The sequence below is a fragment of the Enterobacter vonholyi genome (genome assembly GCF_040834095.1).
Taxonomy (GTDB): Bacteria; Pseudomonadota; Gammaproteobacteria; order Enterobacterales; family Enterobacteriaceae; genus Enterobacter; species Enterobacter vonholyi.
Genome location: NZ_CP162152.1, coordinates 171,641 through 229,311 on the forward strand (window position 1 = coordinate 171,641; position 57,671 = coordinate 229,311).

51 protein-coding genes, 5 tRNA genes and 1 riboswitch (2 of these 57 running past the window's edge) are annotated in these 57,671 nt (G+C 55.5%); of the genes, 35 read left to right on the forward strand and 21 right to left on the reverse strand.

The window, feature by feature from the left end:
* The 3 genes from xylB to AB3N39_RS00795 form a co-directional block, all read left to right on the forward strand.
* Nucleotides 1-978, forward strand: the 3' portion of a protein-coding gene (gene xylB / locus AB3N39_RS00785) for a xylulokinase (RefSeq protein ID WP_367897004.1). Its footprint begins 477 nt before the window's first position; only the last 978 of its 1,455 coding nucleotides appear in the window; the start codon falls outside the window, past its left edge; the stop codon is at nt 976-978.
* A gap of 103 nt (nt 979-1,081) precedes the next feature.
* Entirely contained in the window at nt 1,082-1,621 is a 540-nt protein-coding gene (locus tag AB3N39_RS00790; RefSeq protein WP_248175444.1) for an isochorismatase family protein, read from the forward strand.
* Nucleotides 1,621-2,541 (forward strand): GlxA family transcriptional regulator, encoded by a 921-nt coding sequence (locus tag AB3N39_RS00795; RefSeq protein WP_252093555.1) that lies wholly within the window; start codon nt 1,621-1,623, stop codon nt 2,539-2,541. The genes AB3N39_RS00790 and AB3N39_RS00795 overlap by 1 nt, the downstream gene beginning before the upstream one ends.
* Here AB3N39_RS00795 and AB3N39_RS00800 read toward each other — a convergent pair.
* Nucleotides 2,534-3,529, reverse strand: a complete 996-nt coding sequence (locus tag AB3N39_RS00800; protein WP_367897005.1) for an acyltransferase — start codon at nt 3,527-3,529, stop codon at nt 2,534-2,536. The genes AB3N39_RS00795 and AB3N39_RS00800 overlap by 8 nt on opposite strands.
* Nucleotides 3,530-3,711: 182 nt before the next feature.
* On the opposite strand from AB3N39_RS00800, the gene AB3N39_RS00805 reads away from it, so the two are divergent.
* From AB3N39_RS00805 to AB3N39_RS00820, 4 genes are all read left to right on the forward strand, one after another.
* Complete coding sequence (locus tag AB3N39_RS00805; protein ID WP_133293545.1) at nt 3,712-4,017, forward strand: YsaB family lipoprotein; 306 nt, start codon at nt 3,712-3,714, stop codon at nt 4,015-4,017.
* A gap of 160 nt (nt 4,018-4,177) precedes the next feature.
* On the forward strand, nt 4,178-5,089 hold the full coding sequence (glyQ, locus tag AB3N39_RS00810; protein ID WP_003860141.1) for a glycine--tRNA ligase subunit alpha: 912 nt from the start codon (nt 4,178-4,180) through the stop codon (nt 5,087-5,089).
* 9 nt (nt 5,090-5,098) lie between these two features.
* Nucleotides 5,099-7,168, forward strand: a complete 2,070-nt coding sequence (gene glyS / locus AB3N39_RS00815; RefSeq protein WP_133293547.1) for a glycine--tRNA ligase subunit beta — start codon at nt 5,099-5,101, stop codon at nt 7,166-7,168.
* A 229-nt stretch (nt 7,169-7,397) separates the two neighbouring features.
* The gene (locus tag AB3N39_RS00820) at nt 7,398-9,017 is read left to right on the forward strand and encodes an ATP-binding cassette domain-containing protein (protein WP_367897006.1); all 1,620 of its coding nucleotides are present in this window, start codon (nt 7,398-7,400) and stop codon (nt 9,015-9,017) included.
* A 39-nt stretch (nt 9,018-9,056) separates the two neighbouring features.
* Here AB3N39_RS00820 and AB3N39_RS00825 read toward each other — a convergent pair whose 3' ends face one another.
* On the reverse strand, nt 9,057-9,344 hold the full coding sequence (locus AB3N39_RS00825) for an HTH-type transcriptional regulator (protein ID WP_111964342.1): 288 nt from the start codon (nt 9,342-9,344) through the stop codon (nt 9,057-9,059).
* A 331-nt stretch (nt 9,345-9,675) separates the two neighbouring features.
* Here AB3N39_RS00825 and AB3N39_RS00830 point away from each other — a divergent pair, with 331 nt between their 5' ends.
* Nucleotides 9,676-10,386, forward strand: a complete 711-nt coding sequence (locus AB3N39_RS00830) for a DUF3053 domain-containing protein (RefSeq protein WP_014882044.1) — start codon at nt 9,676-9,678, stop codon at nt 10,384-10,386.
* Nucleotides 10,387-10,633: 247 nt separating this feature from the next.
* Nucleotides 10,634-10,846, forward strand: a complete 213-nt coding sequence (gene cspA / locus AB3N39_RS00835; protein WP_003860775.1) for an RNA chaperone/antiterminator CspA — start codon at nt 10,634-10,636, stop codon at nt 10,844-10,846.
* A 58-nt stretch (nt 10,847-10,904) separates the two neighbouring features.
* Here cspA and ghrB read toward each other — a convergent pair whose 3' ends face one another.
* From ghrB to AB3N39_RS00865, 6 genes are all read right to left on the reverse strand, one after another.
* Nucleotides 10,905-11,879, reverse strand: coding sequence for a glyoxylate/hydroxypyruvate reductase GhrB (gene ghrB, locus AB3N39_RS00840; protein WP_325848766.1), 975 nt, complete (start codon nt 11,877-11,879; stop codon nt 10,905-10,907).
* Between the two features lie 26 nt (nt 11,880-11,905).
* On the reverse strand, nt 11,906-13,186 hold the full coding sequence (locus AB3N39_RS00845; protein WP_127729184.1) for an MFS transporter: 1,281 nt from the start codon (nt 13,184-13,186) through the stop codon (nt 11,906-11,908).
* A 117-nt stretch (nt 13,187-13,303) separates the two neighbouring features.
* Entirely contained in the window at nt 13,304-14,242 is a 939-nt protein-coding gene (locus AB3N39_RS00850; RefSeq protein ID WP_143344503.1) for a sugar kinase, read from the reverse strand.
* Between the two features lie 3 nt (nt 14,243-14,245).
* A complete protein-coding gene (locus AB3N39_RS00855) occupies nt 14,246-14,995 on the reverse strand; it encodes a sugar phosphate isomerase/epimerase (protein WP_127729188.1) in 750 nt (249 codons plus the stop codon).
* Nucleotides 14,996-15,098: 103 nt separating this feature from the next.
* Nucleotides 15,099-16,115 carry a LacI family DNA-binding transcriptional regulator gene (locus AB3N39_RS00860; RefSeq protein WP_008502761.1) on the reverse strand — a complete coding sequence of 339 codons (1,017 nt, stop codon included), beginning with the start codon at nt 16,113-16,115 and terminating at the stop codon, nt 15,099-15,101.
* A gap of 129 nt (nt 16,116-16,244) precedes the next feature.
* A complete protein-coding gene (locus AB3N39_RS00865; protein WP_032650803.1) occupies nt 16,245-16,907 on the reverse strand; it encodes an OmpA family lipoprotein in 663 nt (220 codons plus the stop codon).
* A 213-nt stretch (nt 16,908-17,120) separates the two neighbouring features.
* On the opposite strand from AB3N39_RS00865, the gene AB3N39_RS00870 reads away from it, so the two are divergent.
* A complete protein-coding gene (locus tag AB3N39_RS00870; protein WP_367897322.1) occupies nt 17,121-19,400 on the forward strand; it encodes a molybdopterin guanine dinucleotide-containing S/N-oxide reductase in 2,280 nt (759 codons plus the stop codon).
* Here AB3N39_RS00870 and AB3N39_RS00875 read toward each other — a convergent pair.
* Together AB3N39_RS00875 and tag are read right to left on the reverse strand one after the other, a co-directional pair.
* Nucleotides 19,363-19,809, reverse strand: a complete 447-nt coding sequence (locus AB3N39_RS00875; RefSeq protein ID WP_149367243.1) for an N-acetyltransferase — start codon at nt 19,807-19,809, stop codon at nt 19,363-19,365. The genes AB3N39_RS00870 and AB3N39_RS00875 overlap by 38 nt on opposite strands.
* Nucleotides 19,787-20,368 (reverse strand): DNA-3-methyladenine glycosylase I, encoded by a 582-nt coding sequence (gene tag / locus AB3N39_RS00880; RefSeq protein WP_111964349.1) that lies wholly within the window; start codon nt 20,366-20,368, stop codon nt 19,787-19,789. The genes AB3N39_RS00875 and tag overlap by 23 nt, the downstream gene beginning before the upstream one ends.
* 162 nt (nt 20,369-20,530) lie before the next feature.
* Here tag and AB3N39_RS00885 point away from each other — a divergent pair, with 162 nt between their 5' ends.
* The 9 genes from AB3N39_RS00885 (at nt 20,531) to dppF (ending at nt 31,096) form a co-directional block, all read left to right on the forward strand.
* On the forward strand, nt 20,531-21,229 hold the full coding sequence (locus AB3N39_RS00885; protein WP_111964350.1) for an autotransporter domain-containing protein: 699 nt from the start codon (nt 20,531-20,533) through the stop codon (nt 21,227-21,229).
* A gap of 238 nt (nt 21,230-21,467) precedes the next feature.
* Entirely contained in the window at nt 21,468-22,670 is a 1,203-nt protein-coding gene (locus AB3N39_RS00890) for an MFS transporter (RefSeq protein ID WP_367897007.1), read from the forward strand.
* Between the two features lie 239 nt (nt 22,671-22,909).
* Nucleotides 22,910-24,604 (forward strand): kdo(2)-lipid A phosphoethanolamine 7''-transferase, encoded by a 1,695-nt coding sequence (gene eptB / locus AB3N39_RS00895; RefSeq protein ID WP_115876656.1) that lies wholly within the window; start codon nt 22,910-22,912, stop codon nt 24,602-24,604.
* Nucleotides 24,605-24,695: 91 nt separating this feature from the next.
* Nucleotides 24,696-24,772 (forward strand) — tRNA-Pro (locus AB3N39_RS00900).
* Nucleotides 24,773-25,392: 620 nt separating this feature from the next.
* Nucleotides 25,393-27,000: a dipeptide ABC transporter periplasmic-binding protein DppA gene (dppA, locus tag AB3N39_RS00905; RefSeq protein ID WP_111964353.1), complete on the forward strand. Its 1,608-nt coding sequence runs from the start codon at nt 25,393-25,395 to the stop codon at nt 26,998-27,000.
* A gap of 160 nt (nt 27,001-27,160) precedes the next feature.
* Nucleotides 27,161-28,180, forward strand: a complete 1,020-nt coding sequence (gene dppB / locus AB3N39_RS00910; protein WP_008502770.1) for a dipeptide ABC transporter permease DppB — start codon at nt 27,161-27,163, stop codon at nt 28,178-28,180.
* A 9-nt stretch (nt 28,181-28,189) separates the two neighbouring features.
* Nucleotides 28,190-29,092: a dipeptide ABC transporter permease DppC gene (gene dppC, locus AB3N39_RS00915; RefSeq protein WP_111964354.1), complete on the forward strand. Its 903-nt coding sequence runs from the start codon at nt 28,190-28,192 to the stop codon at nt 29,090-29,092.
* Nucleotides 29,093-29,102: 10 nt separating this feature from the next.
* A complete protein-coding gene (gene dppD, locus AB3N39_RS00920) occupies nt 29,103-30,086 on the forward strand; it encodes a dipeptide ABC transporter ATP-binding protein (protein ID WP_136195916.1) in 984 nt (327 codons plus the stop codon).
* Nucleotides 30,083-31,096 carry a dipeptide ABC transporter ATP-binding subunit DppF gene (gene dppF / locus AB3N39_RS00925; protein ID WP_032644494.1) on the forward strand — a complete coding sequence of 338 codons (1,014 nt, stop codon included), beginning with the start codon at nt 30,083-30,085 and terminating at the stop codon, nt 31,094-31,096. The genes dppD and dppF overlap by 4 nt, the downstream gene beginning before the upstream one ends.
* A 43-nt stretch (nt 31,097-31,139) precedes the next feature.
* On the opposite strand, the gene coaA is transcribed toward dppF, so the two are convergent.
* On the reverse strand, nt 31,140-32,090 hold the full coding sequence (coaA, locus tag AB3N39_RS00930; RefSeq protein ID WP_021242480.1) for a type I pantothenate kinase: 951 nt from the start codon (nt 32,088-32,090) through the stop codon (nt 31,140-31,142).
* Nucleotides 32,091-32,407: 317 nt separating this feature from the next.
* On the opposite strand from coaA, the gene AB3N39_RS00935 reads away from it, so the two are divergent.
* From AB3N39_RS00935 to rpoC, 13 genes are all read left to right on the forward strand, one after another.
* Nucleotides 32,408-32,483: transfer RNA gene (locus AB3N39_RS00935), tRNA-Thr, on the forward strand.
* Nucleotides 32,484-32,491: 8 nt separating this feature from the next.
* Nucleotides 32,492-32,576, forward strand: a tRNA-Tyr gene (locus tag AB3N39_RS00940).
* Between the two features lie 117 nt (nt 32,577-32,693).
* Nucleotides 32,694-32,768 (forward strand) — tRNA-Gly (locus AB3N39_RS00945).
* A gap of 6 nt (nt 32,769-32,774) precedes the next feature.
* A tRNA-Thr gene (locus tag AB3N39_RS00950) sits at nt 32,775-32,850 on the forward strand.
* Between the two features lie 118 nt (nt 32,851-32,968).
* Nucleotides 32,969-34,153: an elongation factor Tu gene (tuf, locus tag AB3N39_RS00955; RefSeq protein ID WP_014068448.1), complete on the forward strand. Its 1,185-nt coding sequence runs from the start codon at nt 32,969-32,971 to the stop codon at nt 34,151-34,153.
* A gap of 228 nt (nt 34,154-34,381) precedes the next feature.
* Entirely contained in the window at nt 34,382-34,765 is a 384-nt protein-coding gene (gene secE / locus AB3N39_RS00960; protein ID WP_014068449.1) for a preprotein translocase subunit SecE, read from the forward strand.
* A 1-nt stretch (nt 34,766) separates the two neighbouring features.
* Complete coding sequence (gene nusG, locus AB3N39_RS00965; RefSeq protein ID WP_002438628.1) at nt 34,767-35,312, forward strand: transcription termination/antitermination protein NusG; 546 nt, start codon at nt 34,767-34,769, stop codon at nt 35,310-35,312.
* Nucleotides 35,313-35,468: 156 nt separating this feature from the next.
* A complete protein-coding gene (gene rplK, locus AB3N39_RS00970) occupies nt 35,469-35,897 on the forward strand; it encodes a 50S ribosomal protein L11 (RefSeq protein WP_008503452.1) in 429 nt (142 codons plus the stop codon).
* Nucleotides 35,898-35,900: 3 nt separating this feature from the next.
* On the forward strand, nt 35,901-36,605 hold the full coding sequence (gene rplA, locus AB3N39_RS00975; RefSeq protein WP_367897008.1) for a 50S ribosomal protein L1: 705 nt from the start codon (nt 35,901-35,903) through the stop codon (nt 36,603-36,605).
* Nucleotides 36,606-36,896: 291 nt separating this feature from the next.
* Entirely contained in the window at nt 36,897-37,394 is a 498-nt protein-coding gene (rplJ, locus tag AB3N39_RS00980) for a 50S ribosomal protein L10 (RefSeq protein ID WP_003862338.1), read from the forward strand.
* Nucleotides 37,395-37,460: 66 nt separating this feature from the next.
* On the forward strand, nt 37,461-37,826 hold the full coding sequence (rplL, locus tag AB3N39_RS00985) for a 50S ribosomal protein L7/L12 (protein WP_002445276.1): 366 nt from the start codon (nt 37,461-37,463) through the stop codon (nt 37,824-37,826).
* A 319-nt stretch (nt 37,827-38,145) separates the two neighbouring features.
* Nucleotides 38,146-42,174 carry a DNA-directed RNA polymerase subunit beta gene (gene rpoB, locus AB3N39_RS00990; RefSeq protein WP_032644498.1) on the forward strand — a complete coding sequence of 1,343 codons (4,029 nt, stop codon included), beginning with the start codon at nt 38,146-38,148 and terminating at the stop codon, nt 42,172-42,174.
* Nucleotides 42,175-42,250: 76 nt separating this feature from the next.
* A complete protein-coding gene (rpoC, locus tag AB3N39_RS00995) occupies nt 42,251-46,474 on the forward strand; it encodes a DNA-directed RNA polymerase subunit beta' (RefSeq protein WP_023309968.1) in 4,224 nt (1,407 codons plus the stop codon).
* Nucleotides 46,475-46,532: 58 nt separating this feature from the next.
* Here the strand turns inward: rpoC and AB3N39_RS01000 are convergent, their stop codons facing one another.
* The 10 genes from AB3N39_RS01000 to rsd all read right to left on the reverse strand — a co-directional run bounded on the left by AB3N39_RS01000 (nt 46,533) and on the right by rsd (nt 55,315).
* A complete protein-coding gene (locus AB3N39_RS01000; RefSeq protein ID WP_003862327.1) occupies nt 46,533-46,850 on the reverse strand; it encodes a PTS lactose/cellobiose transporter subunit IIA in 318 nt (105 codons plus the stop codon).
* A complete protein-coding gene (locus tag AB3N39_RS01005) occupies nt 46,850-47,158 on the reverse strand; it encodes a PTS sugar transporter subunit IIB (RefSeq protein ID WP_010425948.1) in 309 nt (102 codons plus the stop codon). The genes AB3N39_RS01000 and AB3N39_RS01005 overlap by 1 nt, the downstream gene beginning before the upstream one ends.
* Before the next feature lie 180 nt (nt 47,159-47,338).
* A complete protein-coding gene (locus tag AB3N39_RS01010) occupies nt 47,339-48,880 on the reverse strand; it encodes a sensor domain-containing diguanylate cyclase (protein ID WP_115877033.1) in 1,542 nt (513 codons plus the stop codon).
* A 336-nt stretch (nt 48,881-49,216) separates the two neighbouring features.
* Entirely contained in the window at nt 49,217-50,344 is a 1,128-nt protein-coding gene (thiH, locus tag AB3N39_RS01015) for a 2-iminoacetate synthase ThiH (RefSeq protein ID WP_111966107.1), read from the reverse strand.
* On the reverse strand, nt 50,341-51,111 hold the full coding sequence (thiG, locus tag AB3N39_RS01020) for a thiazole synthase (RefSeq protein WP_111966108.1): 771 nt from the start codon (nt 51,109-51,111) through the stop codon (nt 50,341-50,343). The genes thiH and thiG overlap by 4 nt, the downstream gene beginning before the upstream one ends.
* A 1-nt stretch (nt 51,112) precedes the next feature.
* Nucleotides 51,113-51,313 (reverse strand): sulfur carrier protein ThiS, encoded by a 201-nt coding sequence (gene thiS / locus AB3N39_RS01025; RefSeq protein WP_032644502.1) that lies wholly within the window; start codon nt 51,311-51,313, stop codon nt 51,113-51,115.
* On the reverse strand, nt 51,297-52,052 hold the full coding sequence (gene thiF, locus AB3N39_RS01030) for a thiazole biosynthesis adenylyltransferase ThiF (protein ID WP_143344506.1): 756 nt from the start codon (nt 52,050-52,052) through the stop codon (nt 51,297-51,299). The genes thiS and thiF overlap by 17 nt, the downstream gene beginning before the upstream one ends.
* The gene (gene thiE, locus AB3N39_RS01035; RefSeq protein ID WP_143344507.1) at nt 52,039-52,680 is read right to left on the reverse strand and encodes a thiamine phosphate synthase; all 642 of its coding nucleotides are present in this window, start codon (nt 52,678-52,680) and stop codon (nt 52,039-52,041) included. Before thiE ends, thiF begins: the two co-directional genes overlap by 14 nt.
* Nucleotides 52,680-54,575, reverse strand: a complete 1,896-nt coding sequence (gene thiC / locus AB3N39_RS01040; protein WP_143344508.1) for a phosphomethylpyrimidine synthase ThiC — start codon at nt 54,573-54,575, stop codon at nt 52,680-52,682. The genes thiE and thiC overlap by 1 nt, the downstream gene beginning before the upstream one ends.
* Before the next feature lie 79 nt (nt 54,576-54,654).
* Nucleotides 54,655-54,763: riboswitch (TPP riboswitch) on the reverse strand.
* A gap of 54 nt (nt 54,764-54,817) precedes the next feature.
* On the reverse strand, nt 54,818-55,315 hold the full coding sequence (gene rsd, locus AB3N39_RS01045; RefSeq protein ID WP_143344509.1) for a sigma D regulator: 498 nt from the start codon (nt 55,313-55,315) through the stop codon (nt 54,818-54,820).
* A 95-nt stretch (nt 55,316-55,410) separates the two neighbouring features.
* Here rsd and nudC point away from each other — a divergent pair, with 95 nt between their 5' ends.
* The 3 genes in view from nudC to nfi are tightly spaced (at most 38 nt apart) and all read left to right on the forward strand, a layout consistent with a single transcriptional unit that may run on beyond the window.
* Entirely contained in the window at nt 55,411-56,184 is a 774-nt protein-coding gene (gene nudC, locus AB3N39_RS01050; RefSeq protein ID WP_367897009.1) for an NAD(+) diphosphatase, read from the forward strand.
* Between the two features lie 38 nt (nt 56,185-56,222).
* Nucleotides 56,223-57,287 carry a uroporphyrinogen decarboxylase gene (gene hemE, locus AB3N39_RS01055; RefSeq protein ID WP_029742041.1) on the forward strand — a complete coding sequence of 355 codons (1,065 nt, stop codon included), beginning with the start codon at nt 56,223-56,225 and terminating at the stop codon, nt 57,285-57,287.
* A gap of 9 nt (nt 57,288-57,296) precedes the next feature.
* Nucleotides 57,297-57,671 carry the 5' portion of a deoxyribonuclease V gene (gene nfi / locus AB3N39_RS01060; RefSeq protein WP_025910411.1) on the forward strand. The gene runs 297 nt beyond the window's last position, so only the first 375 of its 672 coding nucleotides appear in the window; it begins with the start codon at nt 57,297-57,299; the stop codon falls past the right edge of the window.

Here is a 57,671-nt window from a genome sequence, read left to right on the forward strand (position 1 = left end):
ATGACGGGCGATTTTGCTTCCGACATGTCCGATGCCGCAGGCACGATGTGGCTCGACGTGGCGAAACGCGACTGGAGCGAGGCGATGCTGGATGCTTGCCATCTAACCCGGGAACACATGCCCGCGCTGTTCGAAGGTAGCGAGGTCACAGGCACGTTGCTGCCGGACGTTGCGGAACGCTGGAATATGCCTGCCGTACCGGTGGTTGCCGGGGGCGGTGACAATGCCGCGGGTGCCGTGGGCGTCGGCATGGTTGAGGCGGGTCAGGCGATGCTGTCGCTGGGAACGTCTGGCGTCTATTTTGCCGTCAGTGACGGCTATCGCAGCAATCCCGAAAGCGCGGTGCACAGTTTCTGTCACGCGCTTCCTGGGAAATGGCATTTGATGTCGGTGATGCTGAGTGCAGCGTCGTGCCTGGACTGGGCGGCGAAATTGACCGGGATGGCTGATGTTCCTGCGTTGATTGCCGCAGCACAGCAGGCGGATGAAAATACCGGTACCGTCTGGTTTTTACCGTATCTTTCCGGCGAACGTACGCCGCACAACAACCCGGAAGCGAAAGGGGTGTTTTTTGGCTTAACCCATCAGCATGGTCCGGCAGAACTGGCGCGTGCAGTTCTGGAAGGGGTGGGCTATGCGCTGGCCGACGGGATGGACGTGGTGCACGACTGCGGCCTGAAACCGACTAGCGTCACCCTGATTGGAGGAGGTGCGCGAAGCCCTTACTGGCGACAAATGCTGTCGGATATCAGCGGGTTGCAGCTGGATTTCCGCACGGGAGGGGATGTTGGCCCCGCGCTCGGCGCCGCGCGTCTGGCGCAGATTGCTGTGAACCCGGAAAAACCGCTTTCACAACTGCTGCCGCAGCTTACCCTTGAGCAGGCGCATTTCCCGAACGCGGTAAACCATGCGCGGTACGCGGAAAGGCGCGCGGTATTCCGTAAAATCTACCAGCAGCTGCTGCCGCTGATGTCGTAAATACGCTTGTCCGGGAGAGGCACGAGGATGTCCTTTTTTGGTCTGTGCGTGCCTTCCTTTCCTTGCCAGTATGGTGTCACACCCACCGGCGAGGAGATCCATCATGTCACGTATTGCACTCATCAATATTGATACTCAGCAGTCCTTCCATCACCGCAATTACTGGCAGGAAAGCGAGATCCCTGCTTTTCAGCAGGCGATTCTGGGGCTGATTGATGGCTGCCAGGCACGTAATATCCCGGTCGTTGATATTTTTCACGTGGATGAAGACGGTCCTTTCACCCTGGAAAGTGGCTATGTCAAACCGATGGCCTTTTTACGTCATCAGCCGGATGTGGTTTTTCAGAAACACGTCCATAATGCCTTCACGGATACCGGGCTTGACCGCTGGCTGCGCGAGCGTGATATCAACCAGCTGATTATCTGCGGCATTCGCACTGAACAATGCTGTGAAACCACCGCCCGGGTGGCATCCGATCTGAGTTATGCTGTGACCTTTGTAAGCGAGGCGACGCTGACGTTTCCCATGACGTACAAAGGGATAACCCTTAGCGCAGCGGAAATTCGCCACCGTACCGAAACGGTACTGTCCGGGCGTTTTGCCGAAATTAAAACGGTAGCGGAGACGCTGGAGTCACTGTAATGAGCATCGACGTCTGGTTCGTCATGTTGCCCGGGGTGCTGTCATTAGATATGACGGGCCCGGCAGAGACCTTTGTGCTGGCTGGCGACGCGTTTCGTCTGCATTACATTGGGCCGCAACCGGACGTTCCGACGTCGATAGGCCTGACGATGAGCGGCATTCAGCCGCTGCCGGAACGTCTCCCGGAAGGCAGCCTGCTGGTGCTGCCGGGGGTGAGCGACTCCCGCTATCAGTTTTCGACACCACAGGCGTTACGGATACAGCACTGGCTGATGCGCCTGCAGCCGGCCATTCAGCGCCGGGATATCACGGTGATGTGCGTCTGTTCAGGGGCGCTGCTGGCGGCGAAATCGGGTCTGCTGAACAACCGGCAGTGTACAACCCACCATGACGTTATCAGCCGTTTACGCACCGCAGCCCCCACGGCGACAATTAAAGAAAACCGCATCTTTGTGCAGGACGAGAACATCTGGACCAGCGCGGGGATCACGTCGGGCATCGATCTGGCGCTGCATATGATTAACCGCCTGTGCGGCCCCGAAAAGGCGCTGAGTGTGGCGCGCGAGATGGTGGTCTGGTTCCGCCGTTCCGGTGACGATCCCCAGCTATCCCCGTGGCTACGCTATCGCAATCATCTTCATCCGGCGATCCATCGGGCGCAGGATGCGCTCACGGCCGAGCCGCAAAAAGCGTGGAGCTTGCCTGACATCGCCGCGCTGGCGCACGTCAGCCCGCGCCATCTCACCCGGCTTTTCCAGACTCATTTAGGCATTAGCGTTCGCGATTATCTGGAGCAGCTGCGTCTGGCGGTGGCGGAACAGTGGCTATTGCAGGGGCGCGGCGTGGAGCAGGCTTCGCTGGCGGCAGGGTTTTCCTCCCCGCGCCAGTACCATCGCGCGCGGCAGCGCAGCGTTAACTGACGAAGCGGCGAAAGTCTATTTTTTGCAGCAGCATCGACAGCAGCAGGCTGATCGCCAGCGTGGCGGCAAAAATCCAGACCATATCCAGCACCGGCCAGCTTTTTAGCTCAACGCCTCTTGTCCTAAGCGCGTGGATAACCAGCGCGTGAAAACCGTAAATCCCGAGAGAGTGTCGTGAAATGACGCTCAGTACGGGAAGGGGACGCGCATTCAGGGTGTTTTTGGCGAGCGTGAGCAGCGATACGGCACAGATAAAGACCATCGGCCCGCAGTAGAGATACCAGGTATCGGCAAAATTACCACGCCACTGCAGCTCATGCAGCGTCCCGCGTGAAATCACCGCCACGCCAGCGATAAACAGCGCCCCGCAGAGCCAGCTCAGACCGCGTTTTTGCGTGTCCATCATCCCGATGGCGCGCCCCAGCATGCCGTAAAGCACGTAGTAAAAGGTATCGCCGTTGATATAGAGGTTCACCGGCAGCCACTCAAACCCGTCGATTTTCTGCGAAACCGTATTCGGGTTGGCGATGATGCCAATCACCACCATCAAGGCCAGGAGCATTTTCCCGCTGACGTTTTTCACCTGAATGAGCGGGGAGACCAGATAGATAACAATAATGGCGAAGAAGAACCACAGGTGGTAGAACACCGGTTTTTGCAGCACGTATTTCAGCGATAGTCCGGCGTTTATTGAGGTAAACAGGGTGATATAGAGCAGGGCAACGGCGCTGTAAAACCCCAGGCAGGCCGCGATGCGGATGAAGTGCCTTGGCTGCGCGCTGCGCTCGCCAAAAAAGAGAAAGCCGGAAATCATAAAGAACAGCGGCACGCTGACGCGTGACGCAGAGTTGAGAATATTGGCGATATCCCAGTTAACGGGGCTGATGCTGTGGGCATTCGTAACGTACCAGGTCGTTGTGTGGATCATGACCACCATCAGACACGCTATTCCTCGCAGGTTATCAATCCAGTTAATTTTTGACGGCATCAGTTCCTCGTATTCCCTGTAAATTGAGTGTGACTCCCATTGTCCAAAAGTCTTCGTTTGGAAAATTCTGAGTTTTATGCGCAGGCTTGCCGGGAGACCGCGAGATTCGCAGAATGGCAGTCCTTAATCTATAAAAGTGTTGATACTAAAAATAACAGCCGCTGACCAGGACGGTAATAAAAATGATGATGAAGCGTGTGGCGTCACTCTTTCTGCTGTTGATCCTGGCGGGATGCAGTGCGCCGCAAGAAGCACCCGTGCAAAAAGCGCAGCAGGGTAAAATGAGCCCGGAACGTTCGCTGAATATGGAGTCGCTCTGCAAGGACCAGGCCGCACGCCGCTATAACTCGGACGTGCAGAAAATCAACGTCACCGGGTTTGAGCGCTTTCAGGGCAGCTATGAGCTCAAGGGCCATACGTCGCGCAAAGAGGGCTTTGTCTGCTCGTTTGATGCGGACGGTCAGTTTTTACACCTCTCCATGCGCTAGCCTGCTCGCATAATCAACAGCCAGACGCCGTCAGCGTTCTGGCCGGAAGGCTTATTTCCCAATTTTCCCTAAACAACCCCGTTTCGTACTGTATATCTTGCAGCCAGCGGGTATACTGGTCGCTTCCATTTAAAACCACACGTATCCAGCACGAAATACTATGCAAAAGTTTGATACCAAGACCTTCCAGGGCCTGATCCTGACCTTACAGGATTACTGGGCTCGTCAGGGCTGTACCATTGTTCAACCTTTGGACATGGAAGTCGGCGCCGGCACTTCACACCCGATGACCAGTCTGCGTGCGTTGGGGCCAGAGCCAATGGCGACCGCGTATGTGCAGCCTTCCCGTCGTCCGACCGATGGTCGTTACGGTGAGAACCCGAACCGTCTGCAGCATTACTATCAGTTCCAGGTGGTGATTAAGCCATCACCCGACAACATTCAGGAACTGTACCTCGGGTCGCTAAAAGAGCTGGGTATGGATCCAACCATCCACGACATCCGTTTCGTGGAAGATAACTGGGAGAACCCAACGCTGGGTGCCTGGGGTCTGGGTTGGGAAGTGTGGCTTAACGGTATGGAAGTGACCCAGTTCACTTACTTCCAGCAGGTGGGTGGTCTGGAATGTAAGCCGATCACCGGTGAAATCACCTACGGTCTGGAACGTCTGGCGATGTACATTCAGGGCGTAGACAGCGTTTACGACCTGGTCTGGAGCGACGGCCCGCTGGGTAAAACCACCTACGGCGACGTGTTCCATCAGAACGAAGTGGAGCAATCCACCTATAACTTCGAATACGCGGACGTGGACTTCCTGTTCACCTGCTTCGAGCAGTACGAGAAAGAAGCGCAGCAGCTGCTGGCGCTGGAGACTCCGCTGCCGCTGCCTGCCTACGAGCGTATTCTGAAGGCCGCCCACAGCTTCAACCTGCTGGACGCCCGCAAAGCCATCTCCGTGACTGAACGTCAGCGCTACATTCTGCGTATTCGTACCCTGACCAAAGCCGTTGCAGAAGCTTACTATGCGTCCCGTGAAGCCCTTGGCTTCCCGATGTGCAACCGAAACAAATAAGAGGCGGCCATGTCTGAGAAAACTTTCCTGGTGGAAATTGGCACCGAAGAGCTGCCACCAAAAGCCCTGCGCAGCCTGGCTGAATCTTTTGCTGCGAACGTGACCGCCGAGCTGGATAACGCTGGCCTGGCGCACGGTAAAATTGAGTGGTTTGCTGCCCCGCGCCGTCTGGCGCTGAAAGTGGCAAACCTGGCGGCGTCTCAGCCAGATCGCGAAGTCGAAAAACGTGGCCCGGCGATTGCTCAGGCGTTTGACGCGGAAGGCAAGCCGAGCAAAGCGGCGGAAGGCTGGGCGCGCGGCTGCGGCATCACCGTCGATCAGGCCGAGCGTCTGACCACGGATAAAGGCGAATGGCTGCTGTATCGTGCCCATGTGAAAGGCGAAAGCGCGGAAGCGCTGCTGCCGGACATGATTGCCACGTCTCTGGCGAAGCTGCCTATTCCTAAGCTGATGCGCTGGGGCGCGTCTGATGTGCACTTTGTGCGTCCGGTTCACACCGTGACCCTGCTGCTGGGCGACACCGTTATTCCGGCTACCATTCTGGGCGTGGCGTCCGATCGCGTGATCCGCGGCCACCGCTTTATGGGCGAGCCAGAGTTCACCATCGACAATGCCGACCAGTACCCGCAGATCCTGCTGGAGCGCGGCAAGGTCATTGCTGACTACGAACAGCGTAAAGCCAAAATCAAAGCGGACGCGGAAGACGCGGCGCGCAAGATTGGCGGTAAAGCCGATCTGAGCGACAGCCTGCTGGAAGAAGTGACCTCGCTGGTGGAATGGCCGGTTGTGCTGACCGCGAAGTTTGAAGAGAAATTCCTGGCCGTTCCGGCTGAAGCGCTGGTGTACACCATGAAGGGTGACCAGAAGTACTTCCCGGTCTATGCCAACGACGGCAAACTGCTGCCAAACTTCATCTTCGTGGCAAACATCGAATCGAAAGATCCGATCCAGATTATCTCTGGTAACGAGAAGGTCGTGCGTCCACGTCTGGCCGATGCCGAGTTCTTCTTCAATACCGACCGTAAAAAGCGTCTGGAAGATCATCTTCCACGCCTGCAGACCGTGTTGTTCCAGCAGCAACTGGGTACGCTGCGCGACAAGACCGACCGTATCGCGGAGCTGTCCGGCTGGATTGCCCGTGAAATCGGTGCGGACGTCAACCACGCAACGCGTGCTGGCCTGCTGTCCAAGTGTGACCTGATGACCAACATGGTGTTCGAATTTACCGACACCCAGGGCGTGATGGGTATGCATTACGCGCGTCACGATGGCGAAGCGGAAGACGTGGCCGTGGCCCTGAACGAGCAGTATCAGCCGCGCTTTGCGGGTGACGAACTGCCGTCCAACCCGGTTGCCTGTGCCGTGGCGATCGCCGATAAGATGGACACCCTGGCGGGTATCTTCGGTATCGGTCAGCATCCAAAAGGCGACAAAGACCCGTTTGCGCTGCGTCGTGCCGCGCTGGGCGTGCTGCGTATCATCGTTGAGAAGAACCTGAACCTGGATCTGCAGACCCTGACCGAAGAAGCGGTGCGTTTGTACGGTGATAAGCTGACTAACGCGAACGTGGTGGATGATGTGATCGACTTTATGCTCGGTCGTTTCCGCGCCTGGTATCAGGATGAAGGTTACACCGTTGACACCATTCAGGCGGTGCTGGCGCGTCGTCCGACCCGTCCGGCTGATTTCGATGCGCGTATGAAGGCAGTTTCCCACTTCCGTACGCTGGAAGCGTCATCTGCTCTGGCGGCAGCCAACAAGCGTGTATCCAACATTCTGGCGAAATCCGACGAGACGCTGAACGAGCGTGTGAACGCCGCGACGCTGAAAGAGCCGGAAGAGATCGCCCTGGCGATGCAGGTTGTGGTGCTGCGCGACAAGCTCGAGCCGGTCTTCGCGGAAGGTCGCTACCAGGAAGCGCTGGTGGAGCTGGCCGAGCTGCGTGACGTCATTGACGCCTTCTTCGAGAAAGTGATGGTGAACGTAGAAGATAAAGAGCTGCGTATTAACCGTCTCTCTATGCTCGAAAAACTGCGTGAGCTGTTCCTGCGCGTAGCGGATATTTCGCTGCTGCAGTAATGTGCCCGTTGATACACATGCTAAAAACCCGCTTCGGCGGGTTTTTTTATGATGTGTTGCTGAAAATTTAACCTTGAAACCGTCAACACATTACCGCTATCCTTATCCACGTTAACTTTCTCGCGCTGGAGTGCCCCCCAAAAATGAACAAACACGACTGATGAATTTCGATCCTTGCTAAACGCCACCGCGTCGGCAGGGGATGTTTTGATTTCATTCAGGAGTGCTTATGGCTCATTTTGCGCAGCCCCCTTCTTTTATTTTGCATCAGGTCACCTGTCAGTTTCCGACGGGCGATACCCTTTTTGGCCCGCTGAATCTCACGCTGGAACCCTCTCTGTGCGCGCTGGTTGGCCGCAACGGCAGCGGAAAAACGCGTCTGCTGCGTCTGCTGGCGGCGCTGGACGAACCGGCTACCGGTCATATTGAACGCTTTGGCTCGCATGTCTTTGTGGCGCAGCAGCACGTCATTTCTTCGCAGACGACGCTGGCTGAACTTCTCGGATATGACGCGATTTTTACTGCGCGTAAGCGCATCGACAGCGGTGATTACCAGCCTGACGATCTGGCGTTGCTCGACGGCTACTGGGATGTAGCCGAGCGACTGAGCGAGGCGTTTATCAATGCGAAGCTCCCGGCGTTTGATCCGGATAAGCCTGCCCTGGAACTCAGCGGCGGCGAGCGCATCCGCGCCCTGCTGTGCGGCGCGTTTACGGCTGAAGCGGATTTCATGCTGCTGGACGAACCGACTAACCATCTGGATCGACAAGGTCGGGCGTGGTTCTACGACCAGTTGAGTCGCTATCAGGGCGGCGTGCTGGTGGCCTCTCATGACCGCGAACTTCTGGAGCAGGTGCCGCGTATTCTTGAGCTGAGCGCCTCGGGTCTGCGCAGCTACGGCGGAAATTATGCGGATTATCAAGCCCAGCGCGATGCCGAACAGCAGGCTGCCCGCGCGGCGCTCGAACATGCGGCAACCGAGCGCAAACGCACCCGCGCGCGCATGCAAAAAGAGCATGATGACAGCCAGCGGCGGTCGGCAAAGACGTTACGCACCGTCGATACCCTGAATATCGCATCGTTTGAGCGTGTCAAATACAAAGGCGCGGCAAAGGAGCGGATCGGCTCATGGAAAAAACAGCACAGCGAGCAAAATGAAGCCCTGAACGCCGCGGTAAACAAGGCGCGTGAACGCGTTGAAGAAGATAACCCGGTCATGTTCACCCTGCCGGGAAGTCAGGTCCCGGAAGGGAAACAGGTACTGGTTCTGGAGGATCTGGTGTTGCCGCATGTGCCTGTCCCACCCATCACATGGCGTATGGACGGACCGATGCGCGTGGCGTTAAAGGGACCGAACGGCTGTGGGAAATCGACGTTGTTAAAAACCATCCTCGGCGAGGTTACTCCCCGTTCGGGTGCCTGTAAGGTATCCGTCAGCTGTGCTTATCTCGACCAGCATCTGTCGCAACTCGATCTCACGCAGTCGGTCATGACGCATCTCAATTTGAGTCATACCCCTCTGGAAGAGGGGGTATTGCGAACCCGTTTAGCACAGCTTCAACTGGGGGCCGACAAAGTGAAGCTCCCATTGGCGGAGCTCAGCGGCGGCGAGCGTCTTAAGGCTGCCCTGGCCTGCGTGCTGTGGCGTGCGGAGGCCACGCAGCTTCTTCTGCTGGATGAACCGACCAACCATCTGGATCTGGCTTCAGCCCAGGCCATTGAAGCGGCGCTGGCCGGTTTCCCTGGGGCTCTGCTGGTGGTATCACACGATGAGGTTTTTTTAAGAGGCCTGGCGTTAACGCATGAGCTGGTATGGGAAGAGGCGGGTTGGCGTTGTGATAGCCTGTAAAACACAAGCCCCCGCAACGGCGGGGGCATTCAATCTTCACTACGCTATCTGTTTGCTGAGTGCAGGGTTGGCCTGAATCAGGCGCATCAGCCGTAACTCGGTTGGGGTGGGTTTCTCACGTTTTGACTCCCACTCCTGCACCATAGCCACGCTGACACCCATCGCTCTGGCGAATTCTTCGGTTTTCAGTCCTGTCCCTTTGCGCAATTGCTCATATTCTGTAAAGGGATTGGATTTTTGTTGCAGGGTAATCATCTGCGGTACATCTTTAAAAATGATCTGTTCCAGACTGCTCAGCAGTTCAAACTCAGGATCTTTATATTCCATTGAGGACTCCTCTTAAATCTCACATCGTGATCAAGAACATCAGAGAGCCAGTTAAGAATAGTCCCTAATACCAACCCAGGATCGTCACGGGTGTGATTAATTGTGCGGTAACGATCGCTGTATCCGATTCAGCAATATGGATAGTTATGCTAATTCCCTGATTAGTCATAGGTCGGCTTCGCCAGGTATTTTTTTGTAAATGATAAGAAATAAATCGGCAATAGCCGTTTTGCATGAAAAGAGTATCTTGCAAGGCTGACCTGGACTATCCTTGTCAGCGTCGGGCACGCGTGTGCCGGTGTGCGCTTTTTTGGGTGAAAGGAGTAATAAAATGGCGACAGGAAAGTCCTGCTCTCGCTGGTTTGCGCCTATTGCGGCGTTGTTGATGGTTGTTAGCCTGAGTGGGTGTTTTGATAAAGAAGGCGATCAGCGCAAAGCGTTTATCGATTTTCTGCAGAATACAGTGATGCGCAGCGGCGAGCGGTTGCCGACGCTGACTGCGGATCAGAAAAAACAGTTTGGTCCCTTCGTGTCCGATTACGCCATTCTTTATGGTTATTCACAGCAGGTGAGCCAGGCGATGGATTCCGGTATCCGCCCGGTAGTGGATAGCGTGAACGCCATCCGCGTTCCACAGGATTATGTGACGCAGCGTGAACCGCTGCGCCAGTCCAACGGTGCACTTGGCGTGTTGAGCCAGCAGTTGCAAAATGCGAAAATGCAGGCTGACGCGTCACGTTCTGCGCTCAAGCAAGGTGACGATCTTAAACCGGTCTTCGACAAAGTGTATGAGAAAGTGGTGACCAAGCCTTCTGAAGCGCTGCAACCGCTGATTCCGGCTGCGCAAATCTTCACGCAGCAACTGGTTCAGGTGGGTGACTTTATCGCCCAGCAGGATACGCAGGTGAGCTTTGTTGCCAACGGTATTCAGTTCCCAACCTCGCAGCAGGCAAGCCAGTATAATACGCTGATTGGGCCGCTGGCCTCCCAGCATCAGGCCTTTAGCCAGGCCTGGAGTGCGGCAGTCACTGCCACAGAATAAACCGAAAAAACCCCGCTTCTGGCGGGGTTTTTTTATGCCTGTCGAAAATAACGCTTGTCATTCCTCTACCACATCGGTATAACTATTCCCGTCGGTTTGTTACACAGACCTAAAGCAGTTTAGTAAAGCAGTCCAGATTGTTATCCATAGATACCCTTCGTAGTGACCCTTCCTTCATCGCTTAAAAATCTGTAACGCAATCCATCAAGCCGGAAGGCACAATATATTTGTTAATAAGGTAATTTCTATGTCTGCTAAAATGACTGGTCTGGTAAAATGGTTCAACGCTGATAAAGGTTTCGGCTTCATCACTCCTGACGATGGCTCTAAAGACGTGTTCGTACACTTCTCTGCTATTCAGAACGATGGCTACAAATCTCTGGACGAAGGTCAGAAAGTGTCCTTCACCATCGAAAGCGGCGCTAAAGGCCCAGCAGCTGGTAACGTTGTAAGCCTGTAAGCTTCCAACCCAGTAGCAAAAAATTTAAAAACCCGCCTTCTGGCGGGTTTTTTCGTTTCTACCGTTGCACCTGCGGGTTCACGCAGTTTATCTCCGCCTTTCCGCTAAGGGCGGCAATTAGATTATCGACCGCTGTTGCCGCCATATTGTAGCGCGTCTCATGGGTGGCTGAACCGATGTGGGGCAGGGCAACCACGTTAGGCAGCGAAAGCAGCGGCGAATCCACCGGCAGCGGCTCCTGCTCAAACACGTCCAGACCTGCTGCATGGATCTGACCGTTTTTAAGGGCCTCAATCAGCGCCTTCTCATCCACCACCGGACCACGACCCGCGTTGATGAAAATGGCTGACGTCTTCATTTTTTCAAACGCCTCTTTGCCAATCAGATGACGGGTTTCGTTCGTGAGCGGCAGAACCAGGCAGACAAAATCGGCTTCCTGCAGCAGGGTATCCAGCTCGCAGTAACGAGCGTTGAAGCGTTCTTCGGCTTCACCGTGATGGCGACGCGCGTTATACAGAATCGGCATGTTAAAACCAAAATGCGCGCGCTGCGCCAGCGCCAGCCCGATACGACCCATACCGACAATGCCCAGCGTCTTGCCGTGAACGTCCACGCCGAACCAGTCCGGACCAATGCTTTTTGTCCATTCGCCCGCTTTGACGCGCTCAGCTACTTCCACCACGCGACGGGCCGTGGTGAGCATCAGCGCCATCAGCGTATCGGCCACGGTTTCCGTCAGGGCATGTGGAGTATGCATCAGCAGGATCTTGCGGGCGTTAAGGGCATCCACGTCGAAGTTGTCGTAACCCACGGAAACGGTTGAGGTAGCACGAAGCTTCGGCATTTTTTCCAGCAGGGCGACATCCACTTTCTCGCTTGAACCCAGCAGGCCTTCGGCGCTGGCGAACGCATCGGCGTGCTGTGCCACGGTTTCCGGGCTCAGGTTCTTCACCTGCGTGACGGTGAAGTGTTCTTCAAGGCGTTTCTGCAGATCTTCCGGCAGTGCTTTATACAAAATGACGGACGGCTTCATGCTAATCTCCGTTGATTTTTAAGGATTCAGGCGTGGCGAGCGCCGACAGGGTGTTGTTGATTATTAGCAGGCTTAACAATCAGAGTAAGCCACACGGAGGCGAAAAGCGCCACCCCCATAAATATGTACGATGCGGACGGGCTGCCGGTGGCACCGTTCAGGTAGCCGACGAACCAGGAGCCGCAGAACGAGCCCAGCGCACCCATGCTGTTAATTAACGCCATTGCGCCACCCGCAACGTTACGCGGGAGCATCTCCGGGATGATGGCAAAGAACGGTCCGTAAGGGGCGTACATGGCCGCACCGGCAATCACCAGCAGGGTGTAAGAGGCCCAGAAATGGTTTGCGCCCACGGCCCAGGAGCCAATAAAGGCGAAGGCAGCAATCAGCAGCAGCGGCCAGACAAACAATTTACGGTTCTGCAGCTTGTCCGATGCCCAGGAGACGACGATCATGGCGATGGTTGCCGCCAGATATGGTACGGATGACAGCCAGCCTACTTCGACCATGCCGAGGTTCTCGCCGCCGCTGCGGATAATGGACGGCAGCCACAGCACAAAGCCGTACACGCCAATGCTCCAGGTAAAATACTGCGCGCAGAGCAGGAGCACGTTACGCGAGCGGAAGGCTTCGCCGTAGTTACGTACCGCCTTCAGGCCCTGCTGTTCTTTGTCCAGCTGCGCCTGCAGCGCCGCTTTCTCATCTTCAGAAAGCCATTTCGCCTGGGCTGGTTTATCTTTCACCAGCACCCACCAGCAGAAGGCCCAGATAATCGCCGGCACCCCTTCAATGATAAACATTTCGCGCCAGCCGAAGGACTGGATCAGGTAGCCGGACACCACTGACATCCACAGTACCGTTACCGGGTTACCGAGGATAAGGAAGGTATTCGCGCGCGAGCGTTCAGATTTGGTAAACCAGTTGCTGATGTAGATCAGCATCGCCGGCATAACCGCCGCCTCAACGACGCCGAGGATAAAGCGAATGGCGGCCAGGGCAGGAATATTGTTCACCATGCCGGTCAGTGACGCGCAGGCGCCCCACAGGATCAGACAGATGAAGATCAGCTTACGCACGCTGCGGCGTTCCGCATAAATCGCGCCGGGGATCTGGAAGAAGAAGTAGCCCAGGAAGAAAAGGGCACCCAGCAGGGAGGAGATACCTTTGGTGATGCCAAGGTCCTCTGTGATCCCTGCCGCAGACGCGAAGCTGAAGTTGGCACGGTCAAGGTACGCCAGGCTGTACGTGATAAACACGATTGGCATGATGTACCACCAGCGTTTTACTGCATTGGTCGAACTGTTCATAGGCTTGCCTCTGTTGTTGAGGTTGTTACCGCCGTTGTCTGTAGGGTACACGGTGGCTTAATTATTTGGTGCGGCTTGCTGCCCTCACCCTGGCCCTCTCCCACAGGGAGAGGGAATTTAAACGCCGAGCTGTGCTCGCGTTGGTAATCCTTCGCTGTCGCCCTGCACCTGAATGGCCAGCGAGCCAATCTTGTTGCCTCGAGCGACGGCCTGCGGCAGCGTTTTGCCTTCCAGCAGGGCGCTAATCACGCCCACAGCAAAGCCGTCGCCCGCGCCGACGGTGTCGACTACGTTCTCGACCTTCACTGCCGCGACCGCGCCCTGTTCGCCGTCGGCCGTTTTAAACCATGCGCCATCAGCACCGGTTTTCAGCACCACCGCTTTTACCCCTTTATTCAGATAGAAATCGGCAATGCCTTCCGGCGTGCTTTTGCCGGTCAGGATCATCCCTTCTTTCAGGCCTGGCAGAACCCAGTCCGCCCTGAACGCCAGACGATTCAGTTTCTCCACCATTTCCGCTTCGCTTTTCCACAGCACCGGGCGCAGGTTGGGGTCGAACGATATGGTTTTCCCCTGGGCTTTCAGGGTGGCTGCCGCATGATCCAGCAGCTCATACGAGCTGGCAGACAGCGCGGCCGCCACGCCGCTCAGGTGCAGATGGCGCGCGGAGGCAAAGTAATCTGTGTGGTAATCCGCGACAGACAGGTGGCTTGCGGCCGATCCTTTTCGGAAATACTCCACGATGGGATCGGTTCCATTTTCGACCTTAGATTTAAGCTGAAAGCCGGTAGGGAAGCGTCCGTCGAGGGTGACGCCTGCGGCATCAATCCCCTCTTTTTTCAGCGAATCGAGAACGAAATGGCCAAAGCTGTCATCCCCCACGCGGCTGACCCAGCCCACGTTCAGGCCAAGACGCGCCAGGCCGGTTGCGACGTTGAGTTCAGCGCCTGCGACGCGTTTAATAAAGTGCTCTACCGCGCTCAGCTCGCCCGTTTCGGTGGCGACAAACATCGCCATGGCCTCGCCGATCGTTATGACATCCAGCGTCTTGTGCATGGTTTACTCCTCGCGCAGCAGGTTGACGTAATGGCGGGTAACGGCGGTTAAATCCGCCCCTTCCAGCGGGAACTCGATACCGCGCGGGGCATCTGCAGGCAGCTGGCCGAGCAGATCCAGCCAGCGCGCATCGGCGCGATCCGGCGCCACGGCGCGGAAGTTATCTTTGTGCGGCACGGCGGCCTTCACGTGGATATAGCTCACCGCAGGGGCCAGATGACGCGCGGCCTCTTCGGGGGAATCACCGACCCATAGCCAGTTGCCCATGTCGAAGGTTAGCGTGACGGGTAAAGCCATTTCCCGACAGGCGGCCTGGAAGCGCTGCATGGGGGCGAGCTGCCCGCAGTCGGTCTGATCGTTCTCCACGACCAGCGCCATACCGCTTGCATTAAGCAGGCTACGCAAGTCGTCAAGAGGCTGCGCGTCGCGGAAATGGCCCAGGGAAACCTTCAGCCACAGGGCGTTCAGGGTGTTGGCTTCAGAAAGATAGCGGGGCAGGTCCGGGTTGAGGTTGCCGTCGGGCATAAACAGGGCGGCGGGTGCGGAGTAGCACGCAAGCAGGCCCAGCAGCTCAATGGATTCACCCAGCGCAGGCAGTGCCAGCAGCTCTTCGCTGTTGAACAGTTCCCGGCGGATCTCCACGCCGTCTGCCCCTGCGCCTGCAATAACGGGAAGCATCGCCCGCTGACCGCCTGCCTGTCGCACCTGTTCCGCACCGTACGCGGCGGTGACCACCATAATTTTCCTGCCCATCTTCGGACTCCATCGCAACATATCAATACTATTACGCTAGATGGAACCGGTTCCAAAGAAAAGGTCAGGATGTTGAATTTATGATCGCTATCACAAGGGAAATTTAACGCGCGGTGGAGCCACGAACGATCAGCTCGCCGGAGAAGACCTGCTCGCGAACGGCATCGCTGGTGCCTTCAATACGACGAACCACTTGTTCAACAGCAGCATAGCCAATTTGCCAGGTGGGCTGCTTGAGGGTGGTAATGCCTACGCCAGCCAGTTCCGCCCACTCCAGTTCATCAAACCCCAGCAGACCGATGTCGCTGCCCCAGTGAAGGCCAATGCGCTTGAGCGAGCGGGCGACCTGAAGCGTCAGCGCCCCGTTGGCCGAGATAACGGCTTTGCGCATCCCGCGATGGCGCGTGTGGAACTGACGCAGGGTGTTGTCGAGCTGCCCGGCTTCGTGAAGCGGCGTTTCGGCATTTTCGGCAATCACGCCGGGATATCGCTCCAGCGTGGCGCGAAATGCGCTCAGGCGCTCGCGACGGGTATTGACCATCCCCAGCGGTTCACTCAAAAACAGAATGGCCTCGAAGCCCTGTTCAATCAGATGTTCGGTGGCGGTCGTCGCGGCCTGGGTGTTGTCCAGCCCGACCACGTCGCAGGCAAATTCAGGGATTTTACGGTCGATGAGGACCATAGGCAGAGAGGACTGCTGCAGGCGGTTTAACCCCTCTTCACGCATGCCTACCGCGTTGACCACAATCCCTTCCACCTGATAGCTGCGCAGCAGGTCGAGATAGTGCAGCTCCTGGTCGACTTCATTATTGGTATTACAGACCAGTGGCGTGAACCCCTTCTCGCGACAGGCGGCTTCGATACCGCTGAGCACGTTAACGGAGTAGGGATTAGTGATATCGGCGATGATAAGTCCGATAAGACGGGTGCGACCGCGTTTAAGCCCGCGCGCCATGAGGCTGGGACGGTAGTCGAGATCGGCAATGGCCTGTTCAATTCGCGCCAGCAACGCATCGGACAGCAGGTGTTTTTCACCGTTAAGGTAGCGCGAAATACTGGTTTTACCGGTTTTGGCGGCTTTCGCCACGTCGCTGATGGTGGCCCGGGCTGGTTTGCTCATCGCTGATTTCCCTGAATTTAGTGAGAATACCTTAGCGGGAAAATCAAGGATGGCAAGTGGTTCATGCCGGGGTGTGGGGCTTGATGCCCTCACCCCGACCCTCTCCCACTGGGAGAGGAGGAAATGCAATTACTGAATTGGGCTCAACGTAATCTCAACGCGGCGGTTCTGCGCTTTGCCTTCCGCCGTGCTGTTGCTGGCGATAGGGTTGGCAGGGCCCATGCCGCTGGTGCGGATGCGGTTTGCTTCAACGCCCTGAGTGATGAGCGAGCTGGCCACGGCGTCGGCGCGCTGCTGGGACAGACGCATGTTCAGTTCCTGGCTGCCGGTGCTATCGGTATAGCCCATCACGTTCACGGCAGTCTTGTTGTACTCTTTCAGCACCATTGCCACGCCGGTGAGCGTATTCGCACCTGCTGGTTTCAGCGTTGCGCTGCTGCTGTCGAAGGTCACGTTGTTCGGCATGTTCAGGATGATGTTATCGCCGCTGCGCGTCACGCTCACGCCGGTTCCCTTCATTTTGTCGCGCAGCTTCGCTTCCTGCACGTCCATGTAATAACCAACGCCGCCGCCCAGCGCCGCGCCCGCCGCTGCGCCAATCAGAGCGCCTTTGCCGCGGTCTTTCTTGGAGGAGGAGAGCGCCCCAACGCCTGCGCCGACCAGCGAGCCGATACCCGCGCCAATGCCGGATTTACCCGCTTCGCGTTCACCGGTGTAAGGGTTGGTTGTGCAGCCAGAAACAGCCAGGGCACCGCTCACCAGAGCGGCAATAACGAGTACGCGTTTTTTCATCTTCTTTCCTTAATCCTTTTTATTCTTTGCCACGGCGAGCGTGGCAGTTGATTATGACGTCCATATACGGAGAAAATTCCGGGTATAACTCTGAAATTTGTGACAAACCATAAACTGCCTCAGCAAAGAAGGCCGTAAAACCTGCACGCAACCAGGAGCGCACGCTTGAGCACCTCAACGAAAACCATTCTGACCGCCGCCCACTGGGGTCCGATGCTGGTCGAAACCGATGGCGAAAATGTTCTGTCGTCCCGCGGGGCACTGCCAACCCAACATCCCAACTCGTTACAGACCGTCGTTCGCGATCAGGTGCACAGCAAAACGCGCGTGCGCTGGCCGATGGTGCGTAAAGGTTTTCTGGCCTCGCCGGACAAGCCGCAGGGTATTCGCGGTCAGGATGAGTTTGTTCGCGTGAGCTGGGATGACGCGCTGGCGCTGATCCACGCCCAGCACAAGCGTATCCGCAACAGCTACGGTCCGTCGTCCATTTTCGCCGGGTCCTACGGCTGGCGTTCAAACGGCGTGCTGCACAAAGCCTCGACGCTGCTGCAGCGCTACATGAGCCTGGCGGGAGGCTATACCGGTCATCTGGGGGATTACTCCACCGGCGCGGCGCAGGCGATCATGCCGTACGTCGTGGGCGGGAACGAAGTGTACCAGCAGCAGACCAGCTGGCCGCTGGTGCTGGAGCATACCGATGTGGTCGTGCTGTGGAGCGCTAACCCCCTTAACACGCTGAAAATTGCCTGGAATGCCAGCGACGAGCAGGGCATTGGGTATTTCGACGCGCTGCGCAAAAGCGGCAAGCGCATCATCTGCATTGACCCGATGCGTTCTGAAACCATGGATTTCTTTGGCGACAGCGCCGAGTGGGTTGCCCCGCATATGGGCACCGACGTGGCAATGATGCTGGGTATCGCCCATACGCTGGTGGAGAACGGCTGGCACGATGTTGAATTCCTGACGCGCTGTACCACCGGTTTCGATAAATTCGCCGACTACCTGACGGGTCAATCCGATGGGATTGCGAAAACGGCAGAGTGGGCGGCAAATATTTGTGGCGTTTCTGCGGAGAAAATCCGCGAACTGGCGGCGTTGTTCCATAAAAATACCACGATGTTAATGTCCGGCTGGGGAATGCAGCGCCAGCAGTTTGGCGAGCAAAAACACTGGATGCTGGTGACCCTTGCCGCGATGCTTGGGCAGATCGGCACGCCGGGCGGTGGTTTTGGTCTCTCCTATCACTTTGCTAACGGCGGCAACCCCACGCGTAAAGCGGCGGTGCTGGCGTCTCTGCAGGGCTCGGTGCAGGGCGGCGTGGATGCCGTGGATAAAATCCCGGTGGCGCGTATTGTTGAAGCCCTTGAAAACCCCGGTGGTTTTTATCAGCACAACGGTCTGGACCGCCATTTCCCGGACATTAAATTTGTCTGGTGGGCAGGCGGGTCGAACTTCACGCACCATCAGGATACCAACCGCCTGATCCGCGCCTGGCAAAAGCCGGAGCTGGTGGTGATTTCCGAGTGCTTCTGGACCGGTTCGGCTAAGCATGCAGATATCGTGCTGCCGGCGACCACCTCGTTTGAGCGTAACGATCTCACCATGACCGGTGACTACAGCAACCAGCATATGGTTCCGATGAAGCGCGTAGTGGCCCCGCGATATGAAGCACGTGATGATTTTGAGGTGTTTGCTGAACTGAGCGAACTGTGGGAAACGGGCGGCCGCGAGCGTTTTACCGAAGGGAAAAGCGATCTGCAATGGCTGGAGATCTTCTACCAGATTGCCGGACAGCGCGGCGCAGCGCAGGGCGTGACGCTTTCGCCATTCGCTGAGTTTTGGGAGGCGAACCAGATTGTCGAGATGCCGGAGAGCGAGCAGAACGCGAAGTTTGTCCGTTTTGCCGATTTCCGCCGCGACCCCGAGAACCACCCGCTGAAAACAGAGAGCGGAAAGATCGTGATTTACAGCGAGCGCATCGCCAGCTTTGGCTATGCCGACTGCCCGCCGCACCCTACCTGGCTCGAGCCGGATGAGTGGCACGGCAACGCCCAGCCGGAACAGCTGCAGGTGTTGTCTGCGCATCCCGCGCACCGTCTGCACAGCCAGCTTAACTATACGTCCCTGCGCGAGCAGTATGCAGTCGCCGGGCGAGAGCCCATCACGCTGAATACCCATGATGCGAAAGCGCGCGGGATTGCCGACGGTGACGTGGTGCGCGTCTGGAACTCGCGCGGGCAGGTGCTGGCAGGGGCGGTGGTGAGCGACGGAATTAAACCGGGCGTGATCTGTATTCATCAGGGCGCATGGCCCGACCTTGAGCCCGCCGAGGGCGGTATCTGTAAAAACGGGGCGGTTAACGTGCTGACCAAAGATCTCCCTAGCTCGAAGCTGGGGAATGGATGCGCAGGGAACACGGCGCTGGCCTGGGTCGAGAAATATGAGGGGCCCGAGCTTACCTTAACGGCGTTTGATCCGCCTGCCAGCTCATGATCCATGTCGGGTGCTGAGTATCATCCTGCCAGGCGCTGTCTTCAATGCGAAAGCCCTGAGCATGGTAGAAATTCACCGCCCGGACATTTTTCTGGTACACCTCCAGGGTTAAGTGCGAGAAGCGCTGTTGAACATGGTTCAGCAGCGCGCGCCCGATGCCTTTCCCGATGCATGACGGCGCCACAAACAGGGCGCCGACAAACTGAGACTGCATCACGCTGATAAATCCGCAAGGTTCGCCGTCCTGTTCCCAGACCCAGGTTTCTGCAGACGGCAGGTAAACGTCCCGCACCATAGCCTCGTTCTCTTTCCAGTAACCCGGCTCGATAAACGGATGCGCTTCCGTGGTGCTTTCAAGCCATAGGCTCAAAAGCGGCGCGGTATTCTCATTTTGCCATTTGCGGATCATGATGGCCTCCCGGATGACAGAAGCAGCCGGTAACGTGGTCATTGACCAGGCCACAGGCCTGCATAAAGGCGTAGCAGATGGTGGAGCCGACAAACTTAAAGCCGCGTTTTTTCAGTGCTTTCGAGAGCGCATCCGAGGCCGGGGTGGAGGCCGGGATTTCCGCGAGCGTGGCGGCCTGGGTGAGTTGCGGTTTGTTGTTCACAAACGTCCAGACAAAATCTGAAAATGATTCGCCGTTTTGCTCCATCGCCAGGTAAGCGCGTGCGTTGCCGATGATGGCCTGGATCTTACCGCGATGCCGGATGATGCCGGCATCCTGCACCAGCCGCTCCACGTCCTCATCGGTCATCGCGGCGACGGCGACAGGATCGAACTGATGGAAAGCGTTGCGGTAATTTTCACGTTTTTTCAGTACCGTAATCCATGATAACCCCGCCTGCTGGCCCTCCAGGCAGATCATCTCGAAGAGCTTTTTGCCATCCCTTTCCGGCACGCCCCATTCCCGATCGTGATAGTCGATATAAAGCTGATCCTGGCTTACCCAACCGCAACGTTCCATCCGTCATCTCCCTTATTGATACTGATTTCGCAAAAATTTCGTTCTGACTGGCTTGACGTGTTTACTATAAAGACAATAGTTAATACAGGGCCATATGCTCTCTAAGCTCTTCCTGAATAACGACAAATATCGCCGAATTCGGCTCTCTCTGGGGTCGCGTTGATGATGATAAAAAAAATCAGTGGTCGCCATGCTGCTTCTGGCCTGGTGGGAATTTCAGCCTGCCTGTTCTTTTGTAATACAGCGTCTGCCTGGCAACAGGAATATATCGTTTCAGACGCCCAGAATAATACGGCGGAACGCTATACATGGGACGCGGATCACCAACCGCGTTATGAGGATATTCTGGCTGAGCGTATTCAGTCTTCGCAGAACGCGCCGGGACTTGCCCTGAATATACCGTCTGGCAGAACGACGGAGGGGGCAATGAGCGTGGGCTGGAATTTTCCCGTTTCAGCACGCATCACCACCGGCCCGGTGGTGGCATGGCGGTACGACGGCACGACTCCCATGATGATCAACGAGTTTGGTGATAGCGCGTCGACGCAAGCAATCACCGACCCGCTCTGGCATGCCAGCGTCAGCACGCTGGGGTGGCGCGTGAATACCCAGTATGGCGATCTCCGTCCGTGGGCGCAGATTAGCTATAACCAGCAGTTTGGTGAAAACCAGTGGAAATCGCAGTTTGGCATGCCGCAAACGCCAGCCCCTGCCCAAAACGGTAGCTGGATGGATGTCACCGTGGGAACGGATATTCCCTTTAACACGCACATGGCGGCCTATGCGTCGCTGGCTCAGGGGGAGCACACCACCACCGGTGAGGAGTTTTTATACACACTCGGCGTCAGCGCAAATTTCTAGAGTTGTTACTTTTTTAAACGTTACGGTAACATCTCGAATACAATAACCACGGGCTTTACAGCGATAGCAGATACTAACATGCTATCGCTTTATTCCCGTGCCAGGTCATTCATTCCCGATTCCAGGCATTTCATTCCGTTCCGCCTGCATTTCATGCCGTTTTACCCCATGCGTTTTAAGGTTTTGTTTATCGTTGTCCTCAGCGAACTTCCTTAATTTCTCTTGCAGGACAACTGCCATGAACACATCAACCTATAACCGCACGCGCTGGCTCACGCTCTTTGGCACCATCGTCACTCAGTTTGCATTGGGGTCGGTCTATACCTGGAGCCTGTTCAACAGCGCGCTTTCCGACAAACTCGGCGCGCCGGTCAGCCAGGTCGCGTTCTCCTTTGGTTTGCTGAGCCTGGGTCTGGCAATTTCGTCTTCCGTCGCGGGTAAGCTGCAGGAGCGTTTTGGCGTGAAGCGCGTGACCATGGCGTCCGGCATCCTGCTGGGTCTGGGCTTTTTCCTGACGGCGCACTCCAGCAACCTGATGATGCTGTGGCTAAGCGCCGGCGTGCTGGTGGGTCTGGCCGATGGCGCAGGTTACCTGCTGACCCTGTCGAACTGCGTGAAGTGGTTCCCGGAGCGTAAAGGTTTAATCTCCGCGTTTGCCATCGGCTCTTATGGCCTGGGCAGCCTCGGGTTCAAATTTATCGACTCCCACCTGCTGGCGTCCGTCGGCCTCGAAAAAACCTTTATGATCTGGGGCGCAATCGTGCTGGTGATGATTTTGTTCGGCGCCACGCTGATGAACGATGCGCCGCAGCAGGAGGTTAAATCCGTGAACGGCGTGGTGGAGAACGACTTCACCCTCGCGCAGTCCATGCGTAAGCCGCAGTACTGGATGCTGGCGGTAATGTTCCTGACTGCCTGCATGAGCGGTCTGTATGTTATCGGCGTGGCGAAGGATATCGCGCAGGGCATGGTGAAGCTGGATGCGGCCACGGCGGCGAATGCGGTGACGGTCATCTCCATTGCCAACCTCTCCGGTCGTCTGGTGCTCGGTATTCTGTCTGACAAAATTGCCCGCATCCGCGTGATTACGATTGGGCAGGTGGTCTCGCTGGTCGGTATGGCGGCGCTGCTGTTCGCTCCGCTGAATGAAGCCACCTTCTTTGCGGCGATTGCCTGCGTGGCCTTTAACTTCGGCGGCACCATTACCGTCTTCCCGTCACTGGTGAGCGAGTTCTTTGGCTTGAACAATCTGGCGAAAAACTACGGCGTTATTTATCTGGGCTTCGGGATCGGCAGTATCTGCGGCTCGCTGATTGCCTCTCTGTTCGGCGGGTTCTACGTGACCTTCTGCGTAATATTTGCCTTGCTGATTATCTCGCTGGCGCTCTCAACCACAATTCGCCAGCCGCAGCGCGAAGTATTCAAAGAAGCGCATGCGTAAGCGGTATGAAAGAGGCCTCTGTGGCCTCTTTTGTCTTTATGCGAGACGCTTCCCGTCTCGATATTTTGTAAAAATTTACACCGATCACACTCTCTGCTGCCACTTTTCTCTCCCGCTGTGGTCTACTTACCGCGCTTGTAGACGTTTCTCATAACGCTTCCTTACGCATTTACTTACTCTGTCCGCTTTCTCTTTGAGATTCGACGGGTCTTTATACCCCTTCCCCCAGGGTTGTTTGCATGAAATACATTAGGTCTCTTACCCAGCAAAGATTGTGTCTGATGCTGGCTGTCTATATCGGATTATTTCTGAATGGCGCGGTACTGTTCAGAAGAGTGGAAGGTTATTTCGAAAACCTTACCGTAAGTAATTGTATTTTTGCCGCAATTGAAGTGTTCGGCTCCGTCCTCGCTACCTTCTTCCTCTTACGCCTGCTGTCCCTTTTTGGCCGACGTACCTGGCAAATTTTGGCCTCGCTGGTGGTGATTATTTCTGCCGCCGCAAGCTATTACATGACCTTTATGAACGTGGTCATTGGGTACGGTATTGTTGCCTCGGTGATGACCACGGATATCGATCTCTCGAAAGAGGTGGTAGGGAAAGGCTTTATCGTCTGGACGGTTTTAACCTGTCTGATCCCGCTGTTCTTTATCTGGAACAATACGTGCCGCTATACGCTGTTACGCCAGCTGCGCACGCGTGGACAGCGGATCCGCAATATCGTCGTCGTCCTGCTGGCCGGTCTGCTGGTATGGGCGCCTATCCGCCTGATGGAAACGCAGCAAAAACGCGTTGAAAAAGCGACGGGCGTGGATATGCCAAGCTATGGCGGCGTGGTGGCAAACTCCTATTTGCCGTCTAACTGGCTGTCAGCGTTAGGTCTGTATGCCTGGGCGCAGGCGGATGAATCCGGTGATGTTAAGTCGCTGATCAATCCACTGAAAAAATTCACCTACCAGCCGCCAGCCGACGGGCTTGATGATACGTACGTCGTTTTTGTCATTGGCGAAACGACGCGCTGGGATCATATGGGCATTCTCGGCTATAACCGGGATACCACGCCAAAGCTGGCGCAGGAGAAGAACCTGGTGGCTTACCGGGGTTACTCCTGCGATACCGCGACCAAGCTTTCGCTGCGCTGTATGTTTGTTCGCGAAGGCGGTGCAAGCGATAACCCGCAGCGCACGCTGAAAGAGCAAAACGTCTTTGCCGTGCTAAAGCAGCTTGGATTTAGCTCAGACCTGTTCGCCATGCAAAGTGAGATGTGGTTCTACACCAATACCCTGGCAGATAACATCGCGTACCGTGAGCAGATTGGCGCCGAACCGCGTAACCGCGGTAAAAACGTCGACGACATGCTGCTGCTGGAAGAGATGTCGCAATCCCTCAAGAATCATCCGCAGGGCAAGCATCTTGTCATTCTGCATACCAAAGGATCGCATTACAGCTATTACCAGCGCTACACGCGTGATTTCGCGAAGTGGCAGCCTGAGTGCGTGGGCATTAATAAAGACTGCAGCAAGCAGGAGCTGATCAATGCCTATGATAACTCGGTGCTGTATGTGGATACCTTCCTGAGCCGGGTGATCGACCAGCTGCGCGATAAGAAAGCGATTGTGATTTATGCGGCAGACCACGGTGAATCCATCAACGAGAAAGAGCATCTGCACGGTACGCCGCGCAAGCTGGCACCGCCTGAACAGTTCCGCGTGCCGATGATCATGTGGATGTCGGATAAGTACCTGGAAAACCCGGAGAAGGCGAAGATGTTTGCTCAGCTGAAGAAAGAGGCGGAGATGAAGGTGCCGCGTCGTCACGTTGAGCTGTACGACACCATTATGGGTTGTCTCGGCTATACCTCACCGAACGGTGGGATTAACGAAAACAACAACTGGTGTAAACTCCCTGCTAACAGCGTAAAAGCCGCGCAGTAGCTGCTCTGGCGAGAATATCGCCAGTTGAATGGCTTTTTGAAAATAAGGGATTGACGGGGGCGCACCTCAGCAGTAAGATGCGCTCCGCATTCGGCGAGTAGCGCAGCTTGGTAGCGCAACTGGTTTGGGACCAGTGGGTCGGAGGTTCGAATCCTCTCTCGCCGACCACATTCTGAAAAGGGCTAACCGCAAGGTTAGCCCTTTTTGCATTATGACCTTATCCCGTCAGAGTATCCAAAACGCCCCTTAGGTCCGCTTCTTCCTGCCTGTTAACGATTTTGTGACATAATCCATTGTATTTTTTTATATATAGATTGATCTTTTTTCGCGTTGCTTATGGATAACCTCAGCATTTTTCGCTGTGCGTTTTAGCGTTCATGGAATTTAGTGCTCAGATAATCACCATTCTGCAAGAAAATTTACCCATTCTGAATAAAAGTTAATCACTGATTGTTGCGAAATATGAAGAGACTTGTGCTGCAGGATAGCGAGTAGCATAAATTTCCCTGCTGAAAACTGGCATACATAGTTTTTTTAATCTTTGTTTGCGGTTTCTCACACTCAGCGTAAATCCCCGCCACCTGTATTGACGTTTTCACATTCTGTTGACAGATTGTAGGGCATGAGGGGCATTTCAGGGACGATCTGCGCTGCAACTCAAACGCTCTTCTGAAAGGATTCTCCATCCCTTTAACGCCTTCGGGCACCTCCGACCGGACCGGGTAAAAAATAAATAAAGGTCTGGCGGCGTAACACAACAAAGCAAAACATCACATTGGAGCAGAATAATGAGTATTTCCTTGAAGAAGTCAGGGATGCTGAAACTTGGTCTGAGCCTGGTGGCTATGACCGTGGCAGCAAGCGTACAGGCAAAAACCCTGGTTTACTGTTCTGAAGGCTCGCCGGAAGGCTTTAACCCACAGCTCTTTACCTCTGGTACGACTTACGACGCAAGCTCTGTACCGATCTATAACCGTCTGGTTGAATTCAAAACCGGTACCACGGAAGTGATTCCGGGGCTGGCAGAGAAGTGGGACGTCAGCGAAGACGGCAAAACCTATACCTTCCACCTGCGCAAAGGCGTGAAGTGGCAGGACAGCAAAGAATTCAAACCAACGCGCGACTTTAACGCCGACGACGTTGTGTTCTCCTTCGATCGTCAGAAAAACGCGCAGAACCCGTACCACAAAGTGTCTGGCGGCAGCTATGAATACTTCGAAGGGATGGGCCTGCCGGATCTGATTTCTGAAGTGAAAAAAGTGGACGACAATACCGTTCAGTTCGTGCTGACGCGTCCGGAAGCGCCATTCCTGGCTGACCTGGCTATGGACTTTGCTTCAATTCTGTCCAAAGAGTACGCGGACAACATGCTGAAAGCCGGTACGCCGGAAAAAGTCGACCTGAACCCAATCGGTACCGGTCCATTCCAGCTGCTGCAGTACCAGAAAGACTCCCGCATTCTGTACAAAGCGTTCGAAGGCTATTGGGGCACCAAGCCGCAGATCGACCGTCTGGTCTTCTCCATTACGCCTGATGCATCAGTGCGTTATGCAAAACTGCAGAAAAACGAATGCCAGGTTATGCCATACCCGAACCCGGCTGACATTGCCCGCATGAAGCAGGACAAGAACATCAACCTGCTGGAGCAGGCTGGCCTGAACGTGGGCTATCTCTCCTTCAACACCGAGAAGAAACCGTTTGATGACGTGAAAGTGCGTCAGGCGCTGACCTACGCGGTGAACAAAGAAGCGATCATCAAGGCCGTTTACCAGGGCGCTGGCGTTGCAGCCAAAAACCTGATCCCACCAACCATGTGGGGCTATAACGACGACGTTAAAGACTACAGCTACGATCCTGAGAAAGCGAAAGCGCTGCTGAAAGAAGCGGGCCAGGATAAAGGCTTCACCGTCGAGCTGTGGGCGATGCCGGTACAGCGTCCGTACAACCCGAACGCACGCCGCATGGCAGAAATGGTTCAGGCTGACTGGGCTAAGATTGGCGTTCAGGCCAAGATTGTGACCTACGAGTGGGGCGAGTACCTGAAGCGCGCTAAAGCGGGTGAGCACCAGGCGGTAATGATGGGCTGGACCGGTGATAACGGGGATCCGGACAACTTCTTCGCTACCCTGTTCAGCTGCGCGGCGGCGAAAGACGGTTCTAACTACTCTCGCTGGTGCTACAAGCCGTTTGAAGACCTGATCCAGCCGGCGCGTGCGACCGACGATCACAACAAACGTATTGAACTGTACAAGCAGGCTCAGGTTGTTATGCACGATCAGGCTCCGGCGCTGATTGTTGCTCACTCCACCGTGTACGAGCCAGTGCGTAAAGAAGTGAAGGGCTACGTGGTTGATCCACTGGGCAAACACCACTTCGAGAACGTATCTGTTGAATAATAAGTAGGGTGTTTTCCCTCTCCCTCCGGGAGAGGGCAGGGGTGAGGGGCGTGCATGCATCCCCTCACCCTCATCTTCTCTCAAGGGAGAAGAAATTTACATTTGTGAGCAATACAGACGTCACGCCACTGGTCGTGCGTCATCAGAGAGAATCCGGGTTATGTTGCAGTTCATCCTCCGACGTCTGGGACTTGTTATCCCCACGTTTATCGGTATCACCCTTCTCACTTTTGCCTTCGTCCATATGATCCCCGGCGACCCGGTAATGATTATGGCGGGCGAGCGTGGTATTTCCCCTGAGCGCCATGCACAGCTGCTGGCTGAACTCGGTCTCGATAAGCCGATGTGGCAGCAGTATCTCCACTATATCTGGGGCGTGCTGCACGGTGATTTAGGGATTTCGCTGAAAAGCCGTCTTCCGGTGTGGGACGAGTTCGTGCCGCGTTTTAAAGCGACGCTGGAGCTTGGCGTCTGCGCCATGATTTTCGCTACTGCGGTAGGTATCCCAGTTGGGGTACTGGCAGCCGTTAAGCGTGGCTCTATTTTTGACCATACCGCCGTGGGCCTGGCGCTGACCGGCTACTCCATGCCTATCTTCTGGTGGGGCATGATGCTGATCATGCTGGTCTCGGTGCAGCTTAACCTGACCCCGGTCTCCGGGCGCGTTAGCGATATGGTCTTCCTGGATGACTCCAACCCGCTCACCGGCTTTATGCTGATTGATACGGCTATCTGGGGCGAGGAGGGCAACTTCATGGATGCCGTCGCGCACATGATCCTGCCTGCCATGGTGCTGGGGACCATTCCTCTGGCGGTGATCGTGCGTATGACCCGTTCATCGATGCTGGAAGTGCTGGGTGAGGATTACATCCGCACCGCGCGCGCCAAGGGCCTGACGCGCATGCGCGTCATTATCGTCCATGCGCTGCGTAACGCCATGCTGCCGGTGGTGACCGTTATCGGTCTCCAGGTGGGGACGTTGCTGGCGGGGGCGATTCTGACCGAAACCATCTTCTCCTGGCCGGGCCTGGGCCGCTGGCTGATTGACGCGCTGCAACGCCGTGACTATCCGGTTGTGCAGGGCGGTGTACTGCTGGTCGCGACGATGATTATCCTCGTCAACCTGCTGGTCGATTTGCTGTACGGCGTGGTGAACCCGCGTATTCGTCATAAGAAGTAAGGGGCCATCATGTCACAAGTCACTCAAAATAAAGTGGTCGCTGCACCGGTTCCTATGACGCCGCTGCAGGAATTCTGGCACTACTTCAAGCGCAATAAAGGTGCGGTAGTAGGTCTGGTGTATGTTGCTATCATGATCCTGATTGCGGTGTTTGCGAACTTCCTCGCACCGTATAATCCGGCGGACCAGTTCCGCGATGCGCTGCTCGCGCCACCTGCGTGGCAGGACGGCGGTAGCCTGGCGCACCTGCTCGGTACCGATGACGTGGGCCGCGATGTGCTGTCGCGTCTGATGTACGGCGCGCGCCTGTCGCTGCTGGTCGGCTGCCTGGTGGTGGTGCTCTCCCTGATTATGGGGATCGTTCTCGGCCTGGTTGCCGGTTACTTCGGCGGCATCGTTGATAACATCATCATGCGTATCGTCGACATCATGCTGGCGCTGCCAAGCCTGCTGCTGGCCCTGGTGCTGGTGGCGATCTTCGGTCCGTCGATCGGTAACGCCGCCCTGGCGCTGACGTTCGTCGCGCTTCCTCACTACGTGCGTTTAACCCGTGCGGCGGTGCTGGTGGAAGTGAACCGCGATTACGTTACCGCCTCTCGTGTGGCGGGTGCCGGTGCGATGCGCCAGATGTTCGTGAATATCTTCCCTAACTGCCTTGCGCCGCTGATCGTTCAGGCGTCGCTCGGTTTCTCTAACGCCATTCTTGATATGGCCGCTCTTGGCTTCCTGGGCATGGGTGCGCAGCCGCCAACACCGGAGTGGGGCACCATGCTCTCCGACGTGTTGCAGTTCGCACAAAGCGCCTGGTGGGTTGTCACCTTCCCGGGTCTGGCAATCCTGCTGACGGTGCTGGCATTTAACCTGATGGGTGATGGCCTGCGTGATGCGCTTGATCCCAAACTGAAGCAGTAAGAGGCACGAGATGGCGTTATTAAATGTAGATAAATTATCGGTGCACTTCGGCGACGAAGGCACCCCGTTTCGCGCCGTGGACCGCATCAGCTACAGCGTAAATCAGGGCGAAGTGGTAGGCATTGTCGGGGAATCCGGTTCCGGTAAGTCGGTGAGTTCACTGGCGATCATGGGGCTGATTGATTACCCGGGCCGCGTGATGGCGGAAAACCTACAGTTCAACGGTCAGGATCTGAAGCGCATTTCTGAAAAACAGCGCCGCCAGCTGGTGGGCGCCGAAGTGGCGATGATTTTCCAGGATCCCATGACCAGCCTTAACCCCTGCTACACCGTTGGTTTCCAGATTATGGAAGCGATTAAGGTGCATCAGGGTGGGAATAAGAAAACCCGTCGCCAGCGCGCGATCGATCTGCTGAACCAAGTAGGTATTCCTGACCCGGCATCGCGCCTGGACGTTTACCCGCATCAGCTCTCCGGTGGGATGAGCCAGCGCGTGATGATCGCGATGGCGATTGCCTGTCGGCCAAAGCTGCTGATTGCGGATGAACCGACGACGGCGCTGGATGTGACCATTCAGGCACAAATCATCGAACTGCTGCTGGAGCTGCAGCAGAAAGAGAATATGGCGCTGGTGCTGATTACGCACGATCTGGCGCTGGTAGCCGAAGCCGCGCACAAAATCATCGTGATGTATGCGGGCCAGGTGGTTGAGACCGGAAATTCTCACGCTATTTTCCGCGCGCCGCGTCACCCGTATACCCAGGCGCTTTTACGCGCGCTGCCGGAGTTTGCTCAGGACAAAGCGCGTCTGGCGTCGCTGCCGGGTGTGGTGCCGGGTAAATATGACCGTCCGCAGGGCTGTCTGCTTAATCCGCGCTGTCCATATGCGACGGACAAATGCCGGGCGGAGGAGCCAGATCTGAACCAGCTGGCTGATGGTCGTCAGTCGAAATGCCACTACCCACTCGATGATGCCGGGAGGCCAACACTATGAGTACGCAACAGGCCACCACGCAACAGCCGCTGTTGCAGGCCATCGACCTGAAAAAATACTACCCGGTGAAGAAGGGACTGTTTGCCCCTGAACGCCTGGTGAAAGCGCTGGACGGCGTCTCCTTTAACCTCGAACGCGGTAAAACGCTGGCGGTGGTGGGAGAGTCAGGCTGCGGGAAATCCACGCTGGGCCGTCTGCTGACGATGATTGAAGTGCCGACCGGCGGTGAGCTCTATTATCAGGGGCAAGATCTACTCAAGCACGATCCGCAGGCGCAGAAGCTGCGTCGCCAGAAAATCCAGATTGTGTTCCAGAACCCGTATGGTTCGCTGAACCCGCGTAAAAAAGTGGGACAGATTCTGGAAGAGCCGCTGCTGATCAACAGTAATCTGAGCAAAGAGCAGCGCCGTGAAAAAGCGCTGGCGATGATGGCGAAGGTCGGCCTCAAAACCGAGCATTACGATCGCTATCCGCACATGTTCTCCGGTGGCCAGCGTCAGCGTATTGCTATCGCGCGCGGGCTGATGCTCGATCCGGACGTGGTGATTGCCGATGAGCCGGTCTCCGCGCTCGACGTATCCGTGCGTGCGCAGGTGCTGAACCTGATGATGGATCTGCAGCAGGAGCTGGGGCTGTCTTACGTTTTCATCTCCCACGACCTGTCGGTGGTGGAGCATATTGCTGATGAGGTGATGGTGATGTACCTGGGACGCTGCGTGGAGAAGGGGACCAAAGACCAGATCTTTAATAATCCTCGTCACCCGTATACCCAGGCGCTGCTGTCTGCGACGCCGCGTCTGAACCCGGACGATCGTCGCGAGCGTATTAAGCTGACGGGTGAACTGCCAAGTCCGCTGAATCCGCCTCCGGGATGTGCATTCAACGCCCGCTGCAGCCGCCGCTTTGGCCCGTGCACCCAGCTCCAGCCGCAGCTGAAGGATTATGGCGGCCAGCTGGTTGCCTGCTTCGCGGTCGATCAGGATGAAAATGGCGAGAAGCCACACGCATAACGAAAAAAACCGGCGCTAAGCCGGTTTTTTTATGTCTGATTGATTATTTCCGCAGGCGAATCTGGTCGACGGCGTGCTTCTCGCTCTTGGTGAGGATCAGGCTTGCTCGTTCGCGCGTCGGCAGGATGTTCTCTTTGAGGTTGACGTAGTTGATCTCATTCCACAGTCCCGTGGCCACGTTGATCGCTTCTTCTTCAGAAAGCTGAGCATAGTGGTGGAAATAGGAATCCGGATCGGTGAACGCCCCTTCGCGGAACTTCAGGAAGCGGTTGATGTACCAGTTTTGCAGCAGATCTTCCGGCGCATCGACATAAATAGAGAAATCGACGAAATCCGAGACGAATACGTGATGCGGGTCGTGAGGATAGTCCATCCCGCTTTGCAGCACGTTCAGACCTTCCAGAATGAGAATATCCGGCTGAACCACCGTTTTATCCCCACCCGGGATGCGATCGTAGATCAGGTGCGAATAGACTGGCGCAGTCACGTGCGGCACGCCGGATTTCAGGTCAGAGACAAATTTCACCAGACGGTGCATATCGTAAGAGAGCGGGAAGCCCTTCTTCTTCATCAGCCCACGTTCTTTTAATACCTCGTTCGGGTGCAGAAAACCGTCGGTGGTGATCAGCTCCACGCTGCGGTGTTCCGGCCAGCGGCTCAACAGCGCCTGCAGGACGCGCGCGGTGGTACTTTTACCCACGGCCACGCTGCCTGCGATACTGATGATATAAGGAATGCGTTGACCGTTCGTCCCGAGAAACTGCTCCAGCACGGCCTGACGGCGCAGGTTCGAGCTGATATAGAAGTTAAGCAAGCGAGAGAGGGGGAGATAAATTTCTGCCACCTCTTCCAGGGACAGATCTTCGTTTATCCCTTTTAACCGTGCGATTTCACCTTCCGTCAGCGTCATAGGGACGGAATCACGCAGGGCAGCCCACTGGCTGCGGTTAAAGTGAAGATAAGGCGTCATTAACGTTTGCTCTTTTTTGCTCATAAGCATGCTTCAGCGAGCCAGCACCACACTGCCGGATCGTGGCTCATCACACAGTTAATTTTGGACAATGGGCAGGAGGTTAACACCAGATGACGGGAATAATAAGAAAAAAGATGGAAAGCGCTGCGTTACGCGGAAGCCGTCACGCTACGGTGAATACGGTGCAAATCACGATGATATGTTGAATATTTGACCTCAAATGGCTGCTTTTACAGCGTCCGATACGCTGTTCGCATAAAATGTGAGCGAAAGAACGTTTTATGCAAATTTTTAGTTGCATGACCGCTCAGGTATCCATAGAATGCGCGCTACTTGATGCCGACTTAGCTCAGTAGGTAGAGCAACTGACTTGTAATCAGTAGGTCACCAGTTCGATTCCGGTAGTCGGCACCATCAAGTCCGGTGGGGTTCCCGAGCGGCCAAAGGGAGCAGACTGTAAATCTGCCGTCACAGACTTCGAAGGTTCGAATCCTTCCCCCACCACCACTTTCTGGCAGCGTAAATGCCGCCGGAGCTGGTTGGAAAAATTAGCCAGCTCAAACTGAAAAAGAGAGAAATCTCTTTTTTTGTTACAGAAAGAACTGGGTAGCCGAGTTTCAGGATGCGGGCATCGTATAATGGCTATTACCTCAGCCTTCCAAGCTGATGATGCGGGTTCGATTCCCGCTGCCCGCTCCAATACGTGCTGATATGGCTCAGTTGGTAGAGCGCACCCTTGGTAAGGGTGAGGTCCCCAGTTCGACTCTGGGTATCAGCACCACTTCACTTCTCCTTCCCGTTTCTCTCTGTTTCAATTTTACTGTATTCAACAATTCAGGCATTTCGCCTGGTTGATGTGGTGATATCACCGATTTATCCGTGTCTTAGAGGGACAATCGATGTCTAAAGAAAAGTTTGAACGTACAAAACCGCACGTTAACGTCGGTACTATCGGCCACGTTGACCATGGTAAAACAACGCTGACCGCTGCAATCACTACCGTTCTGGCAAAAACCTACGGTGGTTCTGCTCGTGCTTTCGACCAGATCGATAACGCACCAGAAGAAAAAGCTCGTGGTATCACCATCAACACCTCTCACGTTGAGTACGACACCCCGACTCGCCACTACGCACACGTAGACTGCCCAGGCCACGCCGACTATGTTAAAAACATGATCACCGGTGCTGCGCAGATGGACGGCGCGATCCTGGTTGTTGCTGCGACTGACGGCCCAATGCCTCAGACTCGTGAGCACATCCTGCTGGGTCGTCAGGTAGGCGTTCCTTTCATCATCGTGTTCCTGAACAAGTGCGACATGGTTGATGACGAAGAGCTGCTGGAACTGGTAGAGATGGAAGTTCGTGAACTGCTGTCTCAGTACGATTTCCCAGGCGACGATACTCCAATCGTTCGTGGTTCTGCTCTGAAAGCGCTGGAAGGCGAAGCTGAGTGGGAAGCGAAAATCATCGAACTGGCTGGCTTCCTGGATTCTTACATCCCAGAACCAGAGCGTGCGATTGACAAGCCATTCCTGCTGCCAATCGAAGACGTATTCTCCATCTCCGGTCGTGGTACCGTTGTTACCGGTCGTGTAGAGCGCGGTATCATCAAAGTTGGTGAAGAAGTTGAAATCGTTGGTATCAAAGAGACTGCGAAGTCTACCTGTACTGGCGTTGAAATGTTCCGCAAACTGCTGGACGAAGGCCGTGCTGGTGAGAACGTTGGTGTTCTGCTGCGTGGTATCAAACGTGAAGAAATCGAACGTGGTCAGGTTCTGGCGAAGCCAGGCTCAATCAAGCCACACACCAAGTTCGAATCTGAAGTGTATATCCTGTCCAAAGACGAAGGCGGCCGTCATACTCCGTTCTTCAAAGGCTACCGTCCACAGTTCTACTTCCGTACAACTGACGTGACCGGTACCATCGAACTGCCAGAAGGCGTTGAGATGGTAATGCCAGGCGACAACATCAAGATGGTTGTGACGCTGATCCACCCAATCGCGATGGACGACGGTCTGCGTTTCGCAATCCGTGAAGGTGGCCGTACCGTTGGCGCGGGCGTGGTTGCTAAAGTTCTCGGCTAATCGCTGATAACATTTGACGCAATGCGCATGAAAAGGGCATCATTTGATGCCCTTTTTGCACGCTTTCACATCAGAACCTGGCTCATCAGTGATTATTTTTGTCATAATCATTGCTGAGACAGGCTCTGCAGAGAGCGTATAATCCATAAAGGGATTAGCGTTTCGATTTGGCTCGCCTCGCAATCGCGGGGTGAAATTATTTGTAGAATTCTTCTGACAGGTTGGTTTATGAGTGCGAATACCGAAGCTCAAGGGAGCGGGCGCGGCCTGGAAGCGATGAAGTGGGTCGCTGTTGCCGTGCTGCTGATTGTGGCAATCGTTGGCAACTATCTTTATCGTGACATGATGCTGCCGCTCCGCGCGCTGGCAGTGGTGATTCTGATTGCTGCAGCGGGCGGTGTCGCGCTGTTGACGACTAAGGGTAAAGCGACCGTTGCTTTCGCTCGTGAAGCACGTACCGAAGTCCGCAAGGTCATTTGGCCGACTCGCCAGGAAACATTGCACACCACGCTGATCGTGGCTGCAGTGACTGCGGTAATGTCACTGATCCTGTGGGGACTGGATGGTATTCTGGTTCGCCTGGTTTCCTTTATTACTGGCCTGAGGTTCTAAGATGTCTGAAGCCCCTAAAAAGCGTTGGTACGTCGTTCAGGCGTTTTCCGGTTTTGAAGGCCGCGTAGCAACGTCGCTGCGTGAGCATATCAAATTACACAACATGGAAGAGTTATTTGGCGAAGTTATGGTTCCGACCGAAGAAGTGGTTGAGATCCGTGGCGGCCAACGTCGCAAAAGCGAGCGTAAATTCTTCCCGGGTTACGTGCTGGTTCAGATGGTGATGAACGATGCGAGCTGGCACCTGGTGCGCAGCGTACCGCGCGTGATGGGCTTTATCGGCGGCACGTCTGACCGTCCGGCGCCAATCAGCGATAAAGAAGTTGATGCGATTATGAACCGCCTGCAGCAGGTGGGTGATAAGCCGCGTCCGAAAACGCTGTTTGAACCGGGTGAAATGGTTCGTGTTAGCGACGGTCCGTTTGCTGACTTTAATGGCGTCGTTGAAGAAGTGGACTACGAGAAGTCCCGCCTGAAAGTTTCTGTTTCTATCTTCGGTCGTGCGACCCCGGTAGAACTGGACTTTGCGCAGGTCGAAAAAGCCTAAGCAGCGATCAAAAAAGCGGCGATTTAATCGTTGCACAGGGCGCGAGATTGGAATACAATTTCGCGCCTTTTGTTTTTATGGGCCCCGGCCCGTAAAACGAATTTTATTCACGGGGAGCCTCCCTGAGGCGCTATCACCCAATCAGAGGATTTTAGAATGGCTAAGAAAGTACAAGCCTACGTCAAGCTGCAGGTTGCAGCTGGTATGGCGAACCCAAGTCCACCAGTTGGTCCAGCTCTGGGTCAGCAGGGTGTGAACATCATGGAATTCTGTAAAGCGTTCAACGCAAAAACTGAATCCCTGGAAAAAGGTCTGCCAATCCCAGTCGTAATCACTGTTTACGCTGACCGTTCTTTCACTTTCGTTACCAAAACCCCTCCAGCAGCTGTTCTGCTGAAGAAAGCGGCTGGTATCAAGTCTGGTTCCGGTAAACCGAACAAAGACAAAGTGGGTAAAATTTCCCGCGCTCAGCTGCAGGAAATCGCGCAGACCAAAGCTGCCGACATGACTGGTGCCGACATTGAAGCGATGACTCGCTCAATCGAAGGTACTGCACGTTCCATGGGCCTGGTAGTGGAGGACTAAGAAATGGCTAAACTGACCAAGCGCATGTCCGTGATCCGTGACAAAGTTGATGCGACCAAACAGTACGACATCAACGAAGCTATCGCTCTGCTGAAAGAACTGGCAACTGCTAAGTTCGTTGAAAGCGTTGACGTTGCCGTTAACCTCGGCATCGACGCGCGTAAATCCGATCAGAACGTTCGTGGCGCAACTGTACTGCCACACGGTACTGGCCGTTCCGTTCGCGTAGCTGTATTTGCTCAGGGTGCGAACGCTGAAGCTGCTAAAGCTGCCGGCGCTGAACTGGTAGGTATGGAAGATCTGGCTGATCAGATCAAGAAAGGCGAAATGAACTTTGACGTTGTTATTGCTTCTCCAGATGCAATGCGCGTTGTTGGCCAGCTGGGCCAGGTTCTGGGTCCACGCGGCCTGATGCCAAACCCGAAAGTTGGTACTGTAACCCCTAACGTTGCTGAAGCGGTTAAGAACGCTAAAGCAGGTCAGGTTCGTTATCGTAACGACAAAAACGGCATCATCCACACCACCATCGGTAAAGTGGACTTTGACGCTGACAAACTGAAAGAAAACCTGGAAGCTCTGCTGGTTGCGCTGAAAAAAGCGAAACCAACTCAGGCGAAAGGCGTGTACATCAAGAAAGTTAGCATCTCCACCACTATGGGTGCAGGTATTGCAGTTGACCAGGCTGGCCTGAGCGCTGCTGCAAACTAATGCCTTTACGTGGGCGGTGATTTTGTCTACAATCTTACCCCCACGTTTGCTAACAAAAGTTAGCGGCTAAAAGATTTGTTCGTTGGAGCCTGGCCTAATCCAGGCCTCCGTCGAAGACCGCAGGTGTTTCGCAAGAGACTTAATCCCCTGCGTAGACGGTGACAGAACGCTAAGATTATTTTTGGATACTCTGGCTTGTTTCTGCTCACCGTATTAAGACGCTCTTTCCGTTGGGGAGAGTGAAGTGAGTTCCGGAACATGAGTTCCGGCAAACATCCAGGAGCAAAGCTAATGGCTTTAAATCTTCAAGACAAACAAGCGATTGTTGCTGAAGTCAGCGAAGTAGCCAAAGGCGCGCTGTCTGCAGTAGTTGCGGATTCCCGTGGCGTTACTGTAGACAAAATGACTGAACTGCGTAAAGCAGGTCGTGAAGCTGGCGTATACATGCGTGTTGTTCGTAACACCCTGCTGCGCCGCGTAGTTGAAGGTACTCAGTTCGAGTGCCTGAAAGACACGTTTGTTGGTCCGACCCTGATTGCATACTCTATGGAACACCCGGGCGCTGCTGCTCGTCTGTTCAAAGAGTTCGCGAAAGCGAATGCAAAATTTGAGGTCAAAGCTGCAGCCTTTGAAGGTGAGTTGATCCCGGCATCGCAAATCGATCGCCTGGCAACCCTGCCGACCTACGAAGAAGCAATTGCACGCCTGATGGCAACCATGAAAGAAGCTGCGGCTGGCAAACTGGTTCGCACTCTGGCTGCTGTACGCGATGCGAAAGAAGCTGCTTAATCGCAGTTATCTTTATAAAGCATTTGCTTACGTATAAACTTATTCTGATTTTCAGGAACAATTTAAATGTCTATCACTAAAGATCAAATCATTGAAGCAGTAGCAGCTATGTCCGTAATGGACGTTGTAGAGCTGGTTTCTGCAATGGAAGAAAAATTCGGTGTTTCTGCTGCTGCTGCTGTAGCTGTAGCTGCGGGCCCGGCTGAAGCTGCTGAAGAAAAAACTGAATTCGACGTAATTCTGAAAGCTGCTGGCGCTAACAAAGTTGCTGTTATCAAAGCAGTACGTGGTGCAACTGGCCTGGGTCTGAAAGAAGCTAAAGACCTGGTAGAATCTGCTCCAGCTGCGCTGAAAGAAGGCGTGAGCAAAGACGACGCAGAAGCACTGAAAAAATCTCTGGAAGAAGCTGGCGCTGAAGTTGAAGTTAAATAAGCCAACTTTTCTGGTTGCAGCCTGAGTAATTAGGCTGATGGCTGGTGACTTTTTAGTCACCAGCCTTTTTGCGCTGTAAGGCATCAGTAGCATTTCACACTGTTTGACTGCTGATTGTCCTGACAATGCATGTTTCTATCGACGACTTAATATATTGCGACAGGGTGCTCGCTCTGTGTAAATCGCGACGAAATGATTTAAGCGTGATAGCAACAGGTATTGCGGAAAGTATTCAATTTTCCGGTCCACAAAATGGTGTTGCACAAACTGTCCCTTCGTCGGACAGATGGGTCGACTTGTCAGCGAGCTGAGGAACCCTATGGTTTACTCCTATACCGAGAAAAAACGTATTCGTAAGGATTTTGGTAAACGTCCACAAGTTCTGGACATTCCATATCTCCTTTCTATCCAGCTTGACTCGTTCCAGAAGTTTATCGAGCAAGATCCTGAAGGGCAGTACGGTCTGGAAGCAGCCTTCCGCTCCGTGTTCCCGATTCAGAGCTATAGCGGTAACTCCGAGCTGCAGTACGTCAGCTACCGCCTTGGCGAACCGGTGTTTGACGTTCAGGAATGTCAGATCCGTGGCGTGACCTATTCCGCACCGCTGCGCGTAAAACTGCGTCTGGTGATCTACGAGCGCGAAGCTCCGGAAGGCACCGTAAAAGACATTAAAGAACAAGAAGTCTACATGGGTGAAATTCCACTCATGACAGACAACGGTACTTTCGTAATCAACGGTACTGAGCGTGTTATCGTTTCCCAGCTGCATCGTAGCCCGGGCGTCTTCTTCGACAGCGATAAAGGTAAAACACACTCTTCCGGTAAAGTACTGTATAACGCACGCATCATTCCTTACCGTGGTTCATGGCTGGACTTTGAGTTCGATCCGAAAGACAACCTGTTTGTCCGTATCGACCGTCGTCGTAAGCTGCCTGCAACCATCATTCTGCGTGCACTGAACTATACCACTGAGCAGATCCTGGACCTGTTCTTTGAGAAAGTGATCTTTGAAATCCGCGACAACAAGCTGCAGATGGAGCTGGTGCCGGAACGTCTGCGTGGTGAGACCGCGTCGTTCGACATCGAAGCCGACGGCAAAGTGTATGTGGAAAAAGGTCGCCGTATCACCGCGCGCCACATCCGCCAGCTGGAAAAAGATGATATCAAACACATCGAAGTTCCGGTTGAATACATTGCAGGAAAAGTAGCCGCGAAAGATTACGTTGATGAATCAACTGGCGAGCTGATCTGCCCGGCGAACATGGAGCTGAGCCTGGATCTGCTGGCTAAGCTGAGCCAGTCTGGCCACAAACGTATCGAAACGCTGTTCACCAACGATCTGGACCACGGTGCGTATATCTCTGAGACTATTCGCGTCGACCCAACCACCGATCGTCTGAGCGCGCTGGTAGAAATCTACCGCATGATGCGTCCTGGTGAGCCACCAACTCGCGAAGCGGCGGAAAGCCTGTTCGAGAACCTGTTCTTCTCCGAAGACCGCTACGATCTGTCTGCGGTTGGTCGTATGAAGTTCAACCGTTCTCTGCTGCGCGACGAAATCGAAGGTTCCGGTATCCTGAGCAAAGACGACATCATCGAAGTGATGAAGAAGCTCATCGATATCCGTAACGGTAAAGGCGAAGTGGACGATATCGACCACCTCGGCAACCGTCGTATCCGTTCCGTAGGCGAAATGGCGGAAAACCAGTTCCGCGTTGGCCTGGTACGCGTAGAGCGTGCGGTGAAAGAGCGTCTGTCTCTGGGCGATCTGGATACCCTGATGCCTCAGGATATGATCAACGCCAAGCCGATTTCTGCAGCAGTGAAAGAGTTCTTCGGTTCAAGCCAGCTGTCTCAGTTCATGGACCAGAACAACCCGCTGTCTGAGATTACGCACAAACGTCGTATCTCTGCACTCGGCCCAGGCGGTCTGACCCGTGAACGTGCAGGCTTTGAAGTTCGAGACGTACACCCGACGCACTACGGTCGCGTATGTCCAATCGAAACGCCTGAAGGTCCAAACATCGGTCTGATCAACTCCCTGTCCGTGTACGCACAGACTAACGAATACGGTTTCCTTGAGACCCCGTACCGTAAAGTGACCGACGGTGTTGTAACCGATGAAATTCATTACCTGTCTGCTATTGAAGAAGGTAACTACGTTATCGCTCAGGCGAACTCCAACCTGGATGACGAAGGCCACTTTGTAGAAGATCTGGTTACCTGCCGTAGCAAAGGCGAATCCAGCTTGTTCAGCCGCGATCAGGTTGACTACATGGACGTATCCACCCAGCAGGTGGTATCCGTCGGTGCGTCCCTGATCCCGTTCCTGGAACACGATGACGCCAACCGTGCATTGATGGGTGCGAACATGCAACGTCAGGCCGTTCCAACTCTGCGCGCTGATAAGCCGCTGGTTGGTACTGGTATGGAGCGTGCTGTTGCCGTTGACTCCGGTGTTACTGCAGTTGCTAAACGTGGCGGTACTGTTCAGTACGTCGATGCATCCCGTATCGTTATCAAAGTTAACGAAGACGAGATGTATCCGGGCGAAGCAGGTATCGACATTTATAACCTGACCAAATACACCCGTTCTAACCAGAACACCTGTATCAACCAGATGCCTTGCGTGTCTCTGGGTGAGCCAGTTGAGCGCGGCGACGTGCTGGCAGACGGTCCGTCAACCGACCTCGGTGAACTGGCGCTCGGTCAGAACATGCGCGTAGCGTTCATGCCGTGGAACGGTTACAACTTCGAAGACTCCATCCTCGTCTCCGAGCGTGTGGTTCAGGAAGATCGTTTCACCACCATCCATATTCAGGAACTGGCATGTGTGTCCCGTGACACCAAGCTGGGGCCAGAAGAGATCACCGCTGACATCCCTAACGTGGGTGAAGCTGCGCTCTCCAAACTGGATGAATCCGGTATCGTTTACATCGGTGCGGAAGTGACCGGCGGCGACATTCTGGTTGGTAAGGTTACGCCTAAAGGTGAAACCCAGCTGACGCCAGAAGAGAAACTGCTGCGTGCAATCTTCGGTGAGAAAGCGTCTGACGTTAAAGACTCTTCCCTGCGCGTACCAAACGGTGTTTCCGGTACGGTTATCGACGTTCAGGTCTTCACCCGTGACGGCGTTGAGAAAGATAAGCGTGCGCTGGAAATCGAAGAGATGCAGCTCAAACAGGCTAAGAAAGACCTGTCTGAAGAACTGCAGATCCTCGAAGCGGGTCTGTTCAGCCGTATCTATGCGGTGCTGGTTGCCGGTGGCGTTGAAGCTGAGAAGCTCGACAAACTGCCACGCGATCGCTGGCTGGAACTGGGCCTGACCGACGAAGAGAAACAGAATCAGCTGGAACAGCTGGCTGAGCAGTATGACGAACTGAAACACGAGTTCGAGAAAAAACTCGAAGCGAAACGCCGCAAAATCACTCAGGGCGACGATCTGGCACCAGGCGTGCTGAAGATTGTTAAGGTGTATCTGGCTGTTAAACGTCAGATCCAGCCTGGTGATAAGATGGCAGGTCGTCACGGTAACAAGGGTGTTATCTCTAAGATCAACCCGATCGAAGATATGCCGCACGATGCTAACGGTACGCCGGTAGATATCGTACTGAACCCGCTGGGCGTACCGTCTCGTATGAACATTGGTCAGATCCTGGAAACTCACCTGGGTATGGCTGCAAAAGGCATCGGCGATAAGATTAACGCCATGCTGAAACAGCAGCAGGAAGTCGCGAAACTGCGCGAATTCATCCAGCGTGCCTACGATCTGGGTACCGACGTGCGTCAGAAAGTCGACCTGAACACCTTCAGCGATGAAGAAGTGCTGCGTCTGGCAGAGAACCTGCGCAAAGGTATGCCAATTGCAACGCCGGTATTCGACGGTGCAAAAGAAGCTGAAATTAAAGAGCTGCTGCAACTGGGTGGTCTGCCAACGTCTGGTCAGATTACGCTGTTTGACGGCCGTACTGGTGAACAGTTCGAACGTCCGGTAACCGTAGGTTACATGTACATGCTGAAACTGAACCACCTGGTCGACGACAAGATGCACGCTCGTTCTACCGGTTCTTACAGCCTGGTTACTCAGCAGCCGCTGGGTGGTAAGGCACAGTTCGGTGGTCAGCGCTTCGGGGAGATGGAAGTGTGGGCGCTGGAAGCATACGGCGCGGCATACACCCTGCAGGAAATGCTCACCGTTAAGTCTGATGACGTGAACGGTCGTACCAAGATGTATAAAAACATCGTGGACGGCAACCATCAGATGGAGCCGGGCATGCCAGAATCCTTCAACGTACTGTTGAAAGAGATTCGTTCGCTGGGTATCAACATCGAACTGGAAGACGAGTAATTCTCGCTCAAACAGGTCACTGGTGCCGGGTTAACCCCCGGCACCAGATTGTGCTAACTCCGACGGGAGCAAATCCGTGAAAGATTTATTAAAGTTTCTGAAAGCGCAGACTAAAACCGAAGAGTTTGATGCGATCAAAATTGCTCTGGCTTCGCCAGACATGATCCGTTCATGGTCTTTCGGTGAAGTTAAAAAGCCGGAAACCATCAACTACCGTACGTTCAAACCTGAGCGTGACGGCCTTTTCTGTGCGCGTATTTTCGGGCCAGTAAAAGATTACGAATGCCTGTGCGGTAAGTACAAGCGCCTGAAACACCGTGGTGTGATCTGTGAGAAGTGCGGCGTTGAAGTGACCCAGACCAAAGTGCGTCGTGAGCGCATGGGCCACATCGAGCTGGCGTCTCCGACCGCTCACATCTGGTTCCTGAAATCTCTGCCGTCCCGTATCGGTCTGCTGCTGGATATGCCGCTGCGCGATATCGAACGTGTTCTGTACTTCGAATCTTATGTGGTTATCGAAGGCGGGATGACGAACCTGGAACGTCATCAGATCCTGACTGAAGAGCAGTATCTGGACGCGCTGGAAGAGTTCGGTGACGAATTCGACGCGAAGATGGGTGCGGAAGCTATTCAGGCCCTGCTGAAGAGCATGGATCTGGAGCAAGAGTGCGAGCAGCTGCGTGAAGAGCTGAACGAAACCAACTCCGAAACCAAACGTAAAAAGCTGACCAAGCGTATCAAACTGCTGGAAGCGTTCGTTCAGTCTGGTAACAAACCAGAGTGGATGATTCTGACCGTTCTGCCGGTTCTGCCGCCAGATCTGCGTCCACTGGTTCCGCTGGATGGTGGTCGTTTCGCAACGTCCGATCTGAACGATCTGTATCGTCGCGTTATCAACCGTAACAACCGTCTGAAACGTCTGCTGGATCTGGCTGCGCCGGACATCATCGTACGCAACGAAAAACGTATGCTGCAGGAAGCGGTAGATGCCCTGCTGGATAACGGTCGTCGCGGTCGTGCGATCACCGGTTCTAACAAACGTCCTCTGAAATCTTTGGCCGACATGATCAAAGGTAAACAGGGTCGTTTCCGTCAGAACCTGCTCGGTAAGCGTGTTGACTACTCCGGTCGTTCTGTAATCACCGTAGGTCCATACCTGCGTCTGCATCAGTGCGGTCTGCCGAAGAAAATGGCACTGGAGCTGTTCAAACCGTTCATCTACGGCAAGCTGGAACTGCGTGGCCTCGCCACCACCATCAAAGCCGCTAAGAAAATGGTTGAGCGTGAAGAAGCTGTCGTTTGGGATATCCTGGACGAAGTTATCCGCGAACACCCGGTACTGCTGAACCGTGCACCAACTCTGCACCGTTTGGGTATCCAGGCATTTGAGCCAGTCCTGATCGAAGGTAAAGCTATCCAGCTGCACCCGCTGGTTTGTGCGGCCTATAACGCCGACTTCGATGGTGACCAGATGGCTGTTCACGTACCGCTGACGCTGGAAGCCCAGCTCGAAGCGCGTGCGCTGATGATGTCTACCAACAACATCCTGTCCCCAGCGAACGGTGAACCAATTATCGTTCCTTCTCAGGACGTTGTACTGGGTCTGTACTACATGACCCGTGACTGTGTTAACGCCAAAGGCGAAGGCATGGTGCTGACTGGCCCGAAAGAAGCTGAGCGTATTTATCGCGCTGGCCTGGCCTCTCTGCATGCGCGCGTTAAAGTGCGTATCACCGAATACGAAAAAGATGAAAACGGCGAATTCGTTGCGAAAACCAGCCTGAAAGACACGACCGTTGGCCGTGCCATTCTGTGGATGATCGTACCGAAAGGTCTGCCTTTCTCCATCGTCAACCAGGCGCTGGGCAAGAAAGCGATCTCCAAAATGCTGAACACCTGTTACCGCATTCTGGGTCTGAAGCCGACCGTTATCTTCGCTGACCAGACAATGTATACCGGCTTTGCTTACGCAGCGCGTTCAGGTGCATCTGTTGGTATCGATGACATGGTCATCCCAGAGAAGAAACACGAGATCATCTCTGAAGCGGAAGCCGAAGTTGCTGAGATCCAGGAGCAGTTCCAGTCTGGTCTGGTTACCGCGGGCGAACGCTATAACAAAGTTATCGATATCTGGGCAGCGGCGAACGATCGTGTATCCAAAGCGATGATGGATAACCTGCAGACCGAAACCGTGATTAACCGTGACGGCGTAGAAGAGCAGCAGGTTTCCTTCAACAGCATCTACATGATGGCCGACTCCGGTGCGCGTGGTTCCGCAGCACAGATTCGTCAGCTGGCAGGTATGCGTGGTCTGATGGCGAAGCCAGATGGCTCTATCATCGAAACGCCAATCACCGCGAACTTCCGTGAAGGTCTGAACGTACTCCAGTACTTCATCTCCACGCACGGTGCTCGTAAGGGTCTGGCGGATACCGCACTGAAAACTGCGAACTCCGGTTATCTGACGCGTCGTCTGGTTGACGTTGCGCAGGATCTGGTTGTGACCGAAGACGATTGTGGCACCCTCGAAGGTATCACCATGACCCCGGTTATCGAGGGCGGTGATGTTAAAGAGCCACTGCGCGATCGCGTTCTGGGTCGTGTAACCGCGGAAGACATTCTGAAGCCGGGTACTGCAGACATTCTGGTTCCACGCAACACGCTGCTGCACGAGCACTGGTGTGACCTGCTGGAAGCGAACTCTGTTGACTCCGTGAAAGTACGTTCCGTTGTATCCTGTGACACCGACTTTGGTGTATGTGCGCACTGCTACGGTCGTGACCTGGCGCGTGGCCACATCATCAACAAAGGTGAAGCAATCGGCGTTATCGCGGCACAGTCCATCGGTGAGCCGGGTACACAGCTGACGATGCGTACGTTCCACATCGGTGGTGCGGCATCTCGTGCGGCTGCTGAATCCAGCATCCAGGTGAAAAACAAAGGTAGCATCAAGCTCAGCAACGCGAAGTCTGTTGTTAACTCCGCTGGCAAGCTGGTTGTGACCTCTCGTAACACCGAGCTGAAGCTGATCGACGAATTCGGTCGTACCAAAGAGAGCTATAAAGTGCCTTACGGTGCGGTTATGGCGAAAGGTGATGGCGAGCAGGTTGCCGGCGGTGAAACCGTTGCAAACTGGGATCCACACACCATGCCGGTTATCACCGAAGTAAGTGGTTTCATCCGCTTCACTGACATGATCGACGGCCAGACCATTACTCGTCAGACGGACGAGCTGACCGGTCTGTCTTCTCTGGTGGTTCTGGATTCTGCTGAACGTACTACCGGTGGTAAAGATCTGCGTCCTGCACTGAAAATCGTTGATGCTCAGGGTAACGACGTTCTGATCCCGGGTACCGACATGCCTGCGCAGTACTTCCTGCCGGGTAAAGCGATCGTTCAGCTGGAAGATGGCATTCAGATCGGTGCGGGTGATGCTCTGGCGCGTATTCCACAGGAATCCAGCGGTACCAAGGACATCACCGGTGGTCTGCCACGCGTTGCGGACCTGTTCGAAGCACGTCGTCCGAAAGAGCCTGCAATCCTGGCTGAAATCAGCGGTATCATCTCCTTCGGTAAAGAGACCAAAGGGAAGCGCCGTCTGGTTATCACTCCAGTAGATGGCAGCGAACCGTACGAAGAGATGATTCCTAAGTGGCGTCAGCTCAACGTGTTCGAAGGTGAACGTGTAGAACGTGGTGACGTGGTTTCCGATGGTCCAGAAGCTCCGCACGACATTCTGCGTCTTCGTGGCGTACACGCGGTAACGCGTTACATCACCAACGAAGTACAGGACGTTTACCGTCTGCAGGGCGTTAAGATTAACGATAAGCACATCGAAGTTATCGTTCGTCAGATGCTGCGTAAAGCAACCATCGAAAACGCAGGCAGCTCCGAGTTCCTGGAAGGCGAGCAGGTTGAATACTCACGCGTCAAGATCGCTAACCGCGAACTGGAAGCGAACGGCAAAATCGGTGCGACCTTCTCGCGCGATCTGCTGGGTATCACCAAAGCGTCTCTGGCAACCGAGTCCTTCATCTCTGCAGCATCGTTCCAGGAAACGACTCGTGTCCTGACCGAAGCCGCTGTTGCAGGTAAACGTGATGAACTGCGCGGTCTGAAAGAGAACGTCATCGTGGGGCGTCTGATCCCGGCTGGTACCGGTTATGCGTACCATCAGGATCGTATGCGTCGTCGTGCTGCGGGCGAACTGCCAGCTGCACCGCAGGTGACTGCTGAAGATGCATCCGCGAGCCTGGCAGAACTGCTGAACGCAGGTCTGGGCGGTTCCGACAACGAGTAATCGTTGATGCCGTAAATAAAAAACCCGCCTCGGCGGGTTTTTTTACATCTGCATGTATTCAATTCACCAACGGGATCCGACGATAAAGCTCAATCATATCGCCCGCCAGATCCTGAATGACCATGGCGTTCATCAGGTGATCCTGCGAGTGGACGGTGATCAGGTTAACCGGAAGCTTCCCGGTCCCCTCATCAAGACCGATAAGCTGCGTCTGTATAGTGTGCGCATGCTTCACATATTCACGCGACTCTTCCATCGCTTTTTCAGCTTCGTCAAAATCACCTTTACGCGCCATCTGCAACGCCGTCAGGGCTGCACTGCGCGCCGCGCCCGCGTTGACCAGCAGTTCCATAATCGTGGTTTCTAAGTCTTCCATTATGACTCCAGAAGTTTGAGCGCTTTTTCCAGTACGGCATCACCTTTCATCATGCCGTAATCCATCATGTCGATCACCGCGACCTTTTTACCCAACGGGTCGGCCTGCGCCTGGAGTTTAGCCTGCTCGTATTTAACCTGTGGCCCCAGCAATACGATGTCGGCCGTCGCGATGTTGTCTTTAAACTCCGCAACCGGAACGGCTTTAATGGTGACTTCAACTCCTTTTTTCTGCGCGGCGTCTTTCATACGTTGAACCAGCATGCTGGTTGACATTCCCGCTGCACAGCATAAAACGATGTTCTTCATAATCAGCCTCGATCTACATGTGTTTATTGATAATTATCCCGTGCAGACCGCTTCAACAACCGCTTTACCGCGATTGTGTGTCAGGCATCACAAAGAAACCGGTGATTTTCTGAAACCGGTTACAATTTTGCATTGTCAGGCACCCGGCCCGTGGAAACGGGCAGGGTGAAAGAGGCAGGATTAGCTGATGGACGTTCGGTTAATGCGGTTTTTGCCCTGCTGTTTGGCGCTGTAGAGGGCGTTATCAACGCTCCCGACAAATTGCTCCAGTGGTTCAAAATGCCACTCTCCAAGACCGCCGCTGAACGTAACCCGCAGGTTTTCTTCCCGCCAGACGCGCTTTTCAACGGCGGTACGCCACGCTTCCAGCAATGAGAGCGCGGAAGACATCTGCTCAGCCTGGAAGATTACCGCGAACTCTTCTCCACCATAACGGTAAATTGAGACGTGATGTGGCTGCATGATCTGAATCCCTTCGCGAGCCACGTTACGCAGAACAATATCACCGGTCAGGTGGCCCAGCGTGTCGTTAATTGACTTGAAGTTATCAATGTCTACCAGCGCCATCGCGAAAGGCTGTTGGGCATTCAGCAGCTCCGCGACATCGCTGTCGAACGCGCGGCGGTTTTTACAGCCCGTCAGCGCATCGTGAGTGGCCTGGCGAACATACGCCATTTCACGCTCTTTGTTGGACTGAATCGTGTGGCTCAGCATCGCTTCCAGGCGCGGCGCCTCGCTAACATCGCCAGTTTTGATGGCATTGATAATGTGCATCAGCACTGAACGCGAGGCGTGGCGGAGGTATAAGCCGAAGAGGATGATGATGATGGCGGCCAGCGCAAACCCCCAACCAACGATAGTTGTTTCGTGACGGGTAATATCGGTGAGCGTCTCGCCAGAGACCCGGTAGATGACAAACCAGTCCGGGTTGGTAAACGAGTAGTAGTAATACCAGGCGTTGCTTTTCTTGTCGTAAAGATGACCTTCGCCGCTGGTCATTTTGTCCATCAGCGCTTCGCTCACGTACTGTTTGAACAGCGCGCCGGTATCCGGATGCAGCACCACGGCGCCGTCGCGCTCGACGACGAAGAATTCCCCCTGAACGGGCGCCACCATCTGGCGCAGGGTGAAGCCCATAGACGTCAAATCGAGATGGAAAGCGAGCGTTCCCTTCAGTCTCCCTTCAGGCGAAATCAAAGGCTTATAGAGTGTTACCGTCGGATGGCCAGTGAAGTAGTCCATGTAGGGACGGGTATAGTGACTGAAGATACTCGCTTCCGCCTGAGCGACGAACCACGGGCGTGTCCGGGGATCGAAGGTTTTACTCGTCTCCGTGGGGAGCACCTCTGGTGCGCGAAGATAATGCCCCTGCGTGTCCGCCAGCGAGATGGAGGAGACGGTCGGCATCAGGTTCTGCAAATGCATCATCATCTGCAGCCCTTGCGTCGGGTTGACGTTGAGCGTCTCGTTTAGCCTGTCGTCGCGGGCAAAGTACATCGCGGAACGGCCCAGGATATAGTCGTTTTCACGCAGGATAGATTCGGTGTAGTTCACCGCTAGGTTATGCGTGAAGTTGCTATTGATCTTATGATAATCCTCAAGAAAATCCTTTCGTTGCGAAAGCGTTACCGCGATCGCGATCACCGCAAAACTGCAGAGGATCCCCGCAAAGCTGAGCATGATTGGCCGTGTAAAAGAGAGCTTTTTGCTGTGAAGTGCCATGAGCTGTACATCGTTCCTGATGGTGAATATTTTTCGTCTGCCGATATCCTCTCAGCATAGTCGCTGTCCTGCGGTTAGCGGTGAATTATACGGCGCACGATTTCTGACGAGATGATTTATCTTAAGAATCATTAAGAAAATACTTATTCATTTGCCGGGGGCAGTTTGTGAAATGAATCAGAGGCAGGGCGAAACGAGGAAGAAGCTTTTCGCCCCGGTCAGCATCCGTTGCTGACCTTGTGACAATAAAAAACCGGACGATCGATGACAATCATCCGGTTTTGCCTTTTCGTAGCGTCTCGACAAATTTCTATGATGTTGCTGTGCGTTTCAACGTCATTGCGAGGCTCTTCCCAGCCAGCTGTCCCAGTCTTTCCAGACAGGCTGAAGGCCCTGCGCCGTCAGGGCTGCGGCGACCGCTTCCGGACGTCGCCCGTCATGCGGCACAAACTGCTCCAGCTCCGGACGATCGTCGGCGTAGCCGCCAGGCTGCGTTTTGGAAAACGCGCTGACGTTGTTAATCGCAAGCGGGATAACGCGATCGCGAAACGCCGGGGACTCACGCGTTGAGAGCGATAATTCAACTTCCGGGGCGAGCAGGCGAAACGCGCAGATCGTCTGCACCAGCTGGCGTTCATCCATTAGCGAAGCCGGTTCGATCCCTCCCGCACAGGGGCGCAGGCGCGGGAAGGAGATGGAATAACGGCTCTGCCAGTAGTGCTGCTGGAGCCACAGCAAATGTTCCGCCACCATATAACAATCCACCCGCCAGCTGTCGGAGAGCCCGATCAGCGCACCCAGACCGATTTTGTCGATACCCGCGCGGCCGAGCCTGTCCGGCGTTTCCAGCCGGAAAAAGAAATCCTGTTTCTTACCCTTCAGGTGGTGCCGGGCGTACGTCGCCTCATGATATGTTTCCTGGTAGACCATGACCCCGTCCAGCCCGAGGTTTTTGAGCTCTGCGTACTCCTCCTGCGACAGGGGCTGCACTTCCATCTGCAACGACGCAAACTGACGACGAATGGCGGGAAGGTGCTGACGGAAATAGTCCATTCCCACTTTTCCCTGATGTTCGCCCGTGACCAGCAGAAGATGTTCAAAGCCCATTTCACGAATGGCCGCACACTCCCGGGAAATCTCATCTTCATCGAGCGTTTTACGCTTGATGCGGTTGCTCATGGAAAAACCGCAGTAGGTGCAGTCATTGGCGCACAGGTTGGAGAGATAGAGCGGCACGTAGAAGCTCACCGTGTTGCCAAAACGCTGGCGGGTGAGTCGCTGTGCTCGCTGGGCCATCGGTTCGAGGTACGCGCTCGCCGCGGGGGAGAGCAGGGCCATCAGATCCTCGCGGGTCAGATGGCGGGCATGCAGCGCGCGCTCCACGTCAGCCGCCGTTTTGCTGTTGATGCGCAGGGCAATGTCGTCCCAGTTAAGCTGCCGCCAGCGCTCGGTAAACGTGCTCATGAGATCGCCTCCAGAAAACCGGTCAGCGGGCTGGTGGCCTGCGCCTGGAAACTGCGCGAGCCGGGGCCGGCTCCCCTTGCCAGCAGGCCAGCCTCTACGGCCATGCGGAATGCACGCGCCATCATGACCGGGTCGTCGGCAACCGCGATGGCCGTGTTGACCAGCACCGCGTCGGCGCCCATCTCCAGCGCTTGCGCGGCATGGCTGGGCACGCCAATGCCCGCATCAACGACCACCGGCACGGTGGCCTGCTCGATGATGATCTCCAGCATCGCGCGGGTTTCCAGCCCCTGGTTGGAGCCAATGGGGGCCCCCAGCGGCATGACGGCAGCGCATCCGACCTCTTCGAGACGTTTGCACAGAACAGGGTCAGCGCCGCAGTAAGGCAGAACGGTAAACCCTTGCTGCACCAGCTTTTCAGCCGCTTTCAGCGTTTCAATCGGGTCGGGCAGCAGCCAGCGGGCATCCGGATGGATTTCCAGCTTTAGCCAGCGGGTGCCGAGCGCCTCGCGGGCCAGCTGCGCGGCAAAAATCGCCTCTTCGGCCGTTTTGGCGCCGGAGGTGTTGGGCAACAGCGTGACGCCTGCTTCCAGCAACGGAGCCAGAATGGCATCGCTGTGGTGGCGCAGATCCACGCGCTTGAGCGCCAGCGTCACCAGCTGGCTGCCGCTTTCGCGAATGGCATCCACCATCAGCTGCGGCGAGGCGAATTTTCCGGTTCCGGTAAACAGATGCGAATCAAAAACCTTATCGGCAATACGTAACATCTCAGCCCCCTGCGATAACCTGAAACAGCAGGATCTGGTCGCCTTCATTGACCTGCTGATGTTCCCACTGCTCGCGCGGCAGGATCTGTTGATTGAGCGCCAGCGCCGTTCCCGGCTTGAGCTGACGCAGCTTGTCGAGCAGTGCGGCAACGGTAAGCCCGTCGTCGCATCTCATCGGCTCATCGTTAAACAGAATGCGCATCGCGGTCTCCACATACCGGGCAGCGGCTGGCGCGGCGTAACGCCAGCTGGCGCCAGCTGCTGGAGCGGGCATCAAACAGCCGCAGCGTATTGCGTTCCGTCTCCATGCCGCTGAGCAGCTTGATGGCCTCCAGCGCCTGCATGGTGCCCATCACCCCGACCACCGGGCCAAGAATGCCCGCCGTACGGCAGTTGCGCGTCGGTTCGGCATCTTCCGGCCACAGGCAGCGATAGCAACCCTGCGACCACGGCGGGGTCAGGACCATCATTTGCCCGCCGAACCCCACCGCGCTGGCGGTGATAAGCGGCGTATTATTTGCCACGCAGGCGGCGTTAATCGCCTGGCGCGTCGCCATGTTGTCGGTACAGTCCAGCACCACGTCAGCAAGGGCGACTTCACGGCTGAGGTTGTCACCGCTGAGCCGTTCCTGCAGGGCAATCAGCGCGATATCCGGGTTGAGCTGGTTCAGGCGCTGCCGGGTGATTTGCGCTTTCGGCTGGTTGATATCCTCGGTGGTAAAGAGGATTTGTCGCTGCAGGTTGCTGAGGTGAACCTCGTCGTCGTCGGCCAGCACCAGCGTACCGATACCTGCGCCTGCCAGATAAAGCGCGGCGGGTGCGCCTAATCCGCCCAGACCGACAATCAGCACCCGGCTGGCGAGCAGCTTTTGCTGGCCGTCGATGGCGATATCCTCCAGCAGGATCTGACGGCTGTAGCGCATAAAGTCACGATCGTTCATCGCCTGCTCCTGCCAGCTGTAACAGCTGTTCGGTGGCGGACCGCCAGTCTGCGGCCTGGGTGATGGCACTGACGACGGCGATACTGCCGACGCCGGTCTCCAGCACCGCCGGGGCACGTTCAAGGCTGATTCCGCCGATGGCGACAGTGGGGTAATCGGCAAGGCGTTTAACGTGACTTGCCAGCTGCGTCAGACCCTGCGGAGCGGAGGGCATCTGCTTGGTTTGCGTCGGGAAGACGTGACCAAGCGCGATGTAAGAGGGACGGGCCGCCAGGGCCACGTCAATCTCCATGTCATCGTGCGTTGACACGCCCAGACGCAACCCGGCTTCACGGATTGCGCTCAGATCCGTTGTTTCCAAATCCTCCTGACCCAGATGCACGCCGTACGCCCGGTGCTTAACGGCCAGCCGCCAGTAGTCGTTGATAAACAGACGGGCGTTATACCGGCGCCCCAGCGCGATGGCGGCAACCACATCGGCTTCCACCTCGTCATCGCGTTTATCCTTGATGCGCAGCTGGATCGTTCGAACGCCTGTCTCCAGCAGGCGCTCTATCCACGCCACGCTGTCCACCACCAGATAGAGCCCTAAACGGTAGGGAACGGGTGGGAAATCGGGCTGGTACATTACGCCTCCTCTTTTTTGAGGTAGATTTCGCCGCCTTTGGCGCGGAAGGTTTCGGACATGTCCGCCATACCCACTTCAATGGTTTGCGTGGCGGCGTAGTCGCGCACCTCCTGGCTGATTTTCATCGAGCAGAACTTCGGCCCACACATGGAGCAGAAGTGCGCGACTTTGCCCGATTCCTGCGGCAGGGTTTCGTCGTGGTAGGCGCGGGCGGTGAACGGATCCAGCGCCAGGTTGAACTGGTCTTCCCAGCGGAATTCAAAGCGCGCCTTCGACATGGCGTTATCACGGATTTGCGCGCCCGGATGGCCTTTGGCCAGATCCGCCGCGTGGGCGGCAATCTTGTAGGTGATCAGCCCCTGCTTCACGTCCTCTTTGTTTGGCAGCCCGAGGTGCTCTTTCGGCGTCACGTAGCACAGCATGGCGCAGCCGAACCAGCCGATCATCGCCGCGCCAATGCCTGACGTGAAGTGGTCATAGCCCGGCGCGATGTCGGTGGTCAGTGGCCCCAGCGTGTAGAACGGCGCTTCGTGGCAGTGCTCCAGCTCCTCGGTCATGTTGCGGCGGATCATCTGCATCGGCACGTGTCCCGGGCCTTCAATCATCACCTGCACGTCATACTCCCAGGCGATTTTGGTCAGTTCGCCCAGCGTGTGCAGCTCGGCAAACTGCGCTTCGTCGTTGGCGTCACGGATGGAGCCCGGGCGCAGGCCGTCGCCCAGTGACAGAGAGACGTCATAGGCGGCGCAGATCTCGCAAATTTCGCGGAAGTGTTCATAGAGGAAGTTTTCCCGGTGATGGGAGAGGCACCACTTCGCCATGATGGAGCCGCCGCGCGAGACGATGCCGGTCAGACGCTTCGCGGTCATTGGCACGTAGCGCAGCAGCACGCCCGCGTGAATGGTGAAGTAGTCCACGCCCTGCTCCGCCTGCTCCAGCAGGGTGTCGCGGAACGCTTCCCAGGTGAGGTCTTCGGCAATGCCGTTGACCTTCTCCAGCGCCTGATAAATCGGGACGGTGCCAATCGGTACCGGGCTGTTACGCAGGATCCATTCGCGGGTTTCATGGATATAGCGGCCGGTGGAGAGATCCATTACCGTGTCCGCACCCCAGCGCGTGGACCAGACCAGCTTTTCCACCTCTTCTTCGATGGAGGAGGTGACGGCCGAGTTACCGATGTTAGCGTTGACCTTCACCAGGAAGTTGCGGCCGATAATCATCGGCTCGGACTCCGGGTGGTTAATGTTGGCGGGGATAATCGCGCGGCCGGCGGCCACTTCGTCACGCACAAACTCCGGCGTGATGTTCTCCGGCAGGCGAGCGCCAAAGCCTTCACCAGGATGCTGATAGCGCAGCACTTCGCTGCGGATACGCTCGCGACCCATGTTTTCACGGATGGCGATGAACTCCATCTCCGGCGTGACGATACCCTGGCGGGCGTAGTGCAGCTGGGTCACGCATTTACCTGCTTTAGCACGTTTTGGCGTCAGCAGGCCGGTAAAGCGCAGCTCGTCCAGACCGTCGTCGGCCAGGCGCTCTTTGGTGTACGCAGAGCTGAGCACGCTCAGCTCTTCGCAGTCGTTACGCGCGTCAATCCACGGCTGGCGCAGCTTTGCCAGCCCCTGCTGGACGTTGATGGCAACATCAGGATCGCCGTATGGGCCGGAGGTGTCATACACCGGCACGGCTTCGTTGTCTTCATACTGCGGATTCTCTTTGCTGCCGCCGATAAGCGTCGGGCTGAGGTGGATTTCGCGCATCGGAACGCGAATATCGTCCTGCGAGCCGGAAATGTAGATGCGTTTCGAGTTCGGGAAAGCGGTGCCTTCCAGGGTGTCGATGAAGTGTTGGGCCTGTGCGCGCTGTTCGCGGCGGGTCAGTTTTGCAGTAGACATAGCTCATTCCAAAAGTGAAGGACATGGCTTGTCAGACGACGGATGAAGCAAGAGAGGATCGCCCGGGGGGCGATACAACAGCAGTGTGACTCTTGTTCCCTTCGCAGGTATTAGCCTGATCAGGTTCCGCGGATCCCGAATTAACGGTCTCAGCCCGGCTTTCGCTCTGGGCACTCCGACAAGAAAAATCCCCCTCGTGAGAGGGGCGAATGGTTGTAAATTACTCGTTAACGATTAAGAACTCAAGCAGGGCGCGCGACGTTCTCTTCGTTACTGATGTTCAAATCATTGTCCAGGGCGAGAGAGATCAGCTTGTCTTCCAGCGTGAATCGCTCCTCCAGCGCTTCGCCGAGGTCGGATAGCGCCTGCTGGAACTCAAGATAGTTATCGTGATCGATGGCGTTCTCAAGCGTGGAATCGTAGTAATCCATGATCTGCTGGGTATTGGCTTCCAGCAGCGGATAGAGCTTGCTGGCCGCTAAATACGGCGTTGTCCCTTCCATTTCGCGGATAATGCGTTCATAAATATTGAAATGGCCGTCGGACAGATAGTCGACCAGGCCCTGACAAAAATCATCCAGCGCTTTTTCGTTCAGTCGCATAAACGATTCTTTGCCAGGCTTAATGCCGACCAGATTGTAATAAGCCACGAGTAGATGCTTGCGCACATGCAGCCAGCGATCCACCAGTTTGTTACTTCCTCTAACGCGCTCAGTCAGGCTTTCTAGCTGGTTTAACATGGTCGACTCCGCAAAGTGTAGGATTGAATCTGCTCATCCAGAATGTAACCACAATGCTAACAACATGTCAGTGAAGCGAAGGTAGTGCAATAGATATGGATCGTATTATTGAAAAATCAGATCTGGGTTGGTGGATCGTCAGCCACGAACAAAAATTATGGTTGCCCGGTGGAGAACTGCCCTACGGTGCGGCGGAAACGTTCGATCTCGTGGGCCAGCCTGCGCTAGAGATCGGCGAGTGGCAGGGTGAGCCCGTGTGGTTGATCCAGCAAGCGCGTCGTCAGGATATGGGATCCGTTCGCCAGGTGTTGGATCTGGACGTAGGCCTGTTCCAGCTGGCGGGGCGGGGCGTGCAGCTGGCGGAGTTTTACCGCTCGCACAAATACTGCGGCTATTGCGGCCATACCATGCACTCGAGTAAAACCGAGTGGGCGATGCTCTGCAGCCACTGCCGCGAACGTTATTACCCACAAATTGCGCCGTGCATTATCGTCGCTATCCGTCGGGATGACTCTATTTTGCTTGCACAGCATACCCGCCATCGCAACGGCATTCATACCGTGCTGGCCGGGTTCGTCGAGGTGGGCGAAACGCTGGAGCAGGCAGTGGCGCGCGAGGTGATGGAAGAGAGCGGGATCAAAGTGAAGAACTTGCGCTACGTCACCTCCCAGCCGTGGCCGTTCCCGCAGTCGCTGATGACGGCCTTTATGGCCGACTATGACAGCGGCGAGATCGTTATCGATCAGAAAGAGCTGCTGGACGCGAACTGGTATCGCTACGACGATTTACCCCTGTTACCTCCGCCGGGCACCGTGGCGCGTCGGCTGATAGAAGATACCGTGGCGATGTGTCGGGCCGAGTATGAGTAGTGTTACACTGAGGCCATGACGCTTAAGGAACTGCAAAAATGACCGAACTGAAGAACGATCGTTATCTGCGTGCGCTGCTGCGCCAGCCCGTTGATGTCACCCCGGTGTGGATGATGCGCCAGGCGGGACGCTATCTGCCAGAGTACAAAGCCACGCGCGCGCAGGCGGGCGATTTTATGTCGCTTTGCAAAAACGCCGAGCTGGCCTGTGAAGTGACGCTCCAGCCGCTGCGCCGCTTCCCGCTGGATGCGGCGATCCTCTTCTCGGATATTCTGACCATTCCGGATGCGATGGGCCTTGGCCTGTACTTCGAAACCGGTGAAGGTCCGCGTTTCACCTCTCCGATCAAAAGCAAAGCCGACGTGGACAAGCTGCCGATCCCCGATCCGGAAGGCGAACTGGGCTACGTGATGAACGCCGTGCGCACCATTCGCCGCGAGCTGAAAGGTGAAGTGCCGCTGATTGGCTTCTCAGGCAGCCCGTGGACGCTGGCGACCTATATGGTGGAAGGGGGCAGCAGCAAAGCCTTCACCATGATTAAAAAGATGATGTACGCCGAGCCGCTGGCCCTGCATGCGCTGCTCGACAAGCTGGCGAAGAGCGTTACGCTCTATCTGAACGCGCAGATTAAGGCGGGCGCGCAGTCGGTGATGATTTTCGATACCTGGGGCGGCGTGCTGACCGGGCGCGATTATCAGCAGTTCTCCCTGTATTACATGCATAAAATCGTTGATGGCCTGCTGCGTGAAAACGAAGGTCGCCGCGTGCCGGTGACGCTGTTCACCAAAGGTGGCGGCCAGTGGCTGGAAGCGATGGCGGCAACCGGCTGCGACGCGCTGGGTCTCGACTGGACCACCGATATTGCCGATGCGCGTCGTCGCGTGGGCGACAAAGTAGCGCTGCAGGGCAATATGGACCCGTCCATGCTTTATGCGCCGCCAGCCCGCATTGAAGAAGAAGTGTCGACTATACTGTCTGGTTTCGGCCAGGGGGAAGGCCACGTCTTTAACCTCGGCCACGGCATTCATCAGGATGTGCCGCCAGAACACGCAGGCGTATTTGTGGAGGCGGTGCATCGGCTTTCTGCCCAGTATCACAAGTAAGGAGTCGTTATGGATCTCGCGTCGCTACGCGCTCAACAAATCGAACTGGCCTCATCGGTGATCCGCGAGGATCGTCTGGATAAGGACCCTCCGCAGTACATTGGCGGAGCAGACGTCGGATTCGAGCAGGGTGGGGACGTGACGCGAGCGGCGATGGTGGTACTGAAATACCCTTCGCTTGAGCTGGTGGAGTACAAGGTCGCGCGTATCGCGACCACCATGCCGTACATTCCGGGCTTTCTCTCCTTCCGCGAATATCCCGCGCTGCTGGCAGCGTGGGAGCAGCTTTCGCAAAAACCTGACCTGCTGTTTGTCGATGGGCACGGGATCTCACACCCGCGTCGTTTAGGCGTTGCCAGTCATTTTGGGCTGCTGGTGGATGTG

Coding starts and splice junctions, on each gene's coding strand:
- AB3N39_RS00865 (WP_032650803.1), bottom strand. CDS start 16,907: ATGAAAAAACGCGTACTCGTTATTGCCGCTCTGGTGAGCGGTGCCCTG.
- AB3N39_RS00845 (WP_127729184.1), bottom strand. CDS start 13,186: ATGAACAGTTCGACCAATGCAGTAAAACGCTGGTGGTACATCATGCCA.
- AB3N39_RS00795 (WP_252093555.1), top strand. CDS start 1,621: ATGAGCATCGACGTCTGGTTCGTCATGTTGCCCGGGGTGCTGTCATTA.
- coaA (WP_021242480.1), bottom strand. CDS start 32,090: ATGAGCAAAAAAGAGCAAACGTTAATGACGCCTTATCTTCACTTTAAC.
- thiS (WP_032644502.1), bottom strand. CDS start 51,313: ATGCGCATTCTGTTTAACGATGAGCCGATGAGATGCGACGACGGGCTT.
- dppA (WP_111964353.1), top strand. CDS start 25,393: ATGAGTATTTCCTTGAAGAAGTCAGGGATGCTGAAACTTGGTCTGAGC.
- glyS (WP_133293547.1), top strand. CDS start 5,099: ATGTCTGAGAAAACTTTCCTGGTGGAAATTGGCACCGAAGAGCTGCCA.
- thiC (WP_143344508.1), bottom strand. CDS start 54,575: ATGTCTACTGCAAAACTGACCCGCCGCGAACAGCGCGCACAGGCCCAA.
- AB3N39_RS00800 (WP_367897005.1), bottom strand. CDS start 3,529: ATGCCGTCAAAAATTAACTGGATTGATAACCTGCGAGGAATAGCGTGT.
- dppC (WP_111964354.1), top strand. CDS start 28,190: ATGTCACAAGTCACTCAAAATAAAGTGGTCGCTGCACCGGTTCCTATG.
- cspA (WP_003860775.1), top strand. CDS start 10,634: ATGTCTGCTAAAATGACTGGTCTGGTAAAATGGTTCAACGCTGATAAA.
- thiG (WP_111966108.1), bottom strand. CDS start 51,111: ATGTTACGTATTGCCGATAAGGTTTTTGATTCGCATCTGTTTACCGGA.
- nusG (WP_002438628.1), top strand. CDS start 34,767: ATGTCTGAAGCCCCTAAAAAGCGTTGGTACGTCGTTCAGGCGTTTTCC.
- AB3N39_RS00860 (WP_008502761.1), bottom strand. CDS start 16,115: ATGAGCAAACCAGCCCGGGCCACCATCAGCGACGTGGCGAAAGCCGCC.
- rplA (WP_367897008.1), top strand. CDS start 35,901: ATGGCTAAACTGACCAAGCGCATGTCCGTGATCCGTGACAAAGTTGAT.
- AB3N39_RS01005 (WP_010425948.1), bottom strand. CDS start 47,158: ATGAAGAACATCGTTTTATGCTGTGCAGCGGGAATGTCAACCAGCATG.
- AB3N39_RS00830 (WP_014882044.1), top strand. CDS start 9,676: ATGGCGACAGGAAAGTCCTGCTCTCGCTGGTTTGCGCCTATTGCGGCG.
- rplK (WP_008503452.1), top strand. CDS start 35,469: ATGGCTAAGAAAGTACAAGCCTACGTCAAGCTGCAGGTTGCAGCTGGT.
- rsd (WP_143344509.1), bottom strand. CDS start 55,315: ATGTTAAACCAGCTAGAAAGCCTGACTGAGCGCGTTAGAGGAAGTAAC.
- AB3N39_RS01000 (WP_003862327.1), bottom strand. CDS start 46,850: ATGGAAGACTTAGAAACCACGATTATGGAACTGCTGGTCAACGCGGGC.
- rplL (WP_002445276.1), top strand. CDS start 37,461: ATGTCTATCACTAAAGATCAAATCATTGAAGCAGTAGCAGCTATGTCC.
- rpoB (WP_032644498.1), top strand. CDS start 38,146: ATGGTTTACTCCTATACCGAGAAAAAACGTATTCGTAAGGATTTTGGT.
- hemE (WP_029742041.1), top strand. CDS start 56,223: ATGACCGAACTGAAGAACGATCGTTATCTGCGTGCGCTGCTGCGCCAG.
- AB3N39_RS01010 (WP_115877033.1), bottom strand. CDS start 48,880: ATGGCACTTCACAGCAAAAAGCTCTCTTTTACACGGCCAATCATGCTC.
- AB3N39_RS00805 (WP_133293545.1), top strand. CDS start 3,712: ATGATGATGAAGCGTGTGGCGTCACTCTTTCTGCTGTTGATCCTGGCG.
- AB3N39_RS00825 (WP_111964342.1), bottom strand. CDS start 9,344: ATGGAATATAAAGATCCTGAGTTTGAACTGCTGAGCAGTCTGGAACAG.
- thiH (WP_111966107.1), bottom strand. CDS start 50,344: ATGAGCACGTTTACCGAGCGCTGGCGGCAGCTTAACTGGGACGACATT.
- AB3N39_RS00820 (WP_367897006.1), top strand. CDS start 7,398: ATGGCTCATTTTGCGCAGCCCCCTTCTTTTATTTTGCATCAGGTCACC.
- secE (WP_014068449.1), top strand. CDS start 34,382: ATGAGTGCGAATACCGAAGCTCAAGGGAGCGGGCGCGGCCTGGAAGCG.
- AB3N39_RS00870 (WP_367897322.1), top strand. CDS start 17,121: ATGCTGGTCGAAACCGATGGCGAAAATGTTCTGTCGTCCCGCGGGGCA.
- tuf (WP_014068448.1), top strand. CDS start 32,969: ATGTCTAAAGAAAAGTTTGAACGTACAAAACCGCACGTTAACGTCGGT.
- AB3N39_RS00875 (WP_149367243.1), bottom strand. CDS start 19,809: ATGATCCGCAAATGGCAAAATGAGAATACCGCGCCGCTTTTGAGCCTA.
- tag (WP_111964349.1), bottom strand. CDS start 20,368: ATGGAACGTTGCGGTTGGGTAAGCCAGGATCAGCTTTATATCGACTAT.
- dppB (WP_008502770.1), top strand. CDS start 27,161: ATGTTGCAGTTCATCCTCCGACGTCTGGGACTTGTTATCCCCACGTTT.
- thiF (WP_143344506.1), bottom strand. CDS start 52,052: ATGAACGATCGTGACTTTATGCGCTACAGCCGTCAGATCCTGCTGGAG.
- dppF (WP_032644494.1), top strand. CDS start 30,083: ATGAGTACGCAACAGGCCACCACGCAACAGCCGCTGTTGCAGGCCATC.
- dppD (WP_136195916.1), top strand. CDS start 29,103: ATGGCGTTATTAAATGTAGATAAATTATCGGTGCACTTCGGCGACGAA.
- nudC (WP_367897009.1), top strand. CDS start 55,411: ATGGATCGTATTATTGAAAAATCAGATCTGGGTTGGTGGATCGTCAGC.
- AB3N39_RS00855 (WP_127729188.1), bottom strand. CDS start 14,995: ATGGGCAGGAAAATTATGGTGGTCACCGCCGCGTACGGTGCGGAACAG.
- AB3N39_RS00850 (WP_143344503.1), bottom strand. CDS start 14,242: ATGCACAAGACGCTGGATGTCATAACGATCGGCGAGGCCATGGCGATG.
- AB3N39_RS00885 (WP_111964350.1), top strand. CDS start 20,531: ATGATGATAAAAAAAATCAGTGGTCGCCATGCTGCTTCTGGCCTGGTG.
- thiE (WP_143344507.1), bottom strand. CDS start 52,680: ATGTACCAGCCCGATTTCCCACCCGTTCCCTACCGTTTAGGGCTCTAT.
- rplJ (WP_003862338.1), top strand. CDS start 36,897: ATGGCTTTAAATCTTCAAGACAAACAAGCGATTGTTGCTGAAGTCAGC.
- AB3N39_RS00790 (WP_248175444.1), top strand. CDS start 1,082: ATGTCACGTATTGCACTCATCAATATTGATACTCAGCAGTCCTTCCAT.
- AB3N39_RS00890 (WP_367897007.1), top strand. CDS start 21,468: ATGAACACATCAACCTATAACCGCACGCGCTGGCTCACGCTCTTTGGC.
- glyQ (WP_003860141.1), top strand. CDS start 4,178: ATGCAAAAGTTTGATACCAAGACCTTCCAGGGCCTGATCCTGACCTTA.
- eptB (WP_115876656.1), top strand. CDS start 22,910: ATGAAATACATTAGGTCTCTTACCCAGCAAAGATTGTGTCTGATGCTG.
- ghrB (WP_325848766.1), bottom strand. CDS start 11,879: ATGAAGCCGTCCGTCATTTTGTATAAAGCACTGCCGGAAGATCTGCAG.